Raw genomic sequence first — 40428 nt, 5'->3', positions numbered from 1 at the left:
TTACTTTCCGCTTCACACACCGCCGTTACCAGTGGTGCATGGGAAGGTTAGGAACAGTCTTGGACACTAGACTGGAGGAATCGGTTCCTCGCTCATCTTTTGGAAGCTTTATATATAAGGGCTTCCAACCCTTCGTGCGCCATCGTGTCGCACCCAATTTGGGAAAATCGTACGCGCTTGGAATTGAGACTAACCTGAATGCTATGAAAATACCTTGTTTTGAGCAAACGGCATACCTCTATTCCTCATTTTTGACTCGAATTAGGAACTTCCAGATGGTGCAGAGTAGTACCAGTACTCTGCACCAACAAAAAAATTAACACCTCAAATCTAGACGGACAAAGACGTTCAGCCTTAGCGTATGATTTTCCCGTTTTGGCACGGTGACGCCAAGTATTTTCCCTTTCTACCTTTTCCTGAACCATACTTACCCCCGACTGCAACCACAATTTGGCAATATCTTTGACAAATTACTTCAGTATATTCTCTATTGTCCATGTGTAAAGTAATAACAATAATCAAAAAATATTTGTATTGTCCCAGGATTCATCTGAGGCAGTTTTTTGGGTAGCCAGTTATGATTTTTACATCGCACGGCAAAAAGGTGAGCAATTCCTCTCACTGTCGGATATCCAATCAGAAGTGCCTGAGATTCAAGCCTCAATGCCAGCACCACCAGCATTATCTCGGCCATATCATATAACAGGACATTAAAATTCCGAAATGTGATTCGAGTTCAGTTTATGGGAAAACTAATGACGAATGCCATTCGCCCAAAACTATTTACTCGAAATGGACTTTGACTTTTTACCCAAGCTACCGAAATCAAACCTAGACGATCGCACTTTCAAAGACCTTGTAGAAGAATGCATTCTTCGCATTCCTCGGTACTGTCCAGAATGGACAAACCACAACCCAGGCGATCCGGGGATTACGTTGATTGAACTATTTGCATGGCTCACTGACCAAATGTTGCTGCGCTTCAATCAGGTTCCCCGACGCAATTATGTGGCATTTTTAGAGTTGCTAGGGATTCGTCTCAACCCCCCAACACCAGCCAGATGCTCCCTGACTTTTTATCTCAGTCGCGCTCAACCATCAGAAGTCAGGATACCCGTAAATACAGAAGTTGCTACAATCCGAACTGAAACTGAAGAAGCAGTAATTTTTACGACTGACCGAGAACTAGTAATTGGCAATCCGCAGTTCAAGCACTTGCTAACCGCAGACATAGAAGAAAATACACCCCAATATCTGCGCGATCGCACTCCTGCTAACAATCTCTGGCATGACCTCGATGAAACACTACTGTTTGACCAATCTATGACTGGTAACTGTTTCTATCTGGTATTAGAAGACCCAGAGAATTCTATAGAAGGAAACGTGATTGCGATTAATTTTAAGGGAGAAGCCGCTAGAACTACTGGGATTAACCCTGATGACCCTCCGCGCAAATGGGAAGCTTGGAATGGGAAAACTTGGCAAGCTATTTTGCGCTCTCAAGACGATGATAAGACTAAAGGATTTAGCTTTAGCGAAATCGCTCAACCCTTAGAAGGAGCTGATGTAGTTCTCCATTTACCGCAAGTATGGCCCAAAAGCAACTTTGGTACAAACTACAGTGGTCATTGGATACGTTGCGTCTATACAATCAGTCATGAAGCGCAACCTTCTTACAGTAGCTCTCCTAGTATAGTTGGTTTGACTGTGCGTGCCATTGGTGGTGCAATGGATGCAACTCAATGTATCCGAATTACAGAAGAACTGCTGGGATTGAGCAATGGCAAAGCCGGTCAAGTATTTGAGTTGCGATCGCAACCTGTCTTAGAGCGAAACTCACAGTTGAGAGAATACATTCAACTCAGACTGGCATCGAGAGAAATCGAAGATTGGGTAGAGGTTCCCGATTTTGCCGAATCTGGTGCTGAGAATCCGCACTACACCATCAATTCTCAAACTGGTACAGTCCAATTTGGGCCATTAATTCGAGAACCTGGTCATCTTAAACAATCAACACAACAGCGCAGACATTTACAACCAGGAAGCAGAATTGTCAGGCAAGAGAACTCTCAAAGAGCATCTTTACCATCTACTGCCACTGAAAATACACTATTAGAGCGACAATATGGCAGAGTTCCTCCTCTTGGCTCGGAAATATATATGTTGGCATATCGAACAGGTGGTGGTAGTCGTGGTAACGTCCAAGCCGGAAAAATTACAATTATCAAAAATTCTATTCCCTACGTCAAAAACGTCATTAATTATGAACCGGCTTGTGGTGGAAGCGATGCCGAATCCTTGGATGAAGCTGTAATTAGAGTCCCATCTCTACTGCGAACCCGCGAGTCAGCCTTGATTCCAGAAGATTTTGAGAGATTAGCAATTCGGGCAGCAACAGGGGCAGTTGCTCGTGCCCATTGCTTGACTAAACCTGAACACACTACAGCCGGAATTGTGCGTTTACTGATTGTACCGAATAAAGCAGATAGAGATAACTATGATTTCTCTAAAGGGATGAAACCTGAAGAATATTTCGCTCTTTCTGATGAACTCATAACAGAAATTTTGGATTACATGAGCGATCGCAAACCTTTAGGTGTGCAGATTAAGCTAGAGTCACCTGAATATGTGGGAGTCAGCGTTGAAACTGAGGTGATTCTAGAACCAAAATACAACAATCCACGCGATCGCGAAGAAATTCGCACTTTATTGCTATCAACTCTATACCGCTTTCTCAATCCTCTTGTCGGTGGGCTTTTGGGCAAGGGTTGGGAATTGGGTCGCCCTTTGTATCCTTCAGATATCTTTGCAGTCTGCCAACAAATTCCGGGAGTCCGCTATCTCGGTGCTGTGAAACTATACGGGTTGCGTAAGTTCGATACTGAGTGGTTTCGTGCAGATATCCCAGAATTAGAGATTGACCCAGGCCCATTGGGAATGATTTGTTCTTGGGAAGATGAAAATCCTCAAGTGGGTTCTGTTCACCAAATCGAGTTTCGGGATTAACAAGTCCAATATTAAATATGACTCAAACAACTTCACATCCATCACTAGCGATTTCACTGACATGTATGCAACCCCCAGAAGCCGTTGCATCTAATGCTTTATCGCTCAAAGGCAGCAAAACTGATGAGGCTTTCAGCAATAATTTGCTACTGCGTCCTGGCGAAAGAGGGGAAATGTTTATCACCCTGGAGAACTTGGGGAGTAAGTCAATTAGATGGAAACTAGAAATTGAAGGTAATTTTCCCGCATATTGGTGTGAGTGGCATCAAGAAGACTTTGAAGAAATTGCTCCTAACGAAAAGCTGGAAAAAGCGATATATTTTCTAGTTCCAGATAACTTTTTTGAAAATCAGTTGGCTTTGATGCAAAAAGCGCAACTGCAAATTAATTATCAAACCTCTATTTATGTTTATCTGGAAGGAGCAGGCTCTAGACAATTAGCTGAATATCGAGTTTTTGACTTGTTTGTGCGTCCGCTATGTTCCTACTTAGATTTTGTCCCTGCACTTTACAGGGAAGTAGATTTTGTTGGGCGATATTTGAGCATTATCGAGCAAGCTTTTGATCCGGCTGTCCAAACTATAGATACACTTTGGGCATACCTAGACCCGATTACCGCACCAGAGGCACTGCTTCCTTTTTTAGCTCATTGGGTAGCTTGGGAGATTGATACACGTTGGGAAATTAATGTACAACGGCGTTTGATCCGTAATGCGATCGCGCTTTATCGTTGGCATGGAACGCGGTATGGTTTGCGCTTCTATCTGCATCTTTACACAGGCTTACCGTTAGAGCAAATTGATATTAAAGAAATTTTCGAGCGAGGTTTTGTTTTTGGGGCAACGTCTATAGGTTTCGATTCGATGCTAGGGGGAGGCCGTCCCTATCATTTTATTGTAGAGATGCGGCTTTCTAGCTATGAAGAAATCGATGAAATATCAGTGCGGGAGATTATTGAACGACAGAAACCAGCTTTTTGTACCTACGAGTTGGACATTATCAATCCATAATCTGAGGATTTTGGATAGTAAAAGCCCTGATTAATTCAGGGATCGCGCAGCAAAAAATCTATTTACACTTATCATGTGGCTAGTGCAACTTCCTCATCGTCATTGAAATATACACTAGCTGATTGAACTAGGCTGGACATTAGATTCTCCTAACCAAGTTTTTATCTAATTTTAGTTGTTATAACTACTATCTTATAAAAGCTTGAATATCTTATTATTTTAGAGAACATTATCTGCCTGAAGTAATGAAAAATGATTACTTAGAAAGATTCCATACATACTTTCCATTTTTATCGATATAACCGTACTTATTACCAACCCTTACTTTTGCTAATCCATAAGAAAAACCAGAAACGCTATCAAATTGTGGCTTGATAACAATGTTTCCCCTACTATTAATAAAACCCCATGTTCCACCTTTTGTTTTTACAGATGCAAGCCCTTCATAAAAACGAGAAGCTTCATCAAATCGTGGCGGAATAACTATCTTACCATTTTTGTCAATATAGCCATATCTTTGATTAAGTTTAAAATCAGCTAATCCTTCAGAGAAGTCAAGTGGTTTCTCAAATTGTGGTGGAATTACCATCTCACCAGAAGTATTAATATAGCCATACTTATCATTCATTACGACTGCGGCTAAACAGTCTTGAAAATTAAATACATAGTCGTACTTGGTTGGGATTGTTATTTGACCATTACGGTTAATAAAACCCCAAAATTTACTTCCCCGTCCTGTTTCATCCAAAATCCCATTAATTAGCCCCCAAATGCCGGGATTGCGTACCCAAACAGGTGCTAACCCATTAGTGAAGCCTAAGCTCTCAATATCTATATTGATATTCTTTAGCTCGATGACCACTTTGCCGTTAGTGTCAATAAAACCACTTTTATTTTGATTGTTTTCATAACTTTCAAATCCTGCTAAACCTTCGGAAAAACCCGTGTATCCACTAAATTTAGGTTTGACTATAAACTTGCCATCCCGGTCGATAAAACCCCACAAATAGCCTTTCTGTACAGCAGATCGCTGCTCACTAAATCCCAAAACCTGATTAAACTGGGGTTGAACTATAATTTTTCCATTGAGGTCTATAAAACCCCACTTTCCATGTTGCTTGACAGCTGCTCGTTGTTCAGAAAATTGATGAACATTCTCAAATTGCGGTGAAACGATCACTTTACCAGTACTATCAATAAAACCCCATTTGCCATTTTTACCACCTAAAGCTGCTCGGTTTTCTGAAAAATTGGCAACCTGGTCTAACTCAAACTGTGGCTTGATAATAATTCTTCCTGTATTGTCAATAAAACCTAATTTACCATTTTGTACGATACGGAATAAAGGTTTTTGTTCTGGTGTTAAGACTTCAATTTGAGCCGAGACCTTCTCCTGGTTTGGGCAAGCAGAAGAAGTTGCTTGTCCTTTAACACAACCTGAAAGCAAATTTAATGAGATAAAGCAAACGAATAATAATTGCTTTGAAAACATTGTCACATCTTTTATATGTCAACTATTTTTTGGATAGAATGGGCTAGGTATTGGTATATTTAAAGGACGTTGTGGGCCTATTTGCTGTCTTGGGGCAAAGCCTTGTGGTGGACATCCGTTTTTTTCTAACAAATCTCTAATCCACCATCTGTACTGACTAATCCAAGGACCCAGTTTTTCGTTTATGTTCATTTGAGGAACCGTTTCTGGTTTTTGTGTACGTCGATTTTCAAAGTTGTTAGATCGCTGCTCAACCTTTCCTCCTTGATAAAGAGTACCTAGAATACCAGCTTGATCTCTGACGTTGTAAATTGGTCTTGGAGGTTTATCTTCTTGTTCGTCTTTTCGTGCAAAGCTTTTAGCGCTTGCCTCATAAATGTCTGCTGCTCTATCTAAAATAGCTCCTATATAAATAATCGCCCATTCTGGATTTCTTAATCTGTCTGATCGAGGACCTATAAGTCCTATTTGAGGTTTTTTTGAATTTAGCGGAGTAACTCGCCCTTCTTTTTCTACTTTTTCAGCTACATCCCCTGGATAAGGATGAATTTTCCCAGCAATATTAGATCGCAATGGTCCAGTTCTCCAAGCGGGAAAAGGATTTTCAATTCCTTCCCATAGTATTGCTCCTGCGATTGCATCAGGAGTTACATTATATTCTTGAGCTATTTTACATATCCATTTGGCTTTCTCACTAACTATTCTAATTGCCTCCTGTCGCTGCGATTCATCATTTGAATCATTACGTTCAGTCCAAGGAGGCAGGTTAGAAAAAGCAGCTGGATTACTTTGGGCAATTTCTGTTTTATTTTCTATTGAGAACTGGGTTTTATCTTCTGCTTCTCTTTCTGATGACAGTGGAATTTGCTCATAATGCTCTAAAACTTTGAGTTTGCTTCGTTTAACAGATGGGGTAATGTTTGGGTTTAACTTAATTCCTTCGTCATAGGCTTTGAGTACGTCTTGATACCGTTTGTCTTTAATTGCCGTATCAGCAAGGTGAATCCAGTCTTGAGTTTCAGTGGATTGGATGATGTGAGAATTAGCAGAAGCTTCTGCGGCTGGGTTTTGAGTTGATTTTGAAGACTTTTGTCCACCTTCTTCTAGTTGGACTTGCTGATGTGAAGCATTCTCCGACTTTTCTGTTTCATTATTTGCATAAAGCTGAACAGGTTCTTGGGCTTCATTTTGCACTTCACATTGAATGCAGCATTTCTCCGGCTTGGCATCGCTATCATGGGCAGACGACTCGTTTGGCTTATATGATTCATTTTCTTGCCGAGAAGCAGCTTTAGCCTGGATTCTTCTGTAAACGGGGTCAAGAGACATCCAGTTTGCTGGGACATCTGGTAAAGAATCTATCCTCTCTTGTGCTGAAAGTCCTGGTGTAAAAGCAGATTTGGATTGAATTTTCTGCGGCTGCTTCTTTATTGGTGTATCGTGTTGGGAATTCCAAGCGACGGCTCTTTGTACTCGCTGATAAACCATATCCGTTATTATCTCCTACCTGCTGTGACAATTTTTCTGCCGGATAATTTCAGTATATTCGCTCTCGTTATAAGTGCAAATAACAACCACAATCTAAGTTGCAGGGAGGATTGTGGATTGAAACAATGGACACTACATTTACCACTAACTGGTATGATACCAACTACAGCTATTTGCTCGCAGCAGCCGAACAAGTAAATTACTCGTTAGCGCTTCACGTTGCACAAATCGAAAATCAACCACCTGCTACCAAACCTGAATCCTCTCTGGCTGCGCTAAAAGATGCAATGCTAGCCCCACCAGCCCTAGAGCAGTTGTGTAACATTTTTCAGCTATCCAAGTTTGAGCGCGATATCCTATTGCTGTGCGTTGCAAGAGAACTCATGCCCAACTTCAAATCGTTGTGCATCAAAGCTCAAGGAGATGAAAAACTAACCCTACCCACTTTCAGCTTAGTTAGAAACATCTTCTCCACATTTAATTGGTCAGCCTTGACACCCCAAGCACCCCTACAATACTGGCAGCTTGTGCAAGTGCAAGAGGGAGACACCCTCATGGAAAGCACCCTCAAAATCGACCAGAGGATTTTTTACTACCTTTTAGGGGAACCAAGTCTTGACCCCCAATTGACGGGAATTCTTCAACCCATACCGTTAGGAGTGGCTGGTAATAACTCTTTGCCAGCATCTCACCAACGAATTGCCGAACAACTGGCAAAAATCTGGATGCAACCAACTGATGTTAACACCAGTTCCCTGATTCAGTTGTGTGGTGCTGACAATACAGCTTTACGCCAGATTGCAATTGCCGCCAGTGCATTTGTGGAGTATAACTTGGGGGTGATATCTGCAAAACATCTCACCTCTGACTCTACAAAGCTGCAAGCAATCATCCGGCGCATCGAACGAGAAGTCATCTTAAACAACTGTATCATCTTGCTCGATTGCTTCAATGTGTTCCCTGGGGATACAGTTTTCATCCAGACTATTTCCCATTTGACCGAAAATAGTCGCATTCCATTAGTTATTACTAGTAGAGAACGCCTCCCCCTAACCCAAGAAACATATCTCACCTTTGATGTTCCCAAACTGACAACTAATGAACAGCTTGCTATCTGGCAGGATGCTTTAGGCGCTTCTTTAGTTGAACTTAACCCAAGTGTCGAAACATTAGTCTCCCAATTTCACCTCAGTCAAGAAGGAATTTATACCGCCGTTTCCACCGCCAAAGGAATTATCAATACCAACCCCGTCTCACCAGGCGATACCAACAAAGAAGCCACAATATTGTGGGATTCCTGCCGCATTCAAGCTCGTCCCCAACTCGATGACTTAGCCTCTCGTATAAATACCAATGCCACCTGGGATGACTTGGTGCTACCCGATCAACAGCAACAACTACTGCGTGAAATGATCGTTCACGTCCAACACCGACTGACGGTTTATGAAAAATGGGGATTCGCCAATAAAAGCGATCGCGGCTTGGGCATTGCCGCATTATTTTCTGGGATAAGTGGTACTGGTAAAACCATGTCCGCAGAAGTCATCGCCAACGAACTGCGTTTAGACTTGTATCGCATTGACCTCAGTGCAGTGGTTAGTAAATACATCGGTGAAACTGAAAAAAACCTGCGGCGGATTTTTGATGCTGCTGAAGCTGGTGGGGCAGTCTTGCTGTTTGACGAAGCCGATGCATTATTTAGCAAGCGTACCGAAGTTAAGGACAGTCACGATCGCAACGCCAATCTAGAAACTAATTATCTACTGCAACGCCTGGAAGCCTATCAAGGGTTAGCTATTCTTACCACCAATTTAAGAAACTCCATTGATTCTGCCTTCATGCGTCGCATCCGCTTTGTGGTGGAATTTGAATTTCCGACTCCAGAAATTAGAGAGCAGATTTGGCAGCAGATTTTCCCCAAAGATACGCCGACTCTGCAATTGGACTACGCCAAACTCGCACGCCTGAATGTTCCTGGTGGCAATATCCGCAGCATCGCCATGAACGCCGCATTTTTAGCCGCAGCCGCCGCAGAACCTGTACAGATGAAGCATTTATTGAGTGCAACTATCAGTGAAGGTCGCAAAACTGGGCTATCGCTGGGTAATCATACTAAAGGCTGGGTCTGAACAATCACATTACACTTCACCAAACAAATTAACTAAATTTTCTCAACCAAACATTTTTATATGAGTAATTATCTCGCACTTGCCACTGTCACTGCTACGATCAAAAGAATCTTAGAAACAGCAATTGATATTGACCTACCAGGAGCCAAAGTTACCACTCTGCGACCAGGTGCTGGTGGTAGCGACATCCCAGAACTGAGAGTTAATATTTATTTATACCAAGCTATCCCATCACCTGCTTGGCGCAATTCCGATTTACGTGCCCGTCGTCCCAAAGGGGAGTTAATCAAGCAGGCACAAGCGGGGCTAGACTTGTATTATCTGATGACTTTTTATGGAAATGAAGCACAACTAGAGCCACAACGCCTGATGGGGAGTGCGGTGCGGACTCTGGTTGATTACCCGATCTTAACTTCGGAAATGATTCGCTCGACTTTAGATAATCCTGGTTACAGTTTTTTGGCGGGTTCGACTTTAGACCAGCAAGTGGAACGGGTAACAATTGTTCCGAGCAACATGAATACCGATGAATTCGCCAAAGTTTGGTCATCGTTTTTCCAGCCGCCTTATGCTTTATCTTTTGCTTTCCAAGGGAGTGCGGTACTGATTGATGGCAATAAACCCAGTGGGCGGGCATTACCAGTACGGGGGATTGCTACTTATAGCACACCTAATCAACCGAAGATTGAACCAGTTATCAATGAAGCTGGGGCGAATCAGCCGATTGTGGCTACTAGCCGCTTGATTGTTCGCGGGAATCTCATGGCTGGGAATCGCCCAACTGTCAAGCTGGGAGATGCACAACTGACTCAATTGTTGTTTGGGGAGCGGGAAATCATTTTAAATTTAGCTAATCTGCCACTTGAGCAAAAGTCTTTGTTGAGGGCGGGGATACAGAGTTTGCAGGTGTTGTATCCTACAGCAAAAGTTACAGTTACATCTTCTGAGCCAGAACATCTGGTGGGTTCTAATTTAGTGCCGTTGATTTTGTGTCCGAGTGTGGTTTGCGTAAACAAGAGTGAAGTTAAACAAAATCTGGATGAGCTTTATGGGGCTGATGTGGAGGTGGAGGTTGATTTGACGGTTGGTGTTGGGCAGAGGGTGTCATTGTTTTTGAATGAACGCTCTTCGTCGAATCCTGCTGCTTATATTTTTGCTGCTAAGGAACGTTTGTCAGATGGCAATTTGGTGAGCTTCCGTGTCAGTGATGTTAAACCGGGAGAGTATTTGCTGCGGGTGCAAATTGATGGTGGCGAAAGTCCTTTGCTTGTGGATACTGATGCAGATAGCGACTTTTTCGGGCAGTATGTTAGTCCGACTGTGGCGATCGGGTGAAGTTGATACGCTCCTAAATTAATATATTAAACACCTCAAATTCCTTGAAAAGCCTACAAGTAAAAATTCATTTTTGTAATCAGCATTTATACGTACCTTATCAGTTGGTATTTATCTATTGAGGCTTGATTAACTCCATAATACTTATGTGAGTAAAACTTAAACTATTCAAAAGTTAACATTGGCGTACTAGCATTACCTCTGTTACACGGCTAAACTACGGATATTTTGTATGTATAACTTTATATATAATTTTCCACTCAACAGCTATATCGTAAAAATTGACTAAAAAAGTTGGCATCTAATACTAAATGCGACTATCTTGGTTGGTTGTAAAATTTGATGCGCCTTTATAGCCATAAGATGACTCATCAATCTTTTCCCTCGCCGCCACCTCTACCTTTACAGCGTCTTCATGTCTACGACAGCTTGATGATGAACGCTGAACGCTGGCAAAAAGCCCAGCAGTATCATCGACAACGCCAAAATGTTCACTACCAGTCTCTTAACGAACCTGGTATTGTCTACGGTTTGGGTGTTCGTGTTATTACTGCGCCAGCAGAAGCGGCGGCAAAATTTCGCGATCGCCGTTGGTTAGAAATTCAACCCGGTATTGCCATTGATTTAGAAGGTAATCCGATTGTTGTTGACCCCTCTACAGACCGCACATTTAGAATTGCCACTCCTGCTCCTACCACCGGAAGCATAACGGTATACTTGGTGGTGAGCTATGTAGAACCGCAAAACCCAAAGCACAAGCAAGGTTCCGATCTAATTCGGGAATGGTTCCGGTTTGACGAAAAGACCAGTCCACCCACTGAAAAAGAAATAGAATTGTGCCGGATTAGGTTGCAACCCGCTACGGTGGAACTAGAAGCACCAACTGATGTATTGTTTCCAAGCTATAACCAGCTAGATTTGCGATCGCGTCAGAAAGCAAAAGCTAGACCGCAAACTGTTGTTCAGATTGCAACTATACTCAACGTGAGCGATGGCACTCATGAAAACCTCTCTTATTTAATGCAATCTATAGGAAACTTGTATGCATCTTTGTATGGAACGTCAGAAATTGCCCAGGTTGACTTGCATTCTCAAATTCCTAATTACGATTTACTTTATGTGACTGGTTGGCAAGCACTCAATCTAGATACAAAAGAGCTAGATACTCTGATTAAATATTTACTAACTGGTGGAGTTATTTTTATCGAAGTTCCTCAAAATAGCCGTCTGTTAGTAGAAGATATCAAAAAGTTAATTACATTTCAGTTAGAGATTTCATTACAATCCTGGCAGGAATTAATCCGAAATCATCCTCTAAGAACACAACCGTTTTTATTTGCGGCACTTCCTCAAATTAATCACCAACGAATTCAGCTATGGAATGGAGGAGGAATAGTCTTAGTAGAGGGTGATTTATCTGGTGCTTGGGGATTAGACGAAAATCTTTCTCTCGAACGCAATGACATTCGTACAGCCCAAGAGCTAGCAATTAATATTTTAGATTTTGCCTCACATCGACGGCAGATATATGCTTGTTTGCAATAAAGTTATCCCTATTATTTCATAATTGCCATTTAGTTATTAATAATTAATTTAATATTGAAACAATTATTACTTAATTTTAAAAACTCATCATTATTATATATTTTTTGTAAATTATTAAGGCAATTTAAATCATGGCAGGTAGTGTCAAAGCTATAGTTTCAAAAAAAATCATACAATTCACACCAGATAGTTCATACGACTTGTCTAATGTAACAGTCAATGAAGAAAATGAGTTTGATGTAACTGTTATTAATGAAAGCGATAAATTTGCCAGCTTTCAGGTAGAGCTTTTAACAGCAGGGTTAGATGAAAACTCTCATGTTAAATGGTATAAGATTTACCCAGAAGTTTGTACAAAAAAACCTCCTGGTAGTGAAACCACATTTCATGTAGCAATTATCAAAGCACCAATTACTGTATATGATACTACTATTGATGTAATAATTAAGATTTTTTCTGTTGAATATGAAAGATTATATACTAGCCAAAAAATTAGTTTAACTATAAACAAGCCTTTGAGGTCTTTGCGACTTGAAATGCCTATTAAAGAACTCAAAGTAACTCTTGGCAATCAAATAGAAATTCCAGTTATCGTATATAATTTAAGTCCAAAATTTACTGAGATTCAGTTGAGTTTGTCAGGATTAAACCCTGATTGGTTCACGATAGGAACTCAACGAAAGCTACAAATTGAACCAGGTGACTCGCAAAAAATCAGTTTTTTATGTCAACCAACGAAAGGCAATCAAACCCTCAGTAAAGAATATAAATTTACCATTGATGCTGGCTCTAACACAAGTCAGTATACTACGCGCGAACAGGGAATTCTAGAGGTTCTTCCTGATGGAGTCGTGGAATTTAGCTGTAGCAATAAGCAGCAAACTATTCCAAGTAAAGGAAGAAAACAGTCTAACTCTGCTATTTATGAACTAATACTTAAAAACGACAGTAATCTGCTTCAACGAGTTCATGTTATTGTTCCTCAAAAAGAACATATAAAAATTGGTTTTGGGATTCCCGAAGCCGTAAATATAATCCCAGGTGAGACAAAAAGTATGCATCTGGAGGTAAACAATCAAAGACCTTGGTTAGGACGCAGAAAGCGGCAGCCATTTGAAGTTTCAGTTGGTTTAACTAATCCTAATTCAGGGGAACCAAGTACTTTCATTTTTCCCATTCCCAATACCCAAATTTTAGAACTGATAGTTTTACCTATTATCCCTTTTATACTTCAAATTGGTAGCGCAGCAATAATTGCATTATTGCTTTTGTTAAATTTATGGCTTCATCCAAAAGTGTACCATACAGGAGCAGTAAACTCTGTACGCTTGGTTGGTAAAGCAGGTAAGGTAGTTAGCGGTTCTAGTGACCAAACAATTCGACTTTGGCAAGTTAATGACGGTCATTGGCAACTAAATGGTAATCGTCTTAAATATGAAGGTGAAATTGCTTCGGAAACAGAAAATAAAAAAGCTGTGCGTGTAATTCGTTCTAGCCCAATGGATGACGGAGTAATTGCAGCTGGATTGGATAGTGGAGATATTCAACTATGGGACACTTTGAAAAGACAAAAAAAACCAGTTTATAGCGGAACTGATCGTGTATTTGATTTAGCATTTTCACAAAATCCTCCTTACTTATTTAGTGGTCATGGTAGTGGTCAAGTTCGCCAATGGGATTTAACAAAAACCAATAAAAAACCGATTAATATTGCATACGTTAAGTTTGCTATTTACGCTCTTGCTATTACTGAAAACCAAATTGAGCCTGATTTAATTTTTATTGCTGGACGTTATAATAAACTTGCTGTATGGGACTGGAGTAAAAAAATAATCTACGAGATTCCTTACGAACACACAGTAAGTGAATTAAAAAAAGGGTTTAAATTTAAACCATTCATGAGTCAGCAAAACTATATTACTAGCTTAACAACTGCTAATAATAAATTGGCAATATCTGATAATCAAGGTTATATAACTTTATGGGATGTTAATAAAATCCGTCAATGTATTAACAAAGAAGCAGAACAACAGCTAGATATAAGTAAAAAGATTAAAATCATCAATGGCAATAAAAAAAACAATCCAAATAGAAATATTACTAGTAATCAAATTAAGCCATTAGAATGCGATCAATATGTTATTGCTCAGTCATCTGAAGGACACCATAAGCAACCAGTACGTTCAATCGCTTTGACGCAAAGTGCTTGTCATCTAGCAAGTGTGGGGGATGATGGACAAGTAATTCTTTGGGATCTTTCTAAAGATAAAATAAAAAATTTGTTAGTGCAATCAGGTACAACTCTTATAAAAGAGAATACAAAATTTAACAGCGTTGATATTAAAGCATTAAAAGACGATCAAGACGATTATGTTCTCATAACTATTGGTGATGATAACTATAATGTCAAGTTGTATCGCGTTAACGGGATAAAAGATAATGCAAATTGTAAGTAATCCACTTTTTATAGAAGACCTAGCCGGAAATAGTAATGAAATTAAGCGAGGTTCTATTGGTCAGCGCCGTATCCGTGTCAAAAATCTTGGTGAGAGAATAGCAGAAATTGATATTTGGATCGCTGCTACTGATAACAAGTCTGAATCTCTGTTGTCGTGGTGTACTTTTAGCGAGCAAAATCCATTAAAAATAGATGCTAAAAGTTTTAAAGAGGTGACATTAAATTTTCAACTACCTCTTTCTGCAACACCAGAATTATACAACTACGAAATACTCGTTGAAGCTGCAACTCAGTACCCTGGTAAAATCTGTCGTCGTCCTCTGCAACTTCGAGTTTTGCCTTCAGATCAAGATGCTGAATGGGGAAATGAACCAGGATTTACTATAATCCAGCCAATTACTAACTCTGCTAATCCTTTATCTCTACAGGCCCAAGAACAATTAGAAGTAAAAATCAAGGTTGAAAATCGCTCTAAAAGGGTAGATCGTTTTTATTTAAGTTGTCCTGAATTCACAAAAGAATGGTATTCGGTAAGATATCCAGAGATTGGTTTAGATATTCCTGGGTTAATAAAAGAAACTGATGGTTTGGAACTGAACCCAGGAAGTTCGGGTGAAATTAACTTAATTTTACATCCGCCACAATATACTCCGGCCGGAAATTATTTTCCGACCATTCGCCTGATATCCAGTAATAAAGAAGACTTAGTACTGCTGGATGTAGTCTATCTGAAAATTCTTCCTGATGACAGATTGGATATCCAAATGCATCCCCTCTCTCGGAAAGTGCCTACTGAAACGGGAGAGTTTGAAATTGAATTAACTAATCGGGGTAATATCCAACGAGAATTTAACATTCGTGCTAAAGATGAGGACGGTTTTTTCAACTATCTTTTGCAACCAAAAATGGTGCAAATCTCGCCAGGAGAAAAGCGAATAGTAGTATTAAAGGTAAAACCTCGGAAATGGTGGCGTCGCCACTGGCGAGGAAAAGGCTTACCACTCACTTTTGCTGTAGAACTGGAAAATATTGCTGTCGGGGAAGATTCCTTTATCCCAGCACTACCTAAAAACTTACCTCAAGGGAATTTGCTGTGGCAATCTCAGCCTTGGTGGAAGTTGTGGCTCCTGATTCTGTTATGCTTGGGAACTATTGGATTATTAGCTTTTGCAATTTGGTGGAATTTATTGAGACAAAAAACACCACCACCATTGCCCCAGGTAATGAAATTTGAAACTACAGCTAATAAATATCAAGAAGCTAAGGATAATGCCATTCGTCTTAATTGGCAGATAATACATTTTCAACAAGTAGAAAAAGTAACTGTTATTAGCCTAGAAAAAAACGTCGAATTAGACCGCAAAAATTACTTCTTTAAAGATGGAATTCCTCAGAACTTACAACCTAGTAAAAATAACACTATTGGAATATGTGAGTCTAAGAAGTCTGAGATTAATTCGAGTTTAGCAGATAAAAAAGGCAAGCAGGAGGTATCGGACGAAAAGTCTAAATCTAATCTCTACTCAACCCTATTCCCTTCCAAGAAAAATGTTACCTATCAAACACTTGTTTTAAACTGTAAAGACATCATTACTAATGCTATAACAGCAGGGAATTATACTTTTAAAATAGAAGTATACCCCAAACAAAACTCTGAGCAATTTTCATCACAGCAGACTACAGATACAATTCAAGTTATTCCGAAAAAGCCTTTACCTTTACCAAAAATTACTGATTTTTCACCCACTCAACCTATTTATCAAGAAGTTAGTATTGTTAAATTAACGAAAAAAGTTACACCAATAGTTACAAGCTTAGTACCGGTCCGCTTGAATTGGAATATAGTTAATCCTAATCAAATTAAAGAGTTAAAAATGGTTGGCTTAGGTGCGGATGGTTCCATTACTAGCCAATTGCAGTCTTACTTAATTATAAATAATCAATTACCAGACAAGTTAAAAAGATTTTGTACTATTACTTCAACTAATTTAAAATGCCGCAATTTTCCTACGGATGTGAATCAAGCAGGTAATTATACTTTCAAAATGACAACAGTTTACCAAAATGAACAAGCTGAAACTGAGATTACTAAAACTACCGATATAATCAAAATTTTACCCAAACCGGCTACGTCTGTAAATATTATCTCTTTTAAAATTAACGGCGAAGAGGTGAATCAGAAGCCAAAGCATACTTTTGGCATTAGTAAAATGCGTTCTGAGGCGGATATTACTGTGTCTTGGCAAGTAGCAGATGGCGAAGATATTAAAGTTGAAATACTTCCTGCTCCTGGGGTTGTCAGCAGTAAAGGGTCTTTAGCAAAATACCCACTTAGCAAACCCCCTAGTAGCGAAACCATTACCTTGAAAGTTACAAATAAGGCTGGTGAACAAACTACTCAATCAGTTTTAATTGAAACTGTTGAGCCAAGCCAAACTCAATCATCTTCTGGTAATAATTCTGGGAAGACTACATCTGGAAGTAATTCATCAACAACAGGTTCAGCTATACACTCAAATTCAGCAGAAGAACTTACACCAGTTGAATTTCCACCAATAGGTTACTGAATTTTAATAAACAATAGACCTCTTGCAAAAGTCCCAGAGGCGTGGAACAAGTAAGTAGAGTTGGGTAGCATTGATGACTTACGAACAAGTAAAGAGCCTGAAGCCTGAAGAATTTAAACGTTTGTGTGGTGTACGTCCAGAGACTTTTAACCAGATGCTAGAGATAGTGCGATCATTAGCTCTACTGCTCTTTCAAATAAATTGACGTATCCAGATGCTGAAATATGTTGTAGTCCAATCTCTAAGGTTACTCGGCGTTTCGGGAAACGCGATATCAGATACTAGTTTTGGTTAACATAGAAATTCCCCTGACATTGCACATATTGTATGCCTAAGACTTGGAACATCAAAATAGATAACTATTTTCAAGCCAACCCCAATTGCATCATCGCCACTGCTCATGTAGACTCGTTCCCCACAGACCTCCCCCTAGAACCGAACATCCGCGAACCGAACCGTAAAAGCGCGACCTACAGACAAATGTTCGATTCACTGACTACCGAACCTGGAAAATTCTTCTCTCGCCACAGTGGAATCGTTCTGTCAGCGAATATTGCTAAACCTGTCAAGAACAAAACTGAACTAGAGCTAGAAGTCTTAGAAGCTAACGAGGGGGGTAGTGATGGTATTATCAACGGAGGGCATACAGTTTTAGCTTTTGAGCAAGCGAAAAATTACAAATATGACCTAACCGAAGCCAGGGTAAAAGTTACGATTCACATCGGGCTGACTGAAGAATCAGCCAAAGATATAGCCCTGGCCTCCAACACGACAACATCAGTAGATTCTCGCTCGAAAGTCAACGCCAGAGGTGATTACAAATTCATCAAGCAGTACTTAGCTCAGTTAGAACAGAAGGAAGATAGGAAATTCCGCATCGCTTATTACCAAAACCAAAGCGGCGCTCCCAGAAATGCCCAGTGCAATGTCACCCATTTGCTTAAGCTCCTTTACTGCCTCGACAGAAATAAATACAACCCCGACGGCAATAAACGAACCAAACACCCAGCAGGAATGAGTCTTCCAAGTAACATTACAGACGCAGAAAGGGAAAGATTAACTGCACTTTTGCCTTTGCTAACTCATGCTTTGTGGATAGAGCAAAGACTGTACGAAATAATCCAAGACTATATCAGTAACCCTAGAAGAAAGGGTGCTAACGATTTAGCATCAATTGATATACGTAAAACTACATTGTTGCCTGACAGCAAGTATTCATTCGGGTTTGGTGCGCCAACCGACTTGGCACTACCGATAATCGCATCCTATCGGGTATTTCTAGACAAGGACTATAAATGGATTCTGCCGTTTAACGAATTCGCTGAAGATTTCCTGCAACACTTGTGGAATAACTATTTCCGTAAATACTTGGTGTCGGAGAAAACAGCAGGAAATACAGTCGGTACAAAAATCAGCCGCAATCAAGAGATTTGGGAAAGTTTGTACATTTCGGCGCAAAGTTATCTAAATCAGCACTTGGTTAAAATGGTTAAGTCCAGTAAGCAAGAAGAAGAACTGAAGGTGACACAAGGTGCAAACAAGAGGGGACAAAGGAAAAATGATGGCGCAACTACTGCTCTCAAATAGCTTTTTATCTTTGTCGTAAAGCCTGCGGCATAGTTACGCTTAGGGCGCAGCCTAAGAAGAGAAGTTGCGCTCACGGTGAAGCCTTTTTCTGTTGCCCCAAACCTCCTTGATAAGAGCGCATCTACTTTCCAGGTAAGAGATAATAGCACAAGCTTTTTATTTAGAGGTTTTGGTCTAACCAAGTTTCTAAATCAGTGAGGGATGAAAAATCTAAAAAGGCTTCTCCTAAAGTCTCCAATTGGTCAGTAGATAAACCTCGAATTCGCTCAATTACTGAAGAGTCAATCTCACCAAAGCGATGATTTAGTTGACGTATAATTAAACGTTCTTCACCTTGTTTAATTCCCTCTACTTGTCCTTCCTGTCTAGCTTGTTCTCGGTCTTGTTGATAAAGTAGTGCTAATCGCATAACTAACTCCCTGTCATCTGATTCTTCAATTTGAGACATTACCAAGTTCTGCTGTAAATTGTACAGTAATTCTAGCGTGGCTCTCCGAAACGGGTGATTAGATGATAGCGCTTCTAATTCATCAATAGCCTGCCTTTGTACTTTCCCTCGACCGAGAATTCTTAGCCATAAAGTTTCTTGAGTACGTGGCAGTTTATGAATTACAACGATAGCTGTTCGCAAATACTCCCCCATTAAGTATACTCCAGACACCTAATTAGATGCTTGAATTGCACTAAAACCTGAAAGTATTCTCACAGATACGGTTGGAGAAAGTATCCACAATTTCGGAATTTCTAATTCTTTAATAGAGATTTTATTGCGGTTAGCTTCGCGTTGTAGAGCACCTCTTACTTCCAATAGTTTCAGCAAACAATCACAGATTTCCTCCTCAGAGGCAGGATTGCGAAATGGTTCAAAAATAGCAGGTGTAGCTGCAAATTTTCCCAGAATTCCTAGCATCTCTAAATTATTAGCTTGTTGAGTAGGAGAAAATAAAACATCAATTTCTCTAATCTCACCAGCTACACGGCTAGAAGCTTTTACTTCTCCATAAGGTTTTAGTAACTCTTCCAAATAATCTTTAGCAAATTGGTCGTGAATAAATCGAGTCATTTAAATTACTATGAAAGTTATTTATTCTAATTAATATTTTATCTCTTTTAAGAGCATCTTTTAAAAATGCAAGCGCTCCAATTTTACATTTTTATCTATTTAATACTGAAAATGTCAACAATACATATTCTACAGGCTTATCAGCTAATAAAGTCTTTTTTTGGCTGATTAAATTAGCATTAATGTTATATCTTTGAATGATTTACTCCGTATTAGATTGCTCAAGCTCTGGCGATTGTTGCCAGAGCTAGAAGATTCATTTGAGCTTTTGATAGTCTTGAAAAAAGTGATTCAAATCATTTAAAAGTTGACAATACAAACTTTTGTTTTCATAAGTACCAGTAGCATTCTCCCAAGAATCGCAAATTCTTGGGTTAGTAAAAGGCAAAATCAAAACAAATAGAGCCGAAATTAAGGGGACAATTAATATAAGGTTTCGGGCATCAGTGATTAAATCACCAACTTCGCTCAGAATAGGTAACTCGTATTGATGACGATGTGTAATTAGTGTATCCTTGTTTTTCTGAGGTTGATTTTTTTGCTCCTTCTCTAAATTGAGATTGGGCTGAATATCTATCTCAATAACGTTCTTCTTAACTACCTCAATTGCCTTCACTAAATCATCTATAGGTTGTCCATTTCTGGCACGAGTGACAAGTATTGCTTCAAGAATTATTAATCTTGATTTGGAAGTTAACAGTATAGGCATCTGTTGATTAGCTTCATTAATGAAATCCTGTTGTTCTTTGAGAAACTTACTAGTCTGCATATTATGTAGCCACTGTTTTTGAACTAGTAGTTCGCGTTCTGATAGTCTAAAGCTTTGAGAAAGACTGTTAATAAAGTTAACAACACTTGTCGTTAATTTTTCTAAAGAGCTTGAGGCTTTTGAGGGGGAGTTGCTTTGATTCTTGTCTTGCATAGGTTATTCAACAAATTTTAATTTTGATTACTATCGCAGCCGTTGAATTTGTATTTAATTGGTGAATTTTGGAGTAATCTTTCGATTCCCAGACGGATAAGCTCTGGTGCAACTCCGTCTAATTTCAACTCGGTTTGGATAAACTCATCAATTGAATTGGCTTTCGTATTCTCCAAAAGTGCCAACATCTGTTGAGCTTGGGTTGTTGGTGTGCAAGACTCCTTAGTTTCGGCTTGAGAGGTTTGCTTATTACTTGGTGCAGAGTCAATAAAGTTTTTGGTATCCCGGTCATAACCAGAGAAATTCTTTAACAGAGGCATTGGTATCCATTCATTGATGCCGCCGTAATAAACTGCTCGACCGACTGGTGATTGTGCAGCAATCTCCATTACTTGGGTTGAGGTAATCTTGCGATCGCTAGGAATTAATTGGGTGGCAATCATGGCGTTGTAAGCTGGGACGTTATCAGGATGAACCAACGCTACAGATGTTAACTGGGATCGCAGTCCGCCAGAAATGCCTAAGTCATCAGTATGAGGATTTTGGACGACAATCCAAAAATGCCAACCGGAACTATCACCGCAAGAACAGTAAGAGATGATTTTGTCTTTGAGCCAGCCGATTTCACCCTTGGTATTTTTAAATTTGGAACAAACAGCCGTTCCTTCATCCAAAATAATCAACTTGGAGCCAGAGATATTTTGAAATTCGGTAAAGCATTCTTTGACCCATTTAACGGCTTCGACCGGGGACATTTCTAGGATTTTAGCCCGTTTAAAAGTATCAACACGACCTTTGAAATAACCGGTTTCTTTCTCGTCACCTTTGGGGTCAATATAAAAGATGTGTATGCCAGGATGCAGCCGCTTGATAGCATCGATTGCATTGCTAATGGTGATCCCCTTGCCAGAACCAGGGACACCAACCCACAGCATATTGGTAACTTTTTTAGCAATGTGAGCGATTAGGTCATACTGCACTTGGGGTTTAGTGGTGTAAGTGGAGATTTCGGTATTGACTGAAGGGGAAGAGGCACAATGCATGGGAGCAGTGGGCATGGGAGAAATTTCCCCTCCGATGGGAGCATAGTGCCCCGTTTCCTCTTCAAACCTTGCTCCCACAGCATGATTTGGTAATTGAGCAAATCGAGCTTGTGGGATACCAAGATTTTGCGGTTGTATGGCCTCTTGAATAACTGTTACTTGTTGGTAGTTAACTCGCGGGTCAATTGTCACTTGCGCTAAATGCCCAGACAATTGCTCACGGGTGGGAAACTGCCCACGTAGCTGAATAAACCAATCAAGTAACCAACGGTAAGCGTAAAATCTTTTTCCTGGCTCAACGGCGCTCAAGTATTCACACACCACATGAGATGATTGCTTGAGCATAGCAAACTCATATTTAGACATTGGCTGCAAATGAAGCATCAAGTCAGCAATTTCATTTTGGTTAGCGAAATATTCAGCCCGTGCGACGCTATCACCCATTGCAGAAAGGAAAGCAAAGAAGTCACCACGAATAAAAGGGATGGGTGCAAATTGATGGGTATCGTTTAAGTCCTGAACAATTGACCATAAATAACCAACACCAGCGAAGACTGCACCGATGGGAGCAAGTGGGGAAGTGGCATAACAAACAGCACCAGTGGCCGCCGTCGCTAAAGTAATGAACTTAGCAAGATTCATGCCATTACGCTCATCTTTGGCGCGGATTAATAACTGATCTTGACGCTCTTGTAACCAAGAGGCGGTATTCCCAGCTTCCAAATACTCAATGCTGGGGTAATCGTCACGTAAAAGTGCCGTTTCTTTAGTTCCTAGCATTGGTATTTGTTGCTGCATGTGAATTCCTCTTACTTAGTTAATTTCCAAATGCTGTAACCAATCTCGCCTGCCATCATTGAAACTACGTTGTAAGCAAAGCAAGCCAGGATTAAACCTGGGTTCGTGTAGCGAAAGGGATTACGACCAACGAAGGTAGTAGTCAGATCCAAAACCCAGAAAAACAGTGCGATCGCTCCACCTGTATGACGTTCTTTCATGCCAGCAGCTTTGTAATCACCCCAGAGTGCGACTGTCAAATCGATGTTTCCAGTCGGTTTTGTACCCAGAGTATATTGCTTGGAATCTTCAAATTCATGCTTGGCTTGATTTGGGTCTTTGCCACGCAATGTTCGCGCTTCCATGACTTGTACTAATGCAGAGATGCCAAAACTAATCCAGAACAAGAGATTGAACGGTAATTGTAACCAACCGATCCAACCGATCCATTCTTGCTCAAACCACGGTAGGAGGGGTTTTCCCTGGAATAAAACTTGCCAGATGCTATCAGTAGAAAGGAGTGTACCAATCCAGAAACCAATTGCACCAACGAGCTTGTATCCGGGTGTGCCTGGGGTAACGAATTGGGCAATGATATGTGAGATAAAGATGACTGGCAGTGAGATTAATGCCACAATCCACCGAGCTAATAATTCTAAGTAGTCACCCCCTCCTTTTTTCGGCTCTCCTTGTGGTGATGATTCTGGTTTTGGTTGTGAATTAGATTTGTTTGGAGTGAGATATTTCATAAATCAATCGTGAGAATCTTGGTACAGTGGTGAATTCTTACAAGCATTTTTGAATCTATACTTCCATTTCCATTGCCTCTGTTCAATGCGTCCAATACATAAACCAGTTGAGTCATACACAAAAACTGTTTCATCTTCTAAATAACCTGTAGTGTCAGGTCTAGGGTTACGTTTTTTGGAGTCTAGATAGTTCCTGATTCGTAACTTACTGAATGAGGGCGTAACTCCAAGAGAGTTAATTTTGTCGGCGGTCGCTGCCCTTTGCTCGGCTTTAATGCGTTCTAGTTCTTCTGACTCACGAATAGTAATGCCATGAGAGTAAGTTTTGAATTGGGCTGGCAGTTGTGATAACCAAGGACTTGCGATTAACCCCATGCCCAATAATCCCAACATCGCTTGCTTCTGGTATTTCATTGCCACTCAACCGGAATATTTTACTGTTGGAGGCCGTCGATAGTTTGTGTTGTCTGGGGTGGTGGTGCATTAATAACACGAACGTAAACAGACAGCCCAATGCAAACTAGGAAAAAAATCACTGAGAATCCGAAAAGATTCTCCTTGAAGAACTTGCGCCATTTTAAGCTGGAGATTGGAATTTCTCGCTCAACAAAGAGCGTGTCAAATTTTTCAGATCCTGAATTGTCGCAGGTAGTTTCGACTTTTTTTCGGGTGTTGGGACTCCTAGTTCTTGTAAGAATGCTTCCGGGTCAAAACCAGAAGTAGCAGTATTAGTGAGTTTTTCAACCTCTTGTTTTACCTCATCCCCAGTCTTTAACCCGTACTCTTGGGTAATTTGTTGTCTGATTTCGGGATTCTTGGCCAACTGATAAATAAACGCTATTTCATCAAAGCCTTGCTCTGTCCGTCGCTGTAATGAACGAACGTCAAGCTCACTGGTTATTTCGTCGAATAACTCTTGCTCAAATTGATGAACTGCCAGCGCTTGGGCAACAGTCTTACCTGCCACAATGTCCAAGAATGCTTTAAATGTTTCCCGGCTAACTCCAGCAAGATGTAATTGCTCACTTACACTTTCTATGGCTTGAGTCTGTATATTCGTCAAATTGCCACTACCTCCTAATAGCTTCGATTTGTCGAGGGTTGCTTGCGCTAAATTAAACAACTTTTCTAAGCGATCGCTGATATCCACGGGAAATTCTTGAGCGTTCGGATCAACTGCCGGATCTGACTGAGCCAGTTGTTCTAATCCAGCAATAATTTGCTCTGGGCTGTAGCTAGCACTCAATAATTCAAATAATTCTGCACGGGTGAATTTGCTATCCGACATAATGGGTTTCTCCTAAACTGTGTGATGTAAATCCCAGTTGTTCTTGTTCAAACTGGGCGCGGGTGTACTCGACTTTATTTGCTTCAACAATTGCTTCGACAAGAGCCTTTTTGTCAATCCCTTGATTGATATCTCCAAACAATTCACCAATCTTTGCTATCACCCACACTTGATAAGATGTGATCGGTGCAGCACGGAGATTTTTCTCTTGGGCTAATGCCTGCATCCTTAAAAGTATTAATCTATACTCTGGAATCAAAGAAGCGACTTTTGCCCATCGTTCCAATGTCCGGGGACAAATACCTAAAATTTTTACCGCTTTCGCTTTTGACATTGGTAAAACTAAGGGATTTACCCCTGATTGGCTTTGTTTTTGATTAAAAAGTTGTTTTCTCCATCCTGATTCCATGAACTTAGTCAAATCCGTATCAATAGCCTCAAAAAGATAGTCAATATCCGTAGCATCTAAGTGTCAATATGGATATCAATATGGATGTCCATATTGATATCAATGATCAGCGTCTATTGACTGTCTATTGACCTTGCTCTTTTATCATAAAAAACCGCGCCAAGCGGTTCAAGCTACTAAGTTGACAACTTTGTTGACAACTTTGTTGATAACTTAGTTGATAACTTAGAAATTTTCAGTGCAATATTTACCAAGCTCCTTCGGAGCGAAAACTCTTACCTTCTTTCAACCATTTATTATGATGTATTGCGGCTAAAGCTTTTACTCTCGAAGATGGTTGACGATGAGTTCTAGACGATTTTTTGCAGGCATAAGCTGTCATTGTTCTGGCTCTAATATTTAAATATCCTGATGCCTCTTCAAAACTTAATCCCCAAATTTCACAAAAAACTAATGGGTCAAGTTCTTTGATTTCTTCAGTTTGTGCGTTCATACTTTAGCTCAAAAGTTAAGTTTTGGGGTAACTGCCATTTCTGGCAGAAGCGATCGCTTTAATTTATGCTTGGCTCTTTTATATGAACTGGGCAAATGATTTCCCCTATGGTCATTTTGAAGCCTGACTTTGTTTAACCAACACTGAACGTAGGTACTGCCGACAAGCTGCTTCTCCTCGATAAATCAGAATCCGCAGCGCCTGTATTTCCTGGATTGGAGAAACACAGATTTCAGCGATGGCAGCAATCAAATTCTGTTGCTGATGCACATAAGAAAGATGCTGCTGCTCTAACACAGCAATCTTGGAGTTTAACTGCTGTATCTGCTGCAATGCTTGTGTCAAGGACGATTCTTTGTTTTGAGAGCGATTATTTAGAGTTAACGTCATTTTATTTGCTCCTTATTTATTTAGATTTTTAAAAGCTTTGCCAATCGGGGCATTTCGCGCCCTCAATGCCTTCGGGATGAACAGAACAAATTAAAGGGGAGCCGTTGTAAGAGATCCCGTGATAGTATTTGCAACCTATACAACTGGTGGGTCTATTTAAAGGTCGAGGTCGGCGCAACATAACTTGGTCAATTTCATTTTGACCAGTAATTCGGTCAACCATGAATGCTGTGATCCCAGTCCCGGCTATTGCTCCACTAATAACGTACATGATATTCTGCCGAGATATTGAGTGCCGAAATATCCACAAATAATTGTTGCTGCTGCTGCACTAATTCCTTTGATGAAAAGACTACAATTCATCTTTTCTTACTTCTTTTTTACTGATGGTTCATTCTCAGTTAAAAGTCTGCCAAAATCGTAAATCGTTACAGTTGGCTTTGGTTCCGGCTCTAGTTTTGGTTTTGGCTCTATTACGAGTTCAGGACTACCCAACCCGACTGCATTTCTGATTTCTTGTTCCATATCAAAATTCCCCTTTTTGAGTAATCTGCTTCATCTTTCTTCCACGAGATACCCCGACTTCAGCGAAGCAAATCGGGGAGGGATAGTGGGTCAAACTTGACCCCTCGATGGGGTTAAGTTTGACAATTTCCGAGTTGACAACACGATTAATCCAGTGTTTCGCTGTATCAATCGAACTTTTTTAGCAGTACATTGTCCTAGCCTTTTCCAATTACAATCACTAACTGAAACTTGTTTTTCGGTATCGCCACTTACCCAACCGAAGAATGATTTTTTACCTTGGATAGCCTCAACAAAATCGCCTTTTCTAAATCCATGTCGAGTTGTAGTTCCACCATATTTACGTCTGTTGCCACCCTTAGATGGAACCATCAAATGCAGTTGCCTACGACTAATTGGAGGACGACGTAAAACCGTGAATTGAGAATTAGTAATAGTTACATTGCCTACCCAGCTTGCGCCATGATTTTTAACTCCCTCCCATGCTTGGTATTTAACAAACTTAGAACAAGCCAGCGTGACTGCATCAACTGCGTGAGTTTCTGGAATTTGCAGAGACTTGTCAGACTTTTCCTTGTGTAATCCCAGATGTTTGCGTAGATTTGATGTTTCCCAGCCTTTCCTTAATTCGACTTTAGCCAGTTCAGATAGGCGATTGATTTGATATCGCTGACCGACCATCACAGGGCTAAAACTTTTGCTACCTCGTGCTTCTACAACTTCTACAACGATTATTTTTACTGGGTAAATTTCACAAAGAAGTTTAATTGCTCGGTATTCCAAGTCTTTGTTTGCTCGAATACTTGGAGGTAATTTAGCGCAAACCTCGCGCGTCCCGGTTTCCGGGTGTGAGAGTTTGTAAGAAGATCCGCAACGATTATCAAATCTAGCTTGACGATGACTGCGTTGGTTGTAAGGTATTTTGCGATTAATTCTTCTACCGCGCCTACCCCTTCGCATCATAGCCCGTTGTTCCATTCGGTCTTTAACTGTTTTGAATGGAAGAACTAGGTGCAACATCTGTAGTGTGTATTTTTGAGACTGAACTGCAACACCAGAAAACATTTTGCCAGGGTCTAAACCAACAACAATCTCTTGAGTCTGGGTATCAGATGGTTCGGCTATTAATTGAACATAAAAAATACCTAGTTTGTTAAATTTACCGATAGCTTTTCCTGTTTTGATCCAACGTCTAGCTCGACTTGGCTTTGTTGGCATTAACGGGACATTTTCTGATGAAATTACTGGTACTCTCACTGGATATAATCCTTGAGTAAAGTTTAAGTCCCCTCGCCCACCATATTTAGGATGGCTTGCCATAATGCAACGCCTTTAATAAGAAGGCTTGAAGATAACTCGAACTGGGGAAGTATTCGAGAGTTCGTACCTAAACATGGCTCAGTGGGCTAGTCAAACACGCAAGACCTATTTCTTGCAAGCCCCACCCGATAACGTTGTAGGGTGGGGTTATTGACATCATCGATTGCATCCAAAACTTCCCCCAAAATATTGAAAGCATCGTTTAAAACCACGTCATTCAATGTAGAAAAGTATTCGGAGGATTCGATATTGCGATAATCTTGACTACTGTTAATAAGCCGCAGTGTATATTGACACCCTTGCAAGATGGCTTGAATTTCTGAAGTAGTTAGCTTAATTTCCATTGGTGTGTTCTAACGTTGAAAAACTGAATCAATTTCGCCGTTATCAATAGCCTTTTTTGCATGGACAACAGCTTGCGTATGATTGTCAAAGGTTTGAGTTGAAGGAGATGCCCAAGTTGTTTTCAAAAAGTCATGCTTCCCAACGTGAACATCTACAGCACCATCTGATAACTCAGTACTCTCAATTTTGTAGCCGCCATGTTTAGTTTTGTACTCTTTCATTGCCGTTAACTCACCTAAAATTTATCTCGTTGAATACTGAGGCTTGCTCCGACTAAAGAACTCCCTAAGAAAGCGGAAAAACTGACCAACATTGCACCCAGGCAGATGTTTTTCTGTTGCTCCCAACCAGAGATGATTATGTTGGAATTAGCATTCGTTTCGATAATCTCCATTCCCCAACATCCCATTGCTCCAACTCCTGAAAAGCCAGTTAATAGCAGAGAGGCGATCGCAGTCGTTTCTATGGTGAGATCAACGAAAATCCTGGGGTTAAATCTTTTTCGAGTCCGACGAAGAACTAATTTATTACGAGTGTTTGAAGGCAAAGATGATTGATGAGTTACTTTCTGTATTTTCATTTTGCGTCCTCCAATTCAATAAAAAACCCTGCACCAGTATTCTTAATCTTTACTTTTCTTTGATTGACTAACATTTGAATCACGCTAAGACTGAAGTTGATGTGACATAATCGAGCGCTACCCCCACGACGACGAAGATACTGTAGGCACAAGGAGGAATGGTCAGCAGGGACGGGATGAGTGGATTTTCTCGGCATAATGTTTTCTCTTTGATAATGCGAATAAGTGTTTAGGCAGAAAAATTAAGAGCATGGCTAGCTTTTTGCCAGTCACGCTCTTGAACCTTATAAATGTCGCCAGAAGTTCTTGCTGATAGTCTTGAGACTGACTACATTGGGTTCTGTTGCGGCTTCAGGAGCATGACCAACAGCCACCGCAGCAGCAATTGGTGCGGGTGTCGTTAACAAGGAATTGAGTAATTCTTGCTGATAGTCAATATCTGCTACTGTGCGGTAAACTCTGTGATAATTTATCTGCATCCCCAAAGGTGTTGGGACAATTTTCAGATATTCATTAAGAGCAGATATGTAGGTATCACCAAAATTCTGGAGAGCAACAGCCGGACGGATAATATTCAACAATTGAATAGCTCGTCTAATGTCTGCAACACTGCGGCTAGCATCAATCTCTGGCTGACTTTCACGGTAGCCCTTGCCTTTTTTTTCTGCTACGAGATTATGAAATTTAGTAATGGCTCTCTGATGATTGCCTAATGTGTGGACTTTGGTTTGCGCTTGATAACCGACTCTGCCCCACTGCACTGTTAAATTCCCATCTTCGACAATGGCCGCCCAGAATTTATTGCTGTTTCGGATAGCATCAACAAAGACTAAATAGATTTCCATGTTGATTATTTCTCCATTGGTTGTGGATTAGATATACCTAAAATCCTGTTCTTAAAGGTTTCAAAGCTCTCTTGTTTGGGTTTAGCAGGTGGTAGAACATCTTTGTTCAATAAAGAGTTTTTAAAGTCCTCAAAACCTGGATATTGACTCATTTCCTTCTCCGGTCTAATTAATTTGATTAGTGAATTGGTGTTTGAAAATCAAACACTTCTTTTTACTTGGGCATTGCCCCATCTAATTTGATGCTGCAAAGCTTCAAGTACTGTTTCCGCTTCTAGAATTGTTAGTCCATTTAAAACAGAGCAGACATCATACAAATCCTGGGGAATAGAATCAGGGATTACTAGCTCACACAAAGCGTCTTCAAGGGCTGTAGAAACTGGATATTCAGTTGGAGTGTATTCTTGTTGCATAACAATGTATGTAGACAGAGTTACTCGTAATAACAGTTTGGTTTCTCTATCTAATCTCTCTAAGTGTGCGCCGTAGTTATCAACCAACTGGTTGATTAAGTCTGTTTGTCCGTAATAAGTAACTAAGTCTGTTGCCATTTTCTTTGGTCTATCTAATTATTAAGAAGCTGGTGTTAATTTCTAAAAAAAAGTGTGATTGCCCCCATAAAATTAGGGAGCAACCGCAATTAATATCAGTTCATGTTTCTGTATTTGGCAGTTCTAAGAGACTGAGTTTTCGCTGCAACCACAGGACTACTAGCCTGTCGTGCGGTTGATGCCCATTCCCTCATCCGAGAAACCGCCGCCGCATCCTGAATTGCAAGCGGGGTAATCGTTTGACGACAGGCTTCGAGGTCAGCAAGTGTTACCTGCTGCGGTCTATCCTCATCGAATGCCAGCAGAGCAGCTTCCGAAGCAAGGGTTTCCAGTTCTGCTCCTGAAAACTTTGCAGTGTTGGCAGCGATCGCTTCGAGGTACTCCGATTCCAGGTGAATGCCAAAGCGTTGTAGATGAATCCCTAGAATCTGGACTCGCTCAGGCTCCGTGGGAAGATCAATAAAGAAATTTTCGTCAAATCTTCCCTTTCTCTTGAGTTCAGACGGTAGTGCTGAGGGGTCATTACAAGTTGCCACGACAAACACGCCACTGGTTGATTCCGACATAAACGTGAGAATATTGCCTAGAATCCTTTGACTGACTCCACTTGTATCGCCACTACCGGAGAGGGCTTTTTCTATCTCGTCCACCCATAACACGCATGGGGCAATGGCTTGGGCCGTTTTAAGTGCGCGGCGGACATTGCCCTCGGACTCGCCAACGAGTGAACCTAAAAGGGACGCAATGTCGAGTTGTAGGAGTGGTAAATTCAGTATAGTTGCAATGTTTTTGGCACAGTTAGATTTTCCTGTTCCGGGTGGGCCAGCCAGCAACACTCCTTTGGGTTGCGGTAAGCTAAGACTTCGTGCCTCTTGTGTAAACAGACGGCGGCGACGATTCAACCAATCACGCAGTAGATCGAGTCCACCGAATGGGATTGTCGCAGGTTTGCCCAACTCGATACCCATTTGAGACAGTAGTCGAGTTTTGTACTCGACGGCTTTAGGGATGAAATCAGCATCAACGATGACACCATCATTAGTTAAGTTTTCTTTGACTGTTAACCGCAGAAAATCACTGATTTCTTCTAAAGTTAAACCCAGTGCTGCACGAGAAAGAGTTTCTTTTTCAGCATTCTCTAGAGAAATAGTAAAAGTCAATTCCTGTTCAATAGCTGATTGTTGTAAGTCGTGTAAATAAGAATTGATGTGTTCAAGTATTTGGTCAATACTAGGCAAAGGGACTTCACAATAAGGAATCAATCTGACTAGAGATTCGTGTAGTTGTATGTTCTGACCCAACAAGACAATGCGTTTATCTGTGGGTTTTAACCTGTGGTAGAGGTTTTTGACCTTGGATAAAATTTCCCAACTCAATTGGGGTGAGTTCTTAGCAATAAAGGGGTGAATATCTCCGAGGATAAATACACCATTCCCACTAAAATTAGCAATGTAATCAAACACATACAACAGTGGATCAGCCTGGGGCGGCTTTTTGTACTCTGGTACTGGCTTAAACACCAATCCCCCATCTGCTGCAATTAAACATTGCTCTAAGTTTGATACCCCCAGGTTCCAGAAGAACACTGAACTTGATAGCTTGCTAGATGCCTCTGTGGTCAACCACTGAATAATCGTTGCTTCATCAGGCGAAAGCACATCAACAGCAGTGATAGGGATTTGTGAATCGAGCGTGGAGAGCAGATTTAAGAGTTTCATGGCAGATTTCAGATAACTTCAATTAATTTTGGCGAAGCCATTGTGACAAAATCAGTAGTCAGTTATCGCTAAAAACTGACTACTGAGTGACTAATTACTGGCGCTGGTATTGTTGATGATTTGCTGTTATACGTTGTGTTTGAGCTTCCGGCTTAAATTCACGTTCGCCCTGTACAACCCCCAACGCCTCTTCAAATGGCTGGGTAGCTGACAAACAAGACAACCCTTCAAATCCCTCCGCCTCCACTCGAACTTCACCTGTAGCCGAGTCAAAATGAATCAAAACTGAACGTTCCATATTTATCTCCTTTGATATTGCTTAACTTCTTGATGTCCGGCAAAAGTCAGCCGTAGAGTTTGTACAGTGCCGTTAGTAATTTGTGCGATCGCACACTCCCCAAACTGCTCTTGTAATTCGGCAGCTTTAGCTCTCACCATGCGTTGTCCATAAGCCAGCATTAATTTATTGCTGAAAAAGTCTTTGCCCAACTTTGGAACTGTCTCATAGCTATCGTGTATTACGTCATACACACCATTTGACTGATTCCATTTAAAACCGATGTCTGCACGGGCTTGAATTGTGCGACCAGATACAATGATTTCAGCACTTTGCCCCTGAGAGCCACCGTAGTATCCTTTTAGTGGCTGTGGATTTCGATGAACTTGCGGTGATAGATTTAAATCAAAAAGTGCTTGTAGCAAACAATCATGATTGCTTAATTTGGTTTTAACAGTTGAGAAATGTGACACAAGTTATCTCCAAGGCTTTCAAATTGGTTTGAGAAATAGTAGGAGTGTGATATCCTTTTTGGATTATTGTGAATACCACACATAAAATCCATTTGCAATTAGTCTTGGACAAATGCACCCTCGCCCAAGACTGTTTTTTTACCTAAACTTGAACGACATAACGGTAGCTTTCGACAAGCCCACATCGTCAGTCGCAAGTGATTGTAAATTGCGTTGTTCATCTAACAACTTGATGCGGATCTCTTGCATTTTTTGCTGTAAAAGACTGCGCGTATCAGAACCAAGATTTTTGGACTCAATCGCTGGATCGTTAACGATAGAATCTAAGTGCGCCATCATCGCCTCTAAACTGCTGCCAGCTTCCGGTGAGGCATTTGCTAGTAGTACCTGAACTTTCAGCAGATGGCGTTGCATTTTTCTTTTAAACTGTACGGGCTTGCGTCCTGGCTCCCAATCCGCTAGTTCAGAGAGAAGCTGCGCGGCGAGTTGTTCACCACCAGCGATCGCAGATTCCCTTAATCGTTGCTCCAGATTTTGGTCATACTGCTGAATAAACTTGGTAATCTGGTCAAGGCATTCGGCTTGCTGCTGATTGAGTTGTTCGGACAATGCCGGGATAATCACCGGACGACCGATAACAACTTGCAAATAGTCTTCAAGGTCGGTCAGAGTCGGGAATGCTCTTAACAAGTTGCCTTTGACTGACTCTTGCTTATCCTGTGCTAATTCCCAGGTGTTAAGTGAGAGGAACTGATCAATCCGCTCTTGATAATCAAGAAGTCCCGCTTCGTAATCAGCTTTTAATTGATTGCGTAAACCAGGGGCGATATTATCTCTGATATTGATTAGCTGATTCCACACAAGTGGAGCCAAATCAATCGGACAAATCCAATCACCAGTATCAGCAGACATCCACTCTTGAACTGAAGCAATCTCTTGCCTTAATTGGGCAGCAGCTTCATCGAGCTTCTTAAATACCTTGATTCCACGTAATCCGACTTCGGAATTGGTAACTTTCACGAGGTCTGATTCAATTTCAGAAACCTCAGCTTTTAGCACATCTGCCCATTTAGGTGCGGCAGACTTTGTACTTTTCTTTAGCTGAATGCGAAATCTAATGCGGGTTTTATTTAACTGTGAGAAATTGTGGCGCTCGACTACTGCATCAGTCAGGAAATTCACAGCGATAGGGTTGTCGATTGCTTGTACCATGATTATTGACCTCAATCATTATTTTTCACTTTCAATTAAGCGAAGCTTTCTTTGTGACTATTTGAATGTCTTTAGTAGCTCTATAGATTACTTTTTTAGAGCTATTTTGTAGGCGAATATGTCTTTTAATGACTGGTGGTTTATGTATTGACATGGCTTAAAATAGCTGAAGTTGTTGCGAATTATCCTGTACCACAGGCTTGTTATAAGTCATACCTTCGACTTCATAACAGCGAGTCATGAGTTTATTTCGGTTTAGTCGAAAGCTGACTTTTTTCCTTTGATTTGGCAGAGGTAGAAACAGATACTGTGGATGTTGTATGCTACCCTCATCTCCCAAATATCGACAATGTGTACCATTAATTTGGTAAACTTTTGATGAGCTTAACAGTGTCGCGTCATACACTTTGATCAAATTTGTTTCCATCTTAGTAGCAGTGAAGTGTGCCATAATTTGTTGTGGAATCGATTTTCCTCTACAGTCAGATTTAATCAGCCTGACTGTAGAGTTTTTCACGCATAATCTGATTCAATTTCTTCTTTGATTCATCTGACAGAGCATTAAAATCAAACTCTTCGGAGTTCAAAACTTCATCAAAACTTGTTGACTCATCGATAATATTGGCAATCAAACAAGATTCATCGTCGTAGTTCCAACCATTTGCTAAAAGCCACGGTAGAATCCCGTCAGATTGCAAAAGTTTTTCCAGGTCAAACAAGTCAGAAAATGATTGCAGATTTTCGACGTTGGGGTGAACAATTGTAATACTCATCTGTGATTAGTTGTGAATAGTTGAACAGCACATATTAGCTGTAGACAAAGCTTGAGTCACTTATAGCTACAGTCTCTCAAGCCCTGTTTACAACTTTTGCAGTCACAGTTTAGACATAAGTTGGTAATGTCTTTATCAATCAGATGTGCAATGTTAGATTCATGAATGAAGCTGATTTTAGTGACGCACAAGGCAGGATTTACCTGCCTTACTTCATCTTTAGGACTAAAACGCCATCTCAAGAGCAGCTTTTGTTACAGCAATTGCTTGTTTACTGACCTCACGCCAGTTCGTTTCTTCGTTGTAGGATGCCATGACTAATTCCGACTCTACCCACACCCGACAGAACAACACGCTCTCATCGGTTGTCCCTGGAGTAGGCTGTAGTGTAATCGGAGAATATAGTTGTTCTGGAGTAAGAGTTGCGATCGCGGTTAACAAGCTTTTAGAAAAATGAGTATCATAACCGGATTCTAAGATATACATCCGGTCTGCTTGTATAGTTATTAGCAACTTGCAGGTTTCTTTTTTGCGGCGTTCTGTATTCTCAAACCGTAGTTCTTTAAGATATCCAGTTAAGGCAGTTTGAGGGACATCACTTGGTTCACCATTGAGTGTGTACCACAATCCTCCGTGCTGACGATTGCAGTAGATTTTACAATTGCCAGCATCAGAGTGCAATCCCAGTTTCGGCTTATTGATTGAAGCGACCAACTGCTTGAGTAGTTCCTCTTGGCGCATTAAGGCAGCAAGTAAATCCGATGTTTCTTGAGGGTTCATTTGTTTGTACCAAAAGCATTTTCACTTTTGCATTGGCGTAGCCGTTTGATTGTGATATATGAAGCGTAGAGCCAATAAAACAGCGCTCTTGATTTTACAAAAGCGCTTTTTATTACTAATTATTTATAGTTACAGGTTATTCGTGTGAATTAAATCTTGCTAACAACTCTTCACGAGATAAACTAGACAATTCCAGTAAAAATCTTGCAAAGTCATCTGGTGATAACTGCAACAAAGTATTAACTACTCTTGAGAGTTCTTCATCCACAGAACCAAACCGGAATCTCAACAAATTTTCTACAACCTGACGGCGTTCTTGCTCTACTCCCTCTTGTACAGCAGCAGCCCTTGCTTCTTGATAAGCTTCTGTTAAGTTCATGATCAACTCCTGGTCATCTTCGGTTAAATCTGTCTGCGTCATCACACTGATACGCCATCTGTAAACCATTTCTAGAACATTACGGCGGATAATATTCTCTGGTGGAAGGGCAACCAGTTCACTTACTGCTTGGATTTGTACTTTTCCCCGACCCAACAGCCTAAACCACAGCGTGTCTGGAGTTCGCGGTAGCTTGTTAATCGCTACTATTGCTGCTCTTACTCCTTCAGGCAGAAAGTACACCCCGCTAATCCAATTGTCTAAATCTAGTTTAGCTTCAAAAGCCTTGAGCAGAGCTTTGGAAGCACTGGGAGAAATAATCCACAGTTGTGCTAGCTCGTTCTCCGCTATTGTTGTGTCTTCCCTATTGGCTTTACGCTGTGCGTCTGCAATCACAGTGAACAATTTCTGTAGACAACTACGTACTTCTGTTCTATTCGGTTGATTGCGAAACGGTTCTAGCAAAGTAGTATTTAATACCGCTATTCTACCCAATAATCCTAAAGTTTCTGCATCAACCGCAGATGTTGGTGTTGGCGAAAATAACACATCAACAAATCTTGTTTCATCAGTTACTTCCCTATTCGTTTTTACTTCCCCAAAGGGAGAAAGTAACTCTTCTAAAAACTGTTTGGCAAATTTATCATGAGGTTGTTGGATCATGTTATCAGTAATAGTCGTGTTGTATCATGCTGCTATTTCGGATTAGAGTTTGGTGCAAAAGCGATCGCCCTGCCTTGTCAGCAATCGCCTTTTCCCTTTAACTACGCCGCTACCAACTCCCGTTCTACAACTGGCTGATATTCCCGTAGCCGCTCCCATTCCTGTGGCGTGAGTTCGTCAAACGGCTTATCCAGCAGTTCCTTACAAGATGGTTGCGTCAGTTCTACCATCGACAATACCCACACCGCATCAAGGGCAGAATCACACGGAATTTTCTGCTGATGCACTGAAGTTGCCCGAATAACCCACCAACGACCATTAGTACAGCCTACTTCGCCAAGCTTTTGCTCCTGGTCGTAGATACCATCGTTTAGGATTTCAAACCCGTACTTTTCGCATTCATCAGCAATCTGTACCATGATTTCATTCCCCGTTGTAGCGACTGGGGTTTCTTCTTCTTGTATGGGCAGTGTTCCGCGCTGGTAATGCCATCTGATATAGCTGTGGCATCTTTTAAAAGTGTTCGCGCGGTGGATCTCCTCACCATTGACCATCACTATCCAAGGTTGCGTTAGGTCATCGTCGTGGGTAATGCTAGCTACGAGTTTTTGACCTGCATAGAATTCGTGATCTTCAAACGAAATCTCTACTGATCTCAGTTCTTCAACTGGTTTAACGCAAGAGGTTACAGTTGTTGTTTGTGGCATAATTTTAAGATTCCTTATGGATAGAAAGGCGATCGCACAGTTTTCCAGGCAGGCGATCGCCTTTTGATTTACATGAACAACGTTGTGCTTGCACAACGCTCACTCTTTTATTGGCGCAGCCTCATAAAGTAATTCAAAGGCAAAGCGTATCAGATGATGTCAAAACACCAGACAGCACAAAGCTGTAGAGAAAATATTGGGATGTTACCGTGTCCTCTGTACAGCCGCGTGGTAACAATTGAAAAGGCGATTGAGGAGTTCACAATCGCCTTTGTTCTGCAAAGATTGAAGTTTTTTACAACCAGTTTTTAGACTTGGTGGGTCATCGGAATCATCTCCGGTGGCTTGAGCAATACAAGTTTTTGGCTTCCGGCTGCTAGTCCCGGTGGCGGCTGGTTATTGTGGTTTCGTATCGTTAACTCGATTTGTAAGGGTTGAATTTTGAGCGCTTCTTTGTTTTTCAAAAGAGGCATCGCACTCGTCTCCTCTGTTATAATTACTATGTTACTACGCTCACCAGTGGTTTTCAAGCATATTTAACTGGTAAGCGTAGTAGACGATTATCTTAGCTGTTGTAATCTATGTTCCAAATAAGTGAAGTGATATCCCCATCTAAAGCAGCACAAAGTTTCTCTAGAATTTCTGTACTAACAGTCATCTGAGTTGGTTTTTTTGGTTTGTTAATAAAGACGTGAGGAGTCTCTAGCTGCTGAATATAAGCCACAGAAACTCCCACAGCATCAGATAGCTTTTGTCTACTATATCCAGCTTTCTCTCTAAGCTCTCTGAGTTTTTGGGCATTTTCTTCATTCCACCTAAACGCAGCGATGGGTGTTACATCTACTGTGATATTCATTTTTACTTTAATTTTATTTTCACTGCGCTCGCCAGTTGACATGATAATACTATTAATATACTGGTGTCAACCATAAGGCTACACCAAGCAAAGGTGAAAGCGATCGCTTTCAGCCTGCGTCAACTGGAGAAACACAACACCTGTTCAAAGACTCTCACGGTTAATTTTCTCAAGTCCAAGTGAAACTCACAAAGAATTCATTGCCGTAGAAATAAGAAACCGAAATCTGAAACTACTTAACTAGCTTTGAAAATCCAGGCAAGGTTTAAGAATGGCTCTCACCAGCAGTAATTTATTGTCTGCACAGCCTTCACTCTCTATACCTGGTAAATTTAGCACTACGTAGTAGAGGAATATTATTATGATTGACACTCCCCCGTTTATAAAACGGGGGATTCTTGGGTCAAAAGGGAGCTAGTGCTCAACCCCTCGTGGTCATTGGGATCTCCCCGGTGGCTCCAGCACCCGCCGCAGGTATCGCACTAGTGCTTTTCATGCTCTTTGAATACACATCTGAATGGCACATCTGAGTAGTAGGGGAATCAATAAAACAGGAATGAAATAGCAGCTTTTTTCTAAAAGACAATACCCCGAAAGAGCTTCAGGGTAAACAATGTAGCAATTTGTGGTAAAACAATTAGAGCTATCAATTGCAATAACAAATAACACAATGACGATACTGCCACAATGTAACCAAACACATCCCTTGCAAGAACTAGATAGATTTTTGCGTCAACTATTTCAAAAAACTTTCCAGGGAATTGTTTGTTTAATAGTTCTGTTTGGCGTTGGTTTGGTGTCTGCAAACGCGGTACAACCATTACGTAAGCCTGACCTGTGGCAAGTTTATCAGCAGTCGCTCAAGTCAGCCAAATATGTTGACTTGACTCATGTGATTGCTCCAGCAATTCCTGTATGGTCAGGTTTTGGTTCATCAAAGTTTGTGCCTGCCATCAATCCAAAAACAGGTTCACCATACACTTACCAAAAGGATGGGTTTGAAGCAACTGATTACCATTTATCCACCGATCAGCTAGGAACCCAACTAGATCCACCTGCTCACTGGAACCCTGACTATCCAGCTATCGATGAATTACCAGCGACATTTGCTGTTCGGCCTCTAGTAGTAATTCCGATTCAGGATAAAGTTGCCAAAGACCCTAATTACCACCTGAGTGTCAAAGATATTCAGGATTGGGAACGCAAACATGGCCCGATTCCCCAAGGCTCTGTTGTATTTGTGCGCTCTGATTGGTCTTCATCATGGCCGAATCCAGAACTAGCTACTAGAACTAAATTTCCTGGGGTGAGTCTTGATGCTCTCAAATTCTTACATTTACAACGCCATATCTTGTTTCACGGACATGAACCCCTGGATACAGACAGCACCCCAACACTCGAAGGAGAAGCTTGGCTGTTAAACAATGGATATACCCAAGCAGAGGGTGTTGCAAATCTAGATCAGGTGCCAGAAACAGGCGCGTTGATCTCTATTGGGTATCCCAAATTCAAAGGTGGTTTAGGAGGTTATGCACGTTACATTGCTATTTGTCCGCCAAATTGGAAATACGGCGTTTCAGTAGGTCAAATGCCGGAGTCCCCCCTGCAAAAAGCAGATAAACCTCTGCACTGGGATACAAAATTGGGTGTACGGGTACGGTGAAATGAAGCAATTGGGTTATTGCTTATATTACTTTCTACCAGACCCTACTCGCGTTCGCTTGAAAAACTTGAAATTATGAACCACGTTCAGAGGGTTTGGCAATTTGGCATAATTTGTCTTCTGAATTACTGTTTAAATGAGATATCAACAGAACAGACACAAGTCGCCTAAGTTGACCCAATGCTATAGAATAACTCAGCAGCAAATTCACAGTATTCGGTCATCGCTTCACCACAATCGGCTAGAAATGCACTAGAAAATAAATAGTTATTAGAGCAATCGCTCTTTCTTATTTCTTTGCGCTTAATGCCTGCTGACTTAATTGCATCACAATATTTTGGGGTAATGGGTCTATGACAGCATCAGTCGGCAGTGATTGGATAAAAGCTGTTACCTCTTCCCCAGTTTTATATTTCCCTTCACTCCAAGCATCAGCAATCTGTTTCGCTACCCGGTCAGCATCATCAGGGTTCGCATGGGCGGTAATACATTGAATATCATTACCTGTAAATGATATCCATGTCTGCCAAAGTCCCGTAACTGGATGCTGAACAATCCCTGTGGTCAGTTCATTGTCCTCAAGTACCGATTTTTTCTTTGGGCGACCAAATCCTTTAAACATAGCTGTATTTAGTAAACGCTACTTTAAAATGCCCAAAATCAAAACTGCGATCGCTCTAGTAAGCTGCTAACAGGTTTGACCCATTGAATTGTGGGGGATAATCTACTGGTTTATACATTCCCATTAATCACCTTGGAACCCAACCAGCTAAATTTATTTTCTGATTTGACCGTCACACCAGAACGCAGAGCAGAGACACTGTTAATGAGCCTTGAGGCGCTGTTGAAGTGGAAATCTCAGATTTTTGAATATCAGCAGAAGGTGAGAGAAAACAAACCACCACAGCAGACGGCATTATTTGACCTTACCCCTAAGGATTGAGGATTAAATAAGATCCAAAAATAGACAGAGCAATGATAGGGTGAACTTATCGAGTGACTACCAACTG

At 40.9% G+C, this 40428-nt stretch carries 45 protein-coding genes and 1 pseudogene; 12 read left to right on the top strand and 34 right to left on the bottom strand.

The annotated features are described in order from the left end of the window. Positions 1-245: 245 nt before the first annotated feature. Positions 246-425: a hypothetical protein gene (locus RM347_RS30470; RefSeq protein WP_322721736.1), complete on the bottom strand. Its 180-nt coding sequence runs from the start codon at positions 423-425 to the stop codon at positions 246-248. Positions 426-534: 109 nt separating this feature from the next. On the opposite strand from RM347_RS30470, the gene RM347_RS30465 reads away from it, so the two are divergent. From RM347_RS30465 to RM347_RS30455, 3 genes are read left to right on the top strand one after another with little or no spacing between them, the layout of a single operon-like run. Beyond that, positions 535-714, top strand: coding sequence for a hypothetical protein (locus tag RM347_RS30465; RefSeq protein ID WP_322721737.1), 180 nt, complete (start codon positions 535-537; stop codon positions 712-714). Between the two features lie 48 nt (positions 715-762). After that, on the top strand, positions 763-3006 hold the full coding sequence (locus tag RM347_RS30460) for a putative baseplate assembly protein (protein ID WP_322721738.1): 2244 nt from the start codon (positions 763-765) through the stop codon (positions 3004-3006). A gap of 17 nt (positions 3007-3023) precedes the next feature. Next, positions 3024-4016: a phage tail protein gene (locus RM347_RS30455; RefSeq protein WP_322721739.1), complete on the top strand. Its 993-nt coding sequence runs from the start codon at positions 3024-3026 to the stop codon at positions 4014-4016. A 256-nt stretch (positions 4017-4272) separates the two neighbouring features. On the opposite strand, the gene RM347_RS30450 is transcribed toward RM347_RS30455, so the two are convergent. Next, positions 4273-5508 carry a WG repeat-containing protein gene (locus RM347_RS30450; RefSeq protein WP_322721740.1) on the bottom strand — a complete coding sequence of 412 codons (1236 nt, stop codon included), beginning with the start codon at positions 5506-5508 and terminating at the stop codon, positions 4273-4275. A gap of 18 nt (positions 5509-5526) precedes the next feature. Next, a complete protein-coding gene (locus RM347_RS30445; protein WP_322721741.1) occupies positions 5527-6996 on the bottom strand; it encodes a hypothetical protein in 1470 nt (489 codons plus the stop codon). A 125-nt stretch (positions 6997-7121) separates the two neighbouring features. Here RM347_RS30445 and RM347_RS30440 point away from each other — a divergent pair, with 125 nt between their 5' ends. The 7 genes from RM347_RS30440 to RM347_RS30410 all read left to right on the top strand — a co-directional run bounded on the left by RM347_RS30440 (position 7122) and on the right by RM347_RS30410 (position 18617). After that, a complete protein-coding gene (locus RM347_RS30440) occupies positions 7122-9125 on the top strand; it encodes an ATP-binding protein (RefSeq protein WP_322721742.1) in 2004 nt (667 codons plus the stop codon). Positions 9126-9185: 60 nt separating this feature from the next. Beyond that, positions 9186-10460 carry a DUF4255 domain-containing protein gene (locus RM347_RS30435; protein ID WP_322721743.1) on the top strand — a complete coding sequence of 425 codons (1275 nt, stop codon included), beginning with the start codon at positions 9186-9188 and terminating at the stop codon, positions 10458-10460. Positions 10461-10823: 363 nt separating this feature from the next. Further along, the gene (locus RM347_RS30430) at positions 10824-12005 is read left to right on the top strand and encodes a DUF4159 domain-containing protein (RefSeq protein WP_322721744.1); all 1182 of its coding nucleotides are present in this window, start codon (positions 10824-10826) and stop codon (positions 12003-12005) included. A 131-nt stretch (positions 12006-12136) separates the two neighbouring features. Beyond that, a complete protein-coding gene (locus RM347_RS30425; RefSeq protein WP_322721745.1) occupies positions 12137-14461 on the top strand; it encodes a hypothetical protein in 2325 nt (774 codons plus the stop codon). After that, on the top strand, positions 14445-17030 hold the full coding sequence (locus RM347_RS30420; RefSeq protein WP_322721746.1) for a hypothetical protein: 2586 nt from the start codon (positions 14445-14447) through the stop codon (positions 17028-17030). The genes RM347_RS30425 and RM347_RS30420 overlap by 17 nt, the downstream gene beginning before the upstream one ends. Before the next feature lie 73 nt (positions 17031-17103). After that, positions 17104-17235, top strand: a complete 132-nt coding sequence (locus RM347_RS30415) for a hypothetical protein (protein ID WP_292779799.1) — start codon at positions 17104-17106, stop codon at positions 17233-17235. 122 nt (positions 17236-17357) lie between these two features. Then, positions 17358-18617 carry an AIPR family protein gene (locus RM347_RS30410; protein ID WP_322721747.1) on the top strand — a complete coding sequence of 420 codons (1260 nt, stop codon included), beginning with the start codon at positions 17358-17360 and terminating at the stop codon, positions 18615-18617. Positions 18618-18777: 160 nt separating this feature from the next. Here the strand turns inward: RM347_RS30410 and RM347_RS30405 are convergent. The 30 genes and pseudogenes from RM347_RS30405 to RM347_RS30260 all read right to left on the bottom strand — a co-directional run bounded on the left by RM347_RS30405 (position 18778) and on the right by RM347_RS30260 (position 37797). Beyond that, a pseudogene (locus RM347_RS30405) lies at positions 18778-19680 on the bottom strand (DUF4351 domain-containing protein). Positions 19681-19936: 256 nt separating this feature from the next. After that, positions 19937-20602, bottom strand: a complete 666-nt coding sequence (locus RM347_RS30400; RefSeq protein WP_322721748.1) for a hypothetical protein — start codon at positions 20600-20602, stop codon at positions 19937-19939. Positions 20603-20619: 17 nt separating this feature from the next. Next, positions 20620-22443, bottom strand: a complete 1824-nt coding sequence (locus RM347_RS30395) for a hypothetical protein (protein WP_322721749.1) — start codon at positions 22441-22443, stop codon at positions 20620-20622. 11 nt (positions 22444-22454) lie between these two features. Continuing rightward, positions 22455-23171, bottom strand: a complete 717-nt coding sequence (locus RM347_RS30390) for a hypothetical protein (RefSeq protein WP_322721750.1) — start codon at positions 23169-23171, stop codon at positions 22455-22457. A 3-nt stretch (positions 23172-23174) separates the two neighbouring features. Further along, positions 23175-23585, bottom strand: a complete 411-nt coding sequence (locus tag RM347_RS30385) for a hypothetical protein (RefSeq protein WP_190937378.1) — start codon at positions 23583-23585, stop codon at positions 23175-23177. A gap of 163 nt (positions 23586-23748) precedes the next feature. Beyond that, complete coding sequence (locus RM347_RS30380) at positions 23749-24459, bottom strand: hypothetical protein (RefSeq protein WP_322721751.1); 711 nt, start codon at positions 24457-24459, stop codon at positions 23749-23751. After that, entirely contained in the window at positions 24449-24793 is a 345-nt protein-coding gene (locus RM347_RS30375; RefSeq protein WP_428850638.1) for a hypothetical protein, read from the bottom strand. The genes RM347_RS30380 and RM347_RS30375 overlap by 11 nt, the downstream gene beginning before the upstream one ends. Positions 24794-25115: 322 nt before the next feature. Next, positions 25116-25361 carry a hypothetical protein gene (locus RM347_RS30370; RefSeq protein WP_163938182.1) on the bottom strand — a complete coding sequence of 82 codons (246 nt, stop codon included), beginning with the start codon at positions 25359-25361 and terminating at the stop codon, positions 25116-25118. 111 nt (positions 25362-25472) lie between these two features. Next, a complete protein-coding gene (locus RM347_RS30365) occupies positions 25473-25751 on the bottom strand; it encodes a hypothetical protein (protein WP_322721753.1) in 279 nt (92 codons plus the stop codon). A 28-nt stretch (positions 25752-25779) separates the two neighbouring features. Further along, positions 25780-26022, bottom strand: a complete 243-nt coding sequence (locus RM347_RS30360; protein ID WP_322721754.1) for a hypothetical protein — start codon at positions 26020-26022, stop codon at positions 25780-25782. Positions 26023-26120: 98 nt separating this feature from the next. Beyond that, positions 26121-26276 (bottom strand): hypothetical protein, encoded by a 156-nt coding sequence (locus tag RM347_RS30355; RefSeq protein WP_322721755.1) that lies wholly within the window; start codon positions 26274-26276, stop codon positions 26121-26123. 90 nt (positions 26277-26366) lie between these two features. Then, the gene (locus RM347_RS30350; protein ID WP_322721756.1) at positions 26367-27596 is read right to left on the bottom strand and encodes an RRXRR domain-containing protein; all 1230 of its coding nucleotides are present in this window, start codon (positions 27594-27596) and stop codon (positions 26367-26369) included. 86 nt (positions 27597-27682) lie between these two features. Continuing rightward, positions 27683-27940, bottom strand: a complete 258-nt coding sequence (locus RM347_RS30345; protein WP_322721757.1) for a hypothetical protein — start codon at positions 27938-27940, stop codon at positions 27683-27685. A gap of 9 nt (positions 27941-27949) precedes the next feature. Further along, complete coding sequence (locus tag RM347_RS30340; RefSeq protein WP_322721758.1) at positions 27950-28162, bottom strand: hypothetical protein; 213 nt, start codon at positions 28160-28162, stop codon at positions 27950-27952. A gap of 14 nt (positions 28163-28176) precedes the next feature. Next, positions 28177-28521, bottom strand: a complete 345-nt coding sequence (locus RM347_RS30335; RefSeq protein ID WP_322721759.1) for a hypothetical protein — start codon at positions 28519-28521, stop codon at positions 28177-28179. After that, positions 28518-28718, bottom strand: a complete 201-nt coding sequence (locus RM347_RS30330; protein ID WP_322721760.1) for a hypothetical protein — start codon at positions 28716-28718, stop codon at positions 28518-28520. Before RM347_RS30330 ends, RM347_RS30335 begins: the two co-directional genes overlap by 4 nt. 87 nt (positions 28719-28805) lie before the next feature. Beyond that, a complete protein-coding gene (locus RM347_RS30325; RefSeq protein WP_322721761.1) occupies positions 28806-29366 on the bottom strand; it encodes a WGR domain-containing protein in 561 nt (186 codons plus the stop codon). 5 nt (positions 29367-29371) lie between these two features. Then, the gene (locus RM347_RS30320) at positions 29372-29518 is read right to left on the bottom strand and encodes a hypothetical protein (protein ID WP_322721762.1); all 147 of its coding nucleotides are present in this window, start codon (positions 29516-29518) and stop codon (positions 29372-29374) included. Between the two features lie 48 nt (positions 29519-29566). Then, positions 29567-29917 carry a hypothetical protein gene (locus RM347_RS30315; protein WP_322721763.1) on the bottom strand — a complete coding sequence of 117 codons (351 nt, stop codon included), beginning with the start codon at positions 29915-29917 and terminating at the stop codon, positions 29567-29569. A gap of 95 nt (positions 29918-30012) precedes the next feature. Beyond that, complete coding sequence (locus RM347_RS30310; protein WP_322721764.1) at positions 30013-31635, bottom strand: AAA family ATPase; 1623 nt, start codon at positions 31633-31635, stop codon at positions 30013-30015. Positions 31636-31729: 94 nt separating this feature from the next. After that, positions 31730-31933 carry a DUF2997 domain-containing protein gene (locus RM347_RS30305; protein WP_322721765.1) on the bottom strand — a complete coding sequence of 68 codons (204 nt, stop codon included), beginning with the start codon at positions 31931-31933 and terminating at the stop codon, positions 31730-31732. Between the two features lie 2 nt (positions 31934-31935). Then, positions 31936-32385 carry a DUF1257 domain-containing protein gene (locus tag RM347_RS30300; RefSeq protein ID WP_322721766.1) on the bottom strand — a complete coding sequence of 150 codons (450 nt, stop codon included), beginning with the start codon at positions 32383-32385 and terminating at the stop codon, positions 31936-31938. A 138-nt stretch (positions 32386-32523) separates the two neighbouring features. Then, positions 32524-33597 (bottom strand): hypothetical protein, encoded by a 1074-nt coding sequence (locus RM347_RS30295; protein ID WP_322721767.1) that lies wholly within the window; start codon positions 33595-33597, stop codon positions 32524-32526. A 157-nt stretch (positions 33598-33754) separates the two neighbouring features. Then, entirely contained in the window at positions 33755-34048 is a 294-nt protein-coding gene (locus RM347_RS30290; RefSeq protein WP_428850637.1) for a hypothetical protein, read from the bottom strand. 37 nt (positions 34049-34085) lie between these two features. Beyond that, the gene (locus RM347_RS30285) at positions 34086-34370 is read right to left on the bottom strand and encodes a hypothetical protein (RefSeq protein WP_322721769.1); all 285 of its coding nucleotides are present in this window, start codon (positions 34368-34370) and stop codon (positions 34086-34088) included. Positions 34371-34595: 225 nt separating this feature from the next. Continuing rightward, positions 34596-35150, bottom strand: a complete 555-nt coding sequence (locus tag RM347_RS30280; RefSeq protein ID WP_322721770.1) for a hypothetical protein — start codon at positions 35148-35150, stop codon at positions 34596-34598. A gap of 136 nt (positions 35151-35286) precedes the next feature. Next, positions 35287-36192: a hypothetical protein gene (locus RM347_RS30275; RefSeq protein WP_322721771.1), complete on the bottom strand. Its 906-nt coding sequence runs from the start codon at positions 36190-36192 to the stop codon at positions 35287-35289. Between the two features lie 101 nt (positions 36193-36293). Continuing rightward, positions 36294-36899 (bottom strand): hypothetical protein, encoded by a 606-nt coding sequence (locus RM347_RS30270; RefSeq protein ID WP_322721772.1) that lies wholly within the window; start codon positions 36897-36899, stop codon positions 36294-36296. A gap of 308 nt (positions 36900-37207) precedes the next feature. Next, the gene (locus tag RM347_RS30265) at positions 37208-37372 is read right to left on the bottom strand and encodes a hypothetical protein (RefSeq protein ID WP_322721773.1); all 165 of its coding nucleotides are present in this window, start codon (positions 37370-37372) and stop codon (positions 37208-37210) included. A 92-nt stretch (positions 37373-37464) separates the two neighbouring features. After that, complete coding sequence (locus tag RM347_RS30260) at positions 37465-37797, bottom strand: helix-turn-helix domain-containing protein (protein WP_094345915.1); 333 nt, start codon at positions 37795-37797, stop codon at positions 37465-37467. Positions 37798-38425: 628 nt separating this feature from the next. Here RM347_RS30260 and RM347_RS30255 point away from each other — a divergent pair. Further along, positions 38426-39418: a cyclase family protein gene (locus RM347_RS30255; protein WP_322721774.1), complete on the top strand. Its 993-nt coding sequence runs from the start codon at positions 38426-38428 to the stop codon at positions 39416-39418. Positions 39419-39707: 289 nt separating this feature from the next. Here the strand turns inward: RM347_RS30255 and RM347_RS30250 are convergent, their stop codons facing one another. After that, positions 39708-40040, bottom strand: coding sequence for a hypothetical protein (locus tag RM347_RS30250; protein WP_322721775.1), 333 nt, complete (start codon positions 40038-40040; stop codon positions 39708-39710). Positions 40041-40130: 90 nt separating this feature from the next. On the opposite strand from RM347_RS30250, the gene RM347_RS30245 reads away from it, so the two are divergent. Next, positions 40131-40361 carry a hypothetical protein gene (locus RM347_RS30245; RefSeq protein WP_322721776.1) on the top strand — a complete coding sequence of 77 codons (231 nt, stop codon included), beginning with the start codon at positions 40131-40133 and terminating at the stop codon, positions 40359-40361. The last annotated feature ends 67 nt before the right edge of the window (positions 40362-40428 follow it).

Source organism: Nostoc sp. ChiQUE02 (assembly GCF_034531305.2).
Lineage (GTDB): Bacteria > Cyanobacteriota > Cyanobacteriia > Cyanobacteriales > Nostocaceae > Nostoc.
This window is presented reverse-complemented; position numbering and strand designations above follow the sequence as displayed.

Excerpts from the sequence above, each read along its gene's own strand:
- RM347_RS30260 (WP_094345915.1), bottom strand. The coding sequence starts at position 37,797 with ATGTCAACTGGCGAGCGCAGTGAAAATAAAATTAAAGTAAAAATGAAT.
- RM347_RS30415 (WP_292779799.1), top strand. The coding sequence starts at position 17,104 with ATGACTTACGAACAAGTAAAGAGCCTGAAGCCTGAAGAATTTAAACGT.
- RM347_RS30440 (WP_322721742.1), top strand. The coding sequence starts at position 7,122 with ATGGACACTACATTTACCACTAACTGGTATGATACCAACTACAGCTAT.
- RM347_RS30380 (WP_322721751.1), bottom strand. The coding sequence starts at position 24,459 with ATGTCGGATAGCAAATTCACCCGTGCAGAATTATTTGAATTATTGAGT.
- RM347_RS30390 (WP_322721750.1), bottom strand. The coding sequence starts at position 23,171 with ATGAAATATCTCACTCCAAACAAATCTAATTCACAACCAAAACCAGAA.
- RM347_RS30350 (WP_322721756.1), bottom strand. The coding sequence starts at position 27,596 with ATGGCAAGCCATCCTAAATATGGTGGGCGAGGGGACTTAAACTTTACT.
- RM347_RS30335 (WP_322721759.1), bottom strand. The coding sequence starts at position 28,521 with ATGAAAATACAGAAAGTAACTCATCAATCATCTTTGCCTTCAAACACT.
- RM347_RS30400 (WP_322721748.1), bottom strand. The coding sequence starts at position 20,602 with ATGCAAGACAAGAATCAAAGCAACTCCCCCTCAAAAGCCTCAAGCTCT.
- RM347_RS30285 (WP_322721769.1), bottom strand. The coding sequence starts at position 34,370 with ATGAGTATTACAATTGTTCACCCCAACGTCGAAAATCTGCAATCATTT.
- RM347_RS30305 (WP_322721765.1), bottom strand. The coding sequence starts at position 31,933 with ATGGAACGTTCAGTTTTGATTCATTTTGACTCGGCTACAGGTGAAGTT.
- RM347_RS30340 (WP_322721758.1), bottom strand. The coding sequence starts at position 28,162 with ATGAAAGAGTACAAAACTAAACATGGCGGCTACAAAATTGAGAGTACT.
- RM347_RS30450 (WP_322721740.1), bottom strand. The coding sequence starts at position 5,508 with ATGTTTTCAAAGCAATTATTATTCGTTTGCTTTATCTCATTAAATTTG.
- RM347_RS30280 (WP_322721770.1), bottom strand. The coding sequence starts at position 35,150 with ATGAACCCTCAAGAAACATCGGATTTACTTGCTGCCTTAATGCGCCAA.
- RM347_RS30345 (WP_322721757.1), bottom strand. The coding sequence starts at position 27,940 with ATGGAAATTAAGCTAACTACTTCAGAAATTCAAGCCATCTTGCAAGGG.
- RM347_RS30385 (WP_190937378.1), bottom strand. The coding sequence starts at position 23,585 with ATGAAATACCAGAAGCAAGCGATGTTGGGATTATTGGGCATGGGGTTA.
- RM347_RS30265 (WP_322721773.1), bottom strand. The coding sequence starts at position 37,372 with ATGCCTCTTTTGAAAAACAAAGAAGCGCTCAAAATTCAACCCTTACAA.
- RM347_RS30295 (WP_322721767.1), bottom strand. The coding sequence starts at position 33,597 with ATGGTACAAGCAATCGACAACCCTATCGCTGTGAATTTCCTGACTGAT.
- RM347_RS30255 (WP_322721774.1), top strand. The coding sequence starts at position 38,426 with ATGACGATACTGCCACAATGTAACCAAACACATCCCTTGCAAGAACTA.
- RM347_RS30320 (WP_322721762.1), bottom strand. The coding sequence starts at position 29,518 with ATGAGTCAATATCCAGGTTTTGAGGACTTTAAAAACTCTTTATTGAAC.
- RM347_RS30460 (WP_322721738.1), top strand. The coding sequence starts at position 763 with ATGCCATTCGCCCAAAACTATTTACTCGAAATGGACTTTGACTTTTTA.
- RM347_RS30315 (WP_322721763.1), bottom strand. The coding sequence starts at position 29,917 with ATGGCAACAGACTTAGTTACTTATTACGGACAAACAGACTTAATCAAC.
- RM347_RS30365 (WP_322721753.1), bottom strand. The coding sequence starts at position 25,751 with ATGACGTTAACTCTAAATAATCGCTCTCAAAACAAAGAATCGTCCTTG.
- RM347_RS30325 (WP_322721761.1), bottom strand. The coding sequence starts at position 29,366 with ATGGAAATCTATTTAGTCTTTGTTGATGCTATCCGAAACAGCAATAAA.
- RM347_RS30420 (WP_322721746.1), top strand. The coding sequence starts at position 14,445 with ATGCAAATTGTAAGTAATCCACTTTTTATAGAAGACCTAGCCGGAAAT.
- RM347_RS30360 (WP_322721754.1), bottom strand. The coding sequence starts at position 26,022 with ATGTACGTTATTAGTGGAGCAATAGCCGGGACTGGGATCACAGCATTC.
- RM347_RS30310 (WP_322721764.1), bottom strand. The coding sequence starts at position 31,635 with ATGAAACTCTTAAATCTGCTCTCCACGCTCGATTCACAAATCCCTATC.
- RM347_RS30395 (WP_322721749.1), bottom strand. The coding sequence starts at position 22,443 with ATGCAGCAACAAATACCAATGCTAGGAACTAAAGAAACGGCACTTTTA.
- RM347_RS30445 (WP_322721741.1), bottom strand. The coding sequence starts at position 6,996 with ATGGTTTATCAGCGAGTACAAAGAGCCGTCGCTTGGAATTCCCAACAC.
- RM347_RS30435 (WP_322721743.1), top strand. The coding sequence starts at position 9,186 with ATGAGTAATTATCTCGCACTTGCCACTGTCACTGCTACGATCAAAAGA.
- RM347_RS30290 (WP_428850637.1), bottom strand. The coding sequence starts at position 34,048 with ATGGCACACTTCACTGCTACTAAGATGGAAACAAATTTGATCAAAGTG.
- RM347_RS30355 (WP_322721755.1), bottom strand. The coding sequence starts at position 26,276 with ATGGAACAAGAAATCAGAAATGCAGTCGGGTTGGGTAGTCCTGAACTC.
- RM347_RS30270 (WP_322721772.1), bottom strand. The coding sequence starts at position 36,899 with ATGCCACAAACAACAACTGTAACCTCTTGCGTTAAACCAGTTGAAGAA.
- RM347_RS30275 (WP_322721771.1), bottom strand. The coding sequence starts at position 36,192 with ATGATCCAACAACCTCATGATAAATTTGCCAAACAGTTTTTAGAAGAG.
- RM347_RS30470 (WP_322721736.1), bottom strand. The coding sequence starts at position 425 with ATGGTTCAGGAAAAGGTAGAAAGGGAAAATACTTGGCGTCACCGTGCC.
- RM347_RS30430 (WP_322721744.1), top strand. The coding sequence starts at position 10,824 with ATGACTCATCAATCTTTTCCCTCGCCGCCACCTCTACCTTTACAGCGT.
- RM347_RS30375 (WP_428850638.1), bottom strand. The coding sequence starts at position 24,793 with ATGTCAAAAGCGAAAGCGGTAAAAATTTTAGGTATTTGTCCCCGGACA.
- RM347_RS30250 (WP_322721775.1), bottom strand. The coding sequence starts at position 40,040 with ATGTTTAAAGGATTTGGTCGCCCAAAGAAAAAATCGGTACTTGAGGAC.
- RM347_RS30330 (WP_322721760.1), bottom strand. The coding sequence starts at position 28,718 with ATGCCGAGAAAATCCACTCATCCCGTCCCTGCTGACCATTCCTCCTTG.
- RM347_RS30425 (WP_322721745.1), top strand. The coding sequence starts at position 12,137 with ATGGCAGGTAGTGTCAAAGCTATAGTTTCAAAAAAAATCATACAATTC.
- RM347_RS30455 (WP_322721739.1), top strand. The coding sequence starts at position 3,024 with ATGACTCAAACAACTTCACATCCATCACTAGCGATTTCACTGACATGT.
- RM347_RS30410 (WP_322721747.1), top strand. The coding sequence starts at position 17,358 with ATGCCTAAGACTTGGAACATCAAAATAGATAACTATTTTCAAGCCAAC.
- RM347_RS30370 (WP_163938182.1), bottom strand. The coding sequence starts at position 25,361 with ATGAACGCACAAACTGAAGAAATCAAAGAACTTGACCCATTAGTTTTT.